This is a genomic window from Stagnimonas sp. FW305-C-60 (assembly GCF_058782965.1).
In genome coordinates this window covers 1,384,397-1,438,204 of record NZ_JBYSYF010000001.1, presented here as the reverse complement: position 1 = coordinate 1,438,204, position 53,808 = coordinate 1,384,397, and the positions used below count along the sequence as shown (strand labels likewise).

The following is a 53,808-nucleotide window of genomic DNA, read 5'->3' as shown; positions in this document are numbered from 1 at the left end:
CGGCCGCTCTGCTTGCCGCCGGCCGCCTCGCGCTTGTTACGGGTATGGGTGGCGCGCGGCAGCATGCCGTACTCGGCGGTGACCCAGCCGCCGTCCTTCTTCCAGGCCGGGCCACGCTCCTCGACGCTGGCGGTGCACAGCACCTGGGTGTCGCCGAAGCAGACCAGCACCGAGCCTTCGGCATGCTTGGTAAAGCGACGCTCGAGGCGAATGGTGCGGAGCTGGCTGGGGGTGCGGCCGGAGGTGCGGGACATGGAAAGGGTCAGTCAGGATTTTTGCGGGACGCGAGTATAGTGCCCCGCCTCACGCCTCACGCCTCACGCCTCACGCCTCACGCCTCACGCCTCACGCCTCACGAGATTATGGACATCGACGAACTCGCGGAAACCTTCGAGCTGCTGGGCGACTGGGAGGAGCGCTATTCCTACCTCATCGACCTCGGCCGCAAGCTGCCGGCGCTGGCGGAGGCCGAGCGCAACGAGGAGACCAAGGTGCGCGGCTGCATGTCGCAGGTCTGGCTGGTGGGCGGTCTGCAGGCCGATGGCCGCATGCGCTTCAACGGCGATTCCGACTCCAGCCTGGTGAAGGGCCTGATCGCGCTGCTGATGGCCCTGGTCAACGACAAGACACCGGCGGAAATCCTGGCGCTGGACATCGCCGGCAGCTTCCGGCGCCTGGGGCTGGAGAGCAACATCACCGTCAATCGCCGCAACGGCTTCTACTCGATGGTGGAACGCATCCGCGCGCTGGCGGCGGCGGCTCAGCGCTAGCTCCGCTCGCTACTGCGCCTTCGGATGCGCCTTGAAGAAGGCCCAGATGGTCTCGCTGGCCTTCAGTGCCTGACTCGGCGGATCGGCGCGGCGGCGACCGGCGCTGCCCCCGGGCCAGGCGTGACCGGCGTCCTCGATCAGATAGCGCTCCACCGCCAGCCCCTCCGGGCAGCGGTAGCGCCAGTGCTGCACGCCGCCCCGCACCTGGACCTCGGGGGCCGCCTCGCAACCGTCGGCTCGTGCCCAGAAAGCGCCCTGCTCGCCGGCCGGCCGCAGCGGCCTGCCGTCCGAGGCACCGGCCACTCGGCCACCCAGTTCACCGCCCTGGGGCGGCACGATGCGATCAGCACCGCCATTGATGATCAGCGCCGACACCGGTCGCGGCGGCAACGCCTCGTCGCCGAACAGCGTGCCCACCACCGGGGCGATCGCCGCCACCGTGTCGGACAGTTCCAGCCCCAGGCGGTGGCTCATCATGCCGCCGTTGGACATGCCGGTGACGTAGATGCGGCGTGGGTCCACCGGATAGTCCTGCGAAACCTTCTTGATCAGCGCGCGGATGAAGGCGACGTCGTCCGCACCATGCTCCATCGCGTAGGCGCAACAGTGGCCAGCGTTCCAGCTCAGCAGGCGCTCCTCGAAGCGCCCGCTGCCGTCCGGGTAGACGACGATGAAGCCCTCGCGCCGGGCGATGGGTGTGAAGCCGCTCATCTGCTCGCCGTTGTCGGCATTGCCACCGCCGCCGTGCAGCATCAGCACCAGCGGCAAAGGCCCACTCGGCAAAGGCGCGGGCACACGGATCAGGTAGCTGCGCTGCGTCTCGCCCACCCGCACATGCTGACGCTCGCCGCTGTCGGCTCGGGCCGTCGCGAGCCCCGGCGCCCAGGCCAGCACCAGGCCCAGCAGGGCGGCGAACCGTAGAGGCGCGCGGCTCATTTCTTCGCGGCCGGCAGGCAGTCGGCGGCCTGTTCCGGCGTCTTGCCGCGCGCGCAGTCGCGGATGTGCTTGCGCTCGGCCTCCGGCAACTGACGCGCGGCGCGGAAGCGCTCGCGGATCTCGGCGCGGCGTTCCGGCGGCAGCTCGCGGAATTCGCGCACGAAGCCGCGCAGGCGCTCGCGCTCCTCGGGGCTCAGCGACTTCCAGCGTTCGCGCCCTTCCTTGAGCTGCGCCTTCTGTTCGGGTGGCAAGGCGTTGTAGCGGTCGGCGCGATGCAGCAGTTGCTCGCGACGGTCGGCGGGCAGGCTGTCCCAACCGGCCGCGAACTCGGACAGCGCCTGCTGCTGCTCGGGCTTGAGCTGGTTCCAGTTCTGGGCCCAGACCGCCGGCGCGGCGCACAGCAGGGCCAGCGACAGCCAGCGGCGGGCGAAATTCGGGAGCGCTTTCATGGCGGCCTCAGGCGGCATCGTCGGCGGCAAGCCAGAGCAGGTATTCGAGGTCTTCGTCCTGCAAAGGCTCCTCACCCATCGTCGGCTGGCCGACCGCCAGCTCCTCGATGGCGGGCGCCGGCGGCGCGCTCGGCATCGGCGCCTGCGGCCAGAAGCCGATGCCGAAGGCCAGCAGCACGCCGGTCGCCAGTGCCGGCGCCAGCCAGACCCAGGCCGGCCGGGGCTTCGCCTCGGCGGCGGCCAGTGCGCGACGGCGGGCGGCGGCCAGCCGCGCACGCTGCACCGGGTCGATCTCGTCCTGCCAGTGGTCGAGCGCGCGCAGCACCGGTTCGGTGCCCGGCGGCGGCGACTCGTGCTGCTCGGTTTGGCGACTCATGTTTGCGGTCCTTCCTGCACCAGCAGGGTTTGCAGGGCGCTGATCGCCCGCGACAGATGGGTTTTGACGCTGCCCTCGCTGCAGGCCATGGCCTGGGCGGTTTCGCTGGTAGAAAGCCCCTCCCAATGCCGCAGCAGGAAGGCCTGACGCTGCCGGTGCGGCAGGCTTTGCAGGGCCTGCTGCACCCGCTGCTGTACCTGCGCGCCGGCGACCAGCGCCTCCGGCCGCTCGGCCTCGGGGCCGGGCAGGCGCTCCAGCGTCGATTCCTCGGCGTCGGCGTCGTCGAACTGCCGCTGGCCCAGCCAGCGGCCGCGCAGCAACTGCTTGTAGCGCCACTTGCGCAGGCGGTTGTCGAGGATGCGGTAGAACAGCGGCGGCCACTCGGCGGGATCGTGGTCGGCGTAATGGCGGGCGAGCTGGATCATCGCCTCCTGCACGCAGTCCAGGGCCTCGTCGGCGTCGCCGCCGGTGCCGAGCTGGGCGATGCGCAGCGCCCGCCGCTCGACGCCCGCCAGGAAACCGGCGAGCGTCGAGGTCTGCGGCCGCGCGCTGGCACTCACCCGCGGGTCAATCGCGGTGACGGCGGTCGGCACGACGGTCAGCACGCTGCACCACCCGATCCCCCTTGGCATCCAGCCGGGTTTCCTTGCGCTCGCCGCGCTCGTCCAGGCGCGAGTCGATGCGGTCGCCCTTTTCGTCCAGACGACTCTGGTAGCGCTCGCCACGCTGGTCGATCTGCGTGGCGGCCTGCTCGTGGCCGTGCGCATCCAGGCGTTCGGCACGGTTGTCGGTGTGCTGCTCCACCGCGTCGCCACGGCGGTCCAGGCGCTGGTCGATGGTGTCGCCGCGCTGGTCGGCGTGCTGTTCCTTGCGCTCGCCGCGCTGATCCATGCGCTCATCGATGCGCCCGGCACGGTTCTCGACCGGGGTCTGGGCCTGCGCCAGGGGCGCCAGCAGCGCGGCACTCAAGGCCAGCGCCAGGTGGAATACGGGTTTGCGGTCCATGCGATGCTCCGGTGAGGGTAAGAGGTCGGAGGGCGTCCGACGCCACTCCTGCCCACACAAGTCCGGCGATTGCCATCCGGTTGACACGCGAGGGTGTGCTGACAGTAAAAACATCGCCGCGGCGGCAGACGGTTTTTTGGGCAGTGCGAGGAAGACAGTGTGCGCAATAGTGGTTCTATTGAAACACTGGCTGACGTAGCAATGCCCAAAAACCGTCCCGCCCCGAAGGGTTGCTGGTCAACAGCGCGTCATACGGCGTTGCCAACCTAGCGAAGGCAACCAGCCTTCGCGTCGGTAGGCGCCTTGCCTGACGCGCTGTTGACCAGCAACGCGGCGATGTTTTTATTGTCAGTACACCCTAGGATGCTGTCCTGGGTATCGCTTCCAACAGAGAGCCGTCATGTCCGCCTTCGCCATCGCATTTCTGATCTTCGCCGCCGTCACGCTCTACAAGGGCGTGGTCACCGTGCCTCAGGGCATGGAATACACCGTCGAGCGTTTCGGCAAGTACCGCGCCACCTTCACCCCCGGCCTGCACTGGCTGGTGCCCTATGTCGACCGCGTCGGCCGCCGGCTGTCGATGATGGAGCAGGTGCTGGACGTGCCCAGCCAGGAAGTCATCACCAAGGACAATGCCATGGTCGGCGTCGACGGCGTGGTGTTCTACCAGGTGCTGGACGCGCCGAAGGCCGCCTATGAGGTGCAGCAGCTGGAGTACGCCATCCTCAACCTGACCCAGACCAACCTGCGCACGGTGATGGGCTCGATGGACCTCGACGAGCTGCTCAGCCAGCGCGATCACATCAACACCAAGCTGCTGGCGGTGGTGGACCAGGCGACCTCGCCCTGGGGCATCAAGGTGACCCGCATCGAGGTCAAGGACATCCGCCCGCCGGCCGATCTGGTCGATTCCATGGCGCGGCAGATGAAGGCCGAGCGCGACAAGCGCGCCAACATCCTTGAAGCCGAGGGCTTCCGCCAGGCGGCGATCCTCAAGGCCGAGGGCGAGAAGCAGTCGCAGATCCTGCGCGCCGAAGGCGAGCAGCAGCAGGCCATCCTCGACGCCGAGGGCCGCAAGGAGGCCGCCTACCGCGACGCCGACGCCCGCGAGCGCGAGGCCCAGGCCGAAGCGCGCGCGACGATCATGGTCAGCGAGGCGGTGAGCAAGGGCGATGTGCAGGCGCTCAACTACTTCATCGCCCAGAAGTACGTCGAGGCGCTCAAGGAAATGGCGCTGTCGCCCAACCAGAAGACCGTCTACCTGCCGCTGGAGGCGATGGGCGTGATCAGTTCCATCAGCGGCATCGCCGACCTGGCCAAGAACGCCGGCCAGATCGTCAATCCCAAGGCCTGAGCCATGGACGCCCTGGTCTTCTGGCACTGGTGGGTGCTCGGCTTTGGCCTGCTGATCGCCGAGATCCTGCTGCCCGGCACCTTCTGCCTCTGGCTGGGTCTCGCCGCCTTCGTCACCGGCGCCGCCGCCTGGCTGATCCCCGGCCTGCACTGGCAGGTGGAGGTGGTGCTGTTCGCGGTGCTGTCGTTCGCGGCGGTGGGCCTGTGGTTTCGCTTCCGGCCCGCCGACAAGGCGGTGGTGGAGCACGGCCTCAACCAGCGCGGACGCGGCTACATCGGCCAGGTGTTCGTGCTGGTGGAAGCCATCGAAGACGGCGTCGGCAAGGCGCGCGTCGAGGACAGTGTCTGGCGCGTGCACGGCCCCGACCTGCCAGCCGGCGCCAAGGTGAAGGTGGTGGGCATCGAAGGCACGACGCTGCGCGTCAAGCCGGCCTGAGCCTGGGCATGAGTCGTCACCATGCTGCCCCACCCCGGCCGCCCAGGGTCCGGGTGACGCTGCCGGACAGCATCTACAGCCTCGGCGAGGAGATCGCCCACGCGCTCAGCCACGGCGTCGGCGCCTTCGCCGCCATCGCCGGCCTGACGGTACTGGTGGCCAAGGCAGCGCTCTACGGCAACGCCTGGCATGTGGTCTCGGCCAGCGTGTTCGGCGCCACCCTGATCCTGATGTACACCGCCTCGGCGCTGTTTCACGGCATCCCGCTGCCGCGCAGCAAGCAGGTGCTGCGGGTGATCGACCATTGCTGCATCTACCTGCTGATCGCCGGCACCTACACGCCGTTCACCCTGGTGACCCTGCACGGGCCCTGGGGCTGGAGCCTGTTCGCGCTGACCTGGGGGCTGGCCGCGGTCGGCGTGGTGTTCAAGATCTTCACCACCGGCCGTTACGAGGCGCTGTCCCTGGGCGTCTATCTGGCCATGGGCTGGTGCGCGGTACTGGCGATCAAGCCGCTGCTGGCGGCGCTGCCGGCGGGCGGCCTCTGGCTACTGCTGGCGGGTGGGCTGTCCTACAGCCTGGGCGTGGTGTTCTACGCCTGGGAAAAGCTGCCCTACCACCACGCGATCTGGCATCTGTTCGTGCTCACCGGCAGCGTGCTGCATTACTTCGCGGTGCTGTTCTATGTGATCCCCTCCGGCGCGGTCGGCGGCGGATAAGCGCCGTTGGTAGTCCCGCGCCCATTGGCGCCGGCGCTTGCGCTAGGGTCCGCGCATGGCCGACCTGCCCCAGACCCGCCGTCTCAGCACCCCGCCCGCCTACTCGGCGGCGGAAGAGATCGCCCATAGCGTCAGCCACGGCCTGGGTGCGCTGCTGGCGATCGCCGGCCTGGCGGTGCTTGCCGCCCGCGCCGCGATGTACGGCGAATACCTGCACATCGTCGCCTGCAGCATGTTCGGCATGGCGATGCTGCTCACCTATCTGGCCTCGGCGATCTACCACAGCGTGCCGCTGTCGCTGCTGCCCACCGCCAAGGACGTGCTGCGCGCCATCGACCAGGCCTTCGTCTACGTGCTGATCGCCGGCACCTACACGCCGTTCTGCCTGCTGGTGGTCGATGGCCCGCTCGGTCCGACCCTGTTCATCGCCACCTGGACGGTGGCGCTCACCGCCATCGCCTTCCGGATGCTGGCGCCGGACACCCACGAGCGCATCGCGCTGTGGATCTATCTGGCTCTGGGCTGGGGCGCGCTGCCGCTGATGTCGCGCCTTTCCGAAGGCCTGCCGCGCGAGGGCCTGTGGCTCTTGATCGCCGGCGGCTGCGCGTACACCGCCGGCGTCGGCTTCTACCTGCAGACCAAGATGCGCTACCACCACGCGATCTGGCATCTGTTCACCCTGCTGGGCTCGGCGCTGCACTACTTCGCGGTGCTGCTCTACGTGATCCCCTCGATCTGAAGCCTTGCGGCGGGCGCGGCGCCGTGCCAGCGTTGGCCGCAACGACCACGCTCCCCGCAGCCGACGATGAAAGCCTTCACCGCCCCCGACAGCCCCTGGCGCGTGCCCTACGACGGCCGCTTCAAGGTAGCCCGCTCGCCGACCCGGCCACCCGCTGGTGGCCTGGACAAACCGGCACGGCAGGCGCGGCTGGCGGAGCTGGTGGAGGAGCTGGCGGTGCTCCAGCACATTCTCTACGCCCACGACCACCGCTCGCTGCTGCTGGTGTTCCAGGCCATGGACGCCGCCGGCAAGGATTCCACCATCCGCGCCGTGCTCTCCGGCGTCGACCCCGCCGGCTGCCAGGTGACCAGCTTCAAGCAGCCCAGCACCACCGAGCTGGAACACGATTTCCTCTGGCGTACCACTCTGGCCCTGCCCGAGCGTGGCCGCATCGGCGTGTTCAACCGCAGCTATTACGAGGAGGTGCTGGCGGTGCGCGTGCATCCGGAATTCCTCGATGCGCAGCGGCTGCCGCAGCCCAGGCCGCCACTCAAGCGGCTGTGGGCCGAGCGCTACCAGTCGATCCGCGACCACGAACTGCATCTGGCGCGCAACGGCACGGTGATCCTCAAGTTCTGGCTGCACATCAGCAAGGAGGAGCAGCGCCAGCGCTTTCTGGCGCGCCTGGACGAGCCGGCCAAGAACTGGAAGTTCAACAGCGGTGATGTCGCCGAGCGCGAACACTGGAACGCCTACATGCACGCCTACCAGGACGCGCTCAATGCCACCAGCCGGCCGTGGGCGCCCTGGTATGCGATCCCCGCCGACTCGAAGAGCTATATGCGGCTGACGGTGGCCGAAATCGTGGTGCAGACGCTGAAGGGCCTGGATCTGCGCTACCCGGAACTGGACGCCACCGAGAAGCGGCGCTTCACCGCCATGCGCCGCAGCCTCTCCCGCAAGACCTGAACCCCGCCCTCGCGCCCGATGAGCCCACCCCAGAAGTGGACCCTGCTACTCGCCCTCTATTTCAGCCAGGGCCTGCCGTTCGGCTTCTTCACCCAGGCGCTGCCGGTGCTGCTGCGCGAGGACGGCGTCTCGCTGTCGCGCATCGGCCTCTCCGGCCTGCTGTTCCTGCCCTGGGCGCTGAAGTGGCTGTGGGCGCCCTGGGTGGACGCCCACGGCCTGCGCAAGCACTGGATCATCCCCCTGCAGCTGGCGACCATCCTCACCGCGGTGGCGCTGGCGGCGGTGGACGGCAGCGCGGAGCAGAAGCTGTTCTGGCTGAAGATCGCCATCGTGCTCTGCGCGCTGTTCGCCGCTACCCAGGACGTACCCAGCGACGCCCTGGCGGTGCATCTGCTGCAGCCGGGCGAGCGCGGCCTGGGCAATGCCGTGCAGGTCGGCGGCTACCGGCTGGGCATGGTGCTGGGCGGCGGTGCGCTGATGATCGTGCTCGACCAGCTCGGCTGGGCGGCGGCCTTTCTGGCGATGGCGGCCTTCCTGGGCTTGAGCCTGTGGCCGGTGCTGCGCTTCCCAGAGCAGCGCCTGCTGCCGCCGCTGGAGCGGCGCGCCCCCGGCGCCAATCCGCTGCCGGCGATCTGGGCGCGTTTGCGGCTGCCGGGCATGGCGGCGCTGCTGTTCTGGCTGGTGGCCTACAAGTTCGGCGACGCCATGGCCTCGGCGATGGTGAAGCCCTATCTGGTCGATGCCGGCTGGAGCAAGACCGCGATCGGCCTCTGGGCTGGCATCGCCGGCTCCGGCGGCGGCCTGCTCGGCGCGCTGCTCGGCGGCCTGGCCGCCGATCGCCTGGGCCGTCGTCGCGCGCTGCTCTACTGCGGTCTGGCGCAGACCGCGGCGGTGGCGCTCTACGCCCTGCACGCCCTCGGACCCGGCGGCGAGTGGCTGCTGAAGACCGCGGTGACCCTGGAGCATGTGCTCGGCGGCATGGCGACGGTGGCGCTGTTCACCCTGATGATGGACGCCAGCGATCCGCACCACGCCGGCAGCGACTACACGCTGCAGGCCTGTGCCATCGTCATCGCCACCGGCCTGGCCGGCTGGGCCGGCGGCCTGCTCGGCGATGCGCTCGGCTACGGCGCGCTGTTCGCGCTCGCCACCCTGCTCTCCGGCGCCGGCTGCTCGCTGTTGCTGTGGGCGCTGGCAGCGCGCCGTGTGCCGGCCCGGCTGAGCGCCGCCCACCCGCCGTAGGCCAACCGCGGCAGTCGTGGCTCAGTGCGGCAACAGCCGGCTACGCAGCGCGGGCCACAGCCGCAGACGCCACTGGCGACCCGGCGGCGCGGCCTCGGGCGTCGCTAACGGCGCCGATGGCCGATCAGAAGAGCTGCGCGCCGTGGTGCTGCCTTGCGCCGCCGCGCGTTGGCGGGCTTCCGCCATCGCCAGGAACAGGTCGTTCATCAGCGTCTCCTTGGAATAGGTGGCGAACAGCCGCAGCGGGGCGGCGTTCACAAATGCCTCGTTTCGGCCGGCGCCGCCTGCCAGTTGTTGTTGCGGCCGTCGGCGTAGTTGATCGGGATCGCCGCCAGCTCGGCATCGCTGACGCCGTCGAGACAGGCCAGGTGCACCAGGTAGAACTTGCCACCCAGCACCTCCAGCTCGCCGCTGCCGCAGGGGCGCACGCCGCAGGTCTTGCAGAACAGGTGGTGCATGCTGCGGGTGCCGAACTGGTAGTCGCCGAGTGCGGCGGCGTCGGTCAGCAGGCGGAAGGCCTCGGGCTTGGCGATCACTCCCCAGGCGCGGCTCTTGGCGCAGATCGAGCAGTTGCAGCGGCCGCTACCGGCGGCGAGATCAAGGTCGGCTTCAAAGTGGACGGCACCGCAATGGCAACTGCCGTGATAGGTCTTGAGCATCCTGCTTCTCCGGTTGGGCGGGCTTTGCGGAGACGACTCTAGATACCAATTAGGGCGAAATTGGCCCTATTTCGGACTACCCTGGAGGCCATGTCACGACCCACCCTGCGAGTACTCGCCGCCCTGGAACTGCTGCAAGCGCGCGGCCGCCTGAGCGGCGCCGAGCTGGCCGAGCGTCTGGGCGTGGACCGCCGCACGGTGCGCCGCTACATCGCCAAGCTGGAGGAGCTGGGCATCCCGCTGATCGCCGAACAGGGCCGCGACGGCGGCTACCGGCTGGTGCCCGGATTCAAGCTGCCGCCGCTGATGTTCAGCGACGACGAGGCGCTGGCGCTGGCGGTGGGCCTGATCGCCGCGCGCGGCCTGGGCCTCGCGGAAGCCGCGCCGGCCGCCGCCAGCGCCCAGGCCAAGCTCGAACGGGTGATGCCGCAAGCGCTGCGCAAGCGTGTCGGCGCGATGGACGAGACCGTGACCGTCGAACTGAGCCGGCCGGCGGCAGCGCTGGTGGACAACGCCGTGCTGGTGACGCTCAGCACCGCCGCACAGCAGCGTCAGCGGGTGCACCTCGCCTACCGCACACCGCAGCAGGCCGACAGCGAGCGCGACTTCGATCCCTATGGCCTGCTCTATCGCTCCGGCCGCTGGTACGTGGCCGGACACTGCCATCTGCGCCGCGAGCTGCGCTCGTTCCGGCTCGACCGGGTGCGCTCGGTGCGCGCCATCGACAGCTACTTCGGCCGCCCGGAGCACTTCGACGTGCTCGACTACCTGCGCGAGTCCATCGCCCGGCTACCGCGCGAGCACGCGGTGGAAGTGCGGCTGCACACCGACCTCGCCAGTGCCCAGCGCGAGCTGTTCTACGCCTTTGGCCTGCTGGAGTGTGTGGAAGGCGGCGTACTGCTGCGCAGCCAGACCGAAGACCTGGCCTGGTACGCGCGCGAGCTGGCGCGGCTGCCGTTCGAGTTCAGCGTGCTGCAACCGCCGGCCCTGGGCGCGGCGCTGGCGCAGCTGGGGCGGCGCCTGCAGCAGCACGACCGACCCTAGGTTTCAGCGCTCCCAGAGGATGCGTACCGCCAGCTCCGGGCTGCCACCGGGCGGGATGTTGTGCATCAACAGCTCCAGCCCCCCGGCCGGCAACCGCTGCAGGGCCAGATTCCAGCCCCAGTCCGGCCCCGGCGGCGCGGCATAGCTGCCCAGCACCAGGAAGCCGTTGGCGCGGGCCTCGCCCCGGCAGTGCATGACCGTGCCGCCGCAATGGAAGGAATCGACCCAGGCGGCGCTCACCGCCTCGCGCTCGTTGTCATTGCCCACCAGCAGCAGGCCCGCCTGTGGCTGGCCCTCGAAGCTCCATTGGTAGCGCAGCGCCAGGAACTTGCCCATCGCCTCGCTGGCGACCTGGAGCGTGCAGGGACAGGTCGCATGCGGCGGCGCCTTGGGGTCGAACCACAGACTCTTTTCGCCAGACCAGTCGCCCAGCAACTGGGGATGCAGGCTCGTCAGTTTCATCGGATGCTCCGGTGGCCCTGGGCGGTCAGTCTAGCCGCCGATCCTGCCGCAGCAAGACGTTGCGCGCCGTAAGCCCTCAGAACGACAGCCGTGCCCGCGCGCCACCCTCGGGGCGGTTCTCCAGGCTCAGCCGCCAGCGCAGCCGCTGCGCCAGCGTGGCGGCGATGTAGAGGCCCATGCCGGTGCCGCCATCGCGACCGCGGCTGCGTGGCGCGAACACCTGCGGCAGCTCCTCGGGCGGGATGCCGGGGCCATCGTCGTCGACCACCAGGCCCAGCGAATCCAGCCGCACCCGCACCGCGCCGGGCTGCTGGCGCCCGGCCTGGGCGACCGCGCGCAGGGAGTTGCGCAGCAGATTGCTGACGATCACCGCCACCGCCCCGGCCGGCGCCACCACCGTGCAGGGCTGCAGCTGCCAGTCCACCAGGGCGACGTCGAGCTGGGCCGCGCACAGCGCCGGCAGGCGCTCGTGCAGGGGCAGCGCCTCGGCCACCGGCACCGCGTCGGTACGCGACAGCCAGAGCAGGGCGTCGAGATCCTGCAGGGCGCTCTGCGCCGAGCGCAGGATGCGCGCCACCGGCGGCGTTGGCTGGCTGGCGTCGAGGATCTCCGCCGCGCCCTGGATCACCGCCAGCGGCGTGCGCAGCTCGTGGCTGGCGCTGGCGGCGAAGGCGCGTTCGCGCTCGACCAGTTCGTCGACCCGCGCCATGTGGCTGTTGAGCGCCTCGGTAATCACCGCCAGCTCGCTGTCGTGCGGCGCCGCCGGCAGCCGGGCGCCACGCTGCTCGGGGTCTAGGCCGCGCAGATCGGCGACCAGGCCATCGAGCGGCGCCAGGGTCTGCCGCGCCAGGCGGCCGGACAGCCACCAGCCGAGCAGGGCGGTGAGCGCCATGCCGGCGAGCAGCGCCAGCCACAGCAGCTGCTCGCGGGAGTTCAGCGCCTGGTCGCTATAGCTGAGGTAGGCGCTGTCGCCGGGCGCGATCTGTCGCACCAGCACGTAATGCGGGCGGCCCTCGTAGGCGACGTCGGAATGGATGCCCGGCGGCAGCGCCCAGATCGCCGCCGGCGGCGGCGCGCCGCCCAGCGCCGGGCGGTAGTAGCGCAAGGTCTCGCTCTGCAACTCGCTGGCCTCGGGCGCCACGCCGGCGCGCACGAAGTAGCGCATCTCGCGCTCCAGCAGATCGCCCAGGGTGGAATGCTCGATGTAGCGCTCCACCGCCAGGAAGCAGAGCCCGAGCAGCAGCACGCTCAGCAGCGACAGGCTGACCAGGGAGGAAGCGAGCCGGCGGCGCAGGCGATGGCCACCGGTCCCCTGGCCTGTCAATGCCGATGCCATCGCCGCGGCACTAAGCGGCCACTTCAGGCATCGAGTACGGCCAGGCGATAGCCCTCGCCGTGCACGGTGTGGATGAGCTTGGTCGGGAACGGCTTGTCGACCGCCGCGCGCAGATTGTGCAGGTGCGCGCGCAGCACATCGCCATCGGGCGCGTCATCGCCCCAGAGGGCGCGCTCCAGCTCGGCGCGGGTGACCAGCCGCGGCGAGCGGCGCAGCAGCATCTCTAGCAGGCGGCGCTCGGCGCGGGTGAGGGTGATCGGCTTGCCGGCGCGGCGCACCTCGGCAGTGCCGGGGTCGCATTCCAGGTCCGCCACCCGCAATACCTGGTCGGCGACGGTGCCGCTGGCGCGCCGGTGCAGGGCCGCGAGGCGGGCCGCCAGCTCGGAGAGCGCGAAGGGCTTGACCAGATAGTCGTCGGCGCCGGCGGCGAGGCCATCGACACGGTCGGCGACTGCGTCCAGCGCGGTGAGCATCAGCACCGGCGTGCTGACGCCCTGCCCGCGCAGGCGCCGGCACAGGCTGGCACCGTCCAGGCCGGGCAGCAGGCGGTCGAGAATGATTACGTCGGCACCGCCCGCCTGGGCGCGCGCCAGCCCGGTGGGGCCGTCGGCGGCGAAGTCCACCGTATGGCCCTGGGCGGTAAGGTAGTCCCCGACATTGGCGGCGAGGTCGGGGTGATCTTCAATGACGAGGACGCGCATGCCCGGATGATACGTCGCGTCCGGGTGAAGAATCCGTCAAGCCTCTTCCGGCGTCCGGGCGCGCTGCTTGCCGATCCAACCCGCCCACAATATGCCCAGCTCGAACAACAGGTAGGAGGGCAGCGCCACCAGGATCTGGCTGGCGACATCCGGCGGGGTGATGATTGCCGCCGCCACGAAGATGCCGACCAGCACATAGCCGCGCGCCTCCTTGAGCTGGGCGACGCTGACGAAGCCGGTCCAGACCAGCAGCACCACCGCCACCGGCGTCTCGAAGGCGACGCCGAAGGCGATGAAGATGGTGAGGATGAAGTCCAGGTACTTGCCGATGTCGGTCGCCACCTGCACGCCCTCGGGCGCGACGCCGATCATGAAGTGGAACACCGCCGGCAGGGTCACGTAATAGGCGAAGGCGATACCGGCGTAGAACAGCAAGGTGGAAGAGGCCAGCAGCGGCGCGATCAGCTTGCGCTCGTGCCGGTAAAGGCCGGGCGCGACGAAGCCCCAGACCTGGTAGAGAATCCAGGGCATCGCCAGCACGATGGACAGCAGCGCCACCAGCTTGAACGGGATCAGGAACGGCGAGGCCACCTCGGTGGCGATCATGCTCGCGCCGGGCGGCAGCAGCTTCATCAGCGGCGCGGCGAAAAAAGCGTAGATCTCGCGCGCGAAGAAAATCATCGGCAGCAGCAGCACCAGCACGCCGATCATGGCGCGCAGGAAACGGGTGCGCAGTTCCAGCAGATGCTGGAGCAGGGGCTGTTCGGCGCCGGACGCGTTGGGGTCGATGATCGGCATCGACTAGTTCTTGCCGTCGCCGGGCGGCGTGGCGGCGTCCTTGACCTCGTTGGCGGTGGACTTCACCTGCGACTCCAGCATGGAGAACTGCTCGCGGGCCAGGCGGTTGGCCTCATCGAGCTTTTTCTTCAGGTCCGCCGCCTGGGTTTCCCGCTCCAGCTCGGCGGACAGATTGCGCATATAGCTCTTGGCCTGGCCGGTCCAGCGGCCGACGCTGCGCGCAACCTTGGGCAGGCGCTCCGGCCCCAGCACGATCAGGGCGATCACGAAGCACAGGAACAGCTCGCCGAAACCGATATCGAACATGGGCTTAGAGCCGGCCGCGAGGCAGGGCGGCTAGACCTGGTCTTTCTTGGTTTCGCTCTGCACGGTCTGCGACTGACCGGCAACCGCCTCCGGCTTCTTGGCCGCCTCGGTCTCGCCTTCGCGCATCGCGTCCTTGAAGTTCTTCACCGCCGAGCCGAGGTCGCCGCCGGCACCGCGCAGCTTCTTGGTGCCGAACACCAGCACCACCACCACCAGCACGATCAGCCAGTGCCAAAGAGAGAAGGAACCCATGTGTATCTCCTAAAAAAGTGACCTACTTCGAGCGCGCGGCTTTTTCCGCGTGACCGGAAGTACCCATGCGGCGCGCCAATTCAGCCAGCACCGCCTGGGAGGAAAGGCCCCGGTGCGCGAGCAGCACCAGGGTGTGGAACCAGAGATCCGCCACCTCGTAGACCAGCGCCGCGTCGTCGGGGTTCTTGGCGGCGATGATGGTCTCGGCCGCTTCCTCGCCCACCTTCTTGGCGATGCCATCCACACCCTTGGCGTAGAGGCTGGCGGTATAGGAACTGGTGGCATCGGCTCCCTTGCGGGCGAGCAGTTGCGCATCCAGGGCTTCGAGAATCTGACTGGCGGGTACGGACATCGCGCAAGTTTAGCCCAGCGAATGCTGCAACAGTGCGTCAGCGCGACGCCACAGCCACTTGGCAAAGCCTGGGTAAAGACCGGTCTGCGCGGCGCGCCAGCGCCGGAATACCCACCACCACCGGCAGCGCCCCCCATATCCACTACGAGGTGTATCCGGATTCCAGCGCGGTCTACGGCGACACCAGGCTTCGGCCTGATGCCCCGCGCATCCGGCCACAAAAAAACCCGCAAGCGCGGGCATTTTTTGTGGCCGGCAGGCGCTCACATGCGCACGCGCACCCCGCGCTGCGCCAGATAGCTCTTGGCGTCGCCAACGGTGTAGGTGCCGTGGTGGAAGATGCTGGCGGCCAGCGCCGCATCGGCATGGCCTTCGGCCAGACCCTGGTAGAGATGCTCCAGGCTGCCGACGCCACCAGAGGCGATCACGGGCACATTGACCCGGCGGTTGATCGCCGCCAGCAGCTCGACGTCATAGCCTTCCTTGGTGCCGTCGCGGTCCATGCTGGTCACCAACAGCTCGCCAGCGCCGTACTGCACCATCTTCGCCGCCCAGTCCACTGCATCGAGGCCGGTGGCCTTGCGGCCGCCGTGGGTGAACACCTCCCAGCGCAGCGGCTCCTTCTTCTTGCTCACCCGCTTGGCGTCGATGGCGACGACGATGCATTGCACGCCGTAGCGGTCGCCCGCCTCGCGCACGAAGTCGGGGTTCTGCACCGCCGCGGTATTGATGCTGACCTTGTCAGCACCGGCGGCCAGCAGGCATTTCACGTCGGCGCAGCTGCGCACGCCGCCACCGACGGTGAGCGGGATGTAGATCTCGCGCGCCACCGCCTCGACCGTCGCGAACAGGGTCGGACGATCATCGGAGCTGGCGGTGATGTCGAGAAACACCAGCTCGTCGGCGCCCTGGGCGTCGTAGCGGCGGGCGACCTCGACCGGATCGCCGGCATCCTGCACGTCCTCGAACTTCACGCCTTTGACCACCCGGCCGCGGTCGATGTCCAGACAGGGGACGATGCGCTTCGCCAGCATTGCGGTCAGCCTCGGGCGATCTTGACGGCGTCGGCAAGGGTGAACTTGCCTTCGTAGAGCGCGCGACCGATCACCGCACCGACCACGCCATCGCCTTCCAGCTCCTTGAGCTTGCGGATGTCGTCCAGCGAGCCGATGCCGCCGCTGGCGATCACCGGCGTCTTGATGGCGCGGGCCAGGGCGACCGTGGACTCGGCGTTGAAGCCTTCGAGCATGCCGTCGCGGCCGATGTCGGTGTAGATGATCGCCTCGACGCCATCGTGCTCGCACTGCTGGGCGATCTCGACCACGGTGTGGTGGCTGAGCTTGCTCCAGCCATCGACGGCAACGTGCTCGCCCTTGGCGTCGAGGCCGACGATCACATGCCGCGGGTATTCGATGCAGAGGTCGTGCAGGAAGTGCGGCGCGGTGATCACCCGGGTGCCGAGGATCACGTAGCCGACGCCGATGTTGAGGTAGCGCTGCACGGTCTCCTCGTCGCGGATGCCACCGCCGACCTGCACCGGCACATTGCCCGCGGCCTGGACGATCTTCTCCACCGCCTTGAGGTTGACCGGCGCGCCCTTGAGGGCACCGTCGAGGTCGACAACATGGATGCGCTCGGCGCCATCACCGATCCAGCGCCGCGCCATTTCGGCGGGGTCGTCGGAAAACACCGTGACGTCGTTGAAATCACCCTGGCGCAGGCGGACGCACTGGCCGTTCTTGAGGTCAATCGCTGGGATCAGGAGCATGACGCGTAGTAGCTAGGCGTGGAACGCCTGGACAGTGGGTTTGTGCGCGTAGGGTGGTAAATCCTTGCGGCAAAGCGTAACACCATCGGTGCACGCCAACAGCCAGTTCAAGGATTCCAGCTGACGAAGTTGGACAACAGCCGCAAACCGAGCAGCTGGGACTTCTCCGGATGAAACTGAAAGGCCACCAGATTTTCGCGGGCGATGGCGGCAGCGAACACCTGGGTGTATTCGGCAGTGCCCAGCACATGGGCGGGGTTCTTGGGTCGCGCGTAATAGCTGTGCACGAAGTAGAACCAGCTCTCGTCGGGGATGCCCTCCCATACCGGGTGCGGCTTGGTCTGCTTCACCTGGTTCCAGCCCATGTGCGGCACCTTCAGGCGCTCCGCACCCTCGGTCGGCGGGTCGGGAAAGCGCACCACCTCGCCGGGGAACAGACCTAAGGCCGGCACGCCGCCGTTCTCCTCGGAGAACTCCAGCATCACCTGCATGCCCAGGCAGATGCCCAGCATCGGCACCTTCTTGGAGGCCTCGACCACCAGCTGCGCGAGCTCCAGGCGGTTCAGCTCTTTCATGCACTCGCGCACGCCGCCGACGCCGGGCAGCACCAGACGATCGCAGTCGAGCAGCTCCTCGGCGTCGTAGCTCACCACCACTCGCTGATCGGGCGCCACCCGCTCCAGGGCCTTGGCCAGGGAGTGCAGGTTGCCCATGCCGTAGTCAATAACGCCGATGGATCGCATGCGACCGATGTGTAGCAGGGAGACTTAGAGGACGCCTTTGGTGGAAGGCGTAACGTCGATCTGGCGCGGATCGATCTCGCTGGCCGCGCGCAAGGCGCGGCCAAAGGCCTTGAAGATGGTCTCAGCGACATGGTGCGCGTTCTTGCCGCGCAGACTGTCGACGTGCAGCGTCACCTTGGCGTGGTTGACGAAGCCCTGGAAGAACTCGTGCAAGAGGTCGACGTCGAACTCGCCGACGTGCGAGCGCGGAAAGTCCACGAACCACTCCAGGCCGGGGCGGCCGGAGCAGTCGATCACCACCCGCGACAAAGCTTCGTCGAGCGGCACATAGGCGTGGGCGTAGCGGCGGATGCCTTTCTTGTCGCCCAGCGCCTTGTCGAAGGCCAGACCCAGCGTGATGCCGACGTCTTCCACCGTGTGGTGGGCATCGATGTGCAGATCGCCCTGGGCGTGGATGGCGAGGTCGATCAGCCCGTGCCGCGCCACCTGATCGAGCATGTGGTCGAAGAACGGCACGCCAGTGACGAAGACCGCCGAGCCACTGCCGTCGAGATTGATCTCGACCTTGATCTGGGTCTCGCGCGTGTTGCGCTCGACGCTGGCTTTGCGGGGGCTCATCTCGCCGTGGGGGCTAAACAAAAGTGGCGCGCAGGATACACCCGGCTGTTGGCGAAGCAAAACCAGGCCGGAGCCGAGGCGCAAACCGCCGCGACCTTGCTGCACCTCGCCGCCGACGCGCGGGGCGCAGCAAGTGGCTGGGACGACCCGCCAGGTCATTGCCGGCGCCAGGCCGGGCAGGCAGCATACCGGTCAGTATGCCTTCGGAGTCCTTCATGCCCGCCGTACAGAGCCTGGACCTGCTAAGCCGTGACGGCCATCCCCTGGCCGCCGATTTCTTCGCCCCGGACAACACACCGCGCGCGGCGGTGCTGATCGCCGGCGCCATGGGCGTACCGCGCCGCTTCTACGCGGCCTTCGCCAGCGACCTCGCCGACCACGGCCTGGCGGTATTGACGCTCGACTACCGCGGCTTTGGCGGCTCGGCGCCCAAGCGCCTGCGCGGCTACCGCGCCTCGATCAGCGACTGGATCGACCACGACCTGCCGGCCGCGCTCGACGCCCTGGTCGAGCGCGCACCCGGCGCGCCCTTGCTGTGGCTGGGCCACAGCGTCGGCGGCCAGCTGTTCGGCTTCATGGACACCTCCCGCCTGCGGGGCGCCCTGCTGGTCGCCAGCCAGAGCGGCCACTGGGCGCTCTGGGACAAGCCGGAGTGGCGACGGCGGATGTGGACGCTCGGCCATGTGCTGCTGCCCGGCTGCGCGCTGACGCTCGGTCGCTTCCCGGGCCGCCTGCTCGGTGGCGACGATCTGCCGGCCGGCGTTGCCCGCCAATGGGCAGCCTGGATCCGCGACCCGGAATACCTGGGCCACCTCGCCCGCCGCCGCGACTGGGCCGACTTCGCCCGCTACCAGGGGCCGCTAAGGCTGGTGAGCATCGCCGACGACGACTACGCGCCGCCACGCGCCGGTGCCGCTCTGCTGGCCTACTTCCGGCAGGCGCGCGGCGAGCGGGTGACGGTGACGCCGGCCGAGGTCGGCGCCGAACGCATCGGCCACTTCGACGGCTTTCGCAGCCGCCACCGCGAGCGCCTCTGGCCGCAGTGGCGGGACTGGCTGCTGGCGCAGGCGGCGACGGCTTAGCGCCGCCGCGCGCTCCGACGCCGCCAGCCGATCAGCAGCGCGAACGGCAGCAGCAACGTCGCCGGCAGGGCACCGCCGAACCGGCCTTCGTTGTTGCCGCCAGAGCTGCCACCACCACTGCTGCTGCCACCGGAGCTGCTGGTTCCGCCGCTGCTGCCGCCACCGGCGGCAGTCACCACGATCGTCACCGTCGCCGGCACGGCACTGACCTTGCCGGCCTTGTCTTTGACCGTGAGGTTGGCGATATAGCTGCCGGCCTGGTCGTAGACGTGCTCGGTGCTGGCGGTCGCCTGGTCCACCACCGGCTCGCTGCCGTCACCGAAGCCGAAGGTGTAGCTGCTGACTGCATCGCCGGCGTCCGGATCGCTGGAGCCGCTGCCATCGAACTGCACCCGCAGCGGCGCCACCCCGGTCAGCGGCGCGGCGCTCAGCACCGCCACCGGCGCGCGGTTGTCATCGACCGGCGGCGGCTCGACGGTGCCAAAGTCATAAGTCCAGATGCCGCGCCCGTAGGCGGCGACAAACAGGCGGTTGGGATTGCCGGGCTGCACCTGCATCTGACCGACCGCGACATTCGGGAAGCCCTGGCCCAGCACCGCCCAGCTGCCGCCCTGGGTGTCGCCGGAAATGAAGGCGCCAAGATCGCCACCGACGATCAGCTGGTCGTTGCGCAGCACGATCGCGGTCACCGGCGCATCCGGCAGGCTGCCGGTGATGTCGACGAAACTCGCGCCGGCATCGGTGGACTTGAACAGGCGACCACTGCCGATGTTGGCATTGCTGTCTTGGTAGTACGCGCCGGGCGGCGCCCACTGGCGGCCGGAGTAATCGCCCAGGCCGACGTACACCGTCCGGGGATCGGCGGGGTCGATCTCGATGGCCGAGATATAGCGGTTGGGCAGGCCCGCCGCGGCGGCGAAATGCCAGCCATCGCTGCTGCCCTTCTGCGGCGGTTTGTCGCCGCCGACATTGGTCGCCAGCGCGTTATGGAAGCCCAGTTCGCTGCGGTTGAGGATGTCGCAGACGCCGCAGAAGCCAGCGTAGATGGCCGCCCCTTCGACGTCGAGCTTGGACATCTGGTAGTTCTGCGCGTTGTCCGGCTGAGTGCCGGCATCGAACACCTGCACCCAGCTTCCGGTCGGGCCTTCCAGGCGCACCACGATTTCGCGCGCGCCGGTGACCAGGTGCTTGGCGTCGGTGGGGTCCATCTGGAAGTAGTTGGAGAAGGTCGCGCCGGTCAGGGTCGGTGCGATGCCGGTCCAGTTGGTGCCGCCATCGGTGGTCACCCGCATGTCGGCATTGGTGTACTCGCTGTAGGCGATGCTGGAATTGTCCGGGTCCACCGAGGCAAAGAAGCCGTCGCCGCCATAGGCCATGAACTGGCCGCCGCCCTGGTTGGTTGCCGGATCGGGATCGACCTTGCCGGAGCCGTTGTCCTGCAACCCAAACCACACCGTGCCGTCCTTGGCCACCGCCAGGCCGTAGGGCAGCAGGGTGTTGAAGCCCTCGTTGGCGCCATCGCCCCAACCGGCGTTGACGAACTCGCTACCGCTGGCGACGTGCTGCTTGTAAACGCCACCGTCGTTGCCGGCGAAGATGGTCACGCCGCCCTCGCCGTCGGGCACGAACAGGCCTACGTGCTGGTCGGGGTGGGTGGTGTCATGCGGGATCGGATCATTGCTGAGCGGGCAGACCGGCAGGCCCAGGCTGAGGCCGCCGCAGGTACTGCCGGCGAAGTAGTCGCCGATCACCTTGAAGTCGTCGGGGCCGGACTGCAGCAGGCCGTTGAGCGGCAGCTGGGTGACGCGCGAGGCCCAGACCTCTTCCAGGCCGAACAGCATGCGGGTCGGCACGCCCAGCAATTGCCGGGTCGGGTCTACCGCCACCCAGAGGTTGTAGTAGCCCTGCACGCCCGGGGCGTAGCCCAAGGCGGTCTGGGTCACCAGGGCCGAGCCGCTGGTGGGATTGGCGGCGATCTCGGCGTAGTCGGCCATGCGCACCCAGCTGTCACCGAAGTCTGGCGACACATAGATGCCATTGAACAGCGAGGAGAACAGCAGGCTGGTGCCGATGCCGATCAGGCCGGTGGGGTCTTCCGGCAGGTCCAGGGTCGGCACGCCGCCGTTGAACAGCACCGCATCGGAGACGATGGCGTAGAGGTAGTTGTGGTCCTGGTCCGGGCCGGTGACGGCACCGAAGGCGATGCGGCCGATGCGCTCCTTGGGGGTGAAGCCGATCGGCAGCGCGGCATCCAGCGCATAGGCGTCGACCAACTCAACGAAACTGCCGGGCTCGCCGGTCGCGGAACGGTACAGGCCGTTGCCGGGCGAGTGCAGTTTTCCATCCGGGTAGGCCTTCTGCCCGGCGCGATAGCCGACGCCGGCGATCACCGGACAACCCTTGGCGTCACAGACCACCTCCGTGCTGCCGCCCGGCTGTTGAACCACGACATCGGTGACGAAATTGGCGAACAGGCATTCGGCGTCGGAGCGGCCCTCGCAACCACCGCCCACCGGCAGCGGCACCAGGCTGTAGCTGCGGCCGGCGTCGGTGGAGCGGTACAGCCCCTTGCTGGTGCCGGCGTAGACGATTTCCGGATGGCTCTTATCGACCACCAGCTTGAAGCCCATGATGCCGTCCGGCACGCCTGCGGCGAAGTGCCAGGTCTGGCCGAGATCGTCGCTCCAGTAGGCGCCCAGGCCGACGAAGTTGTAGCCACCCATGCTCGGCTCGCCGCCCAGGGCGAGCAGGCTGCCGCCGGCGGCCGGAGTCCAGGCGACCGCACCCACGGTCTGCGAAGGCAGGGCGTTGCCGACCGAAGTCCAGTTGTCACCCAGGTCGGTGCTCATCCAGACGCCGCCGGTGCCTACCGAGGCGAACAGGCGCCCGTGCTCGGCGTCGTAGTCCAGGCTGTCGACGCGGCCGCCCAGCTTCACCAGGCCGGTGTCGTTGACGCTGGGAAAACGCACGTCGTTGGAGATCAGCGGCCCACGGCCATAGGGCTGCCAGGCGCTGCTGGCGCCTTCGACCTTGGCCTGCGCCTTGGGGCTGGCCAGCCGCTCTTTCTGCGCGTGCAGGCGGCGCAGCGCACCCGGCTCCGGCAGACCGCGACGGGCGCCGGCGTCCTGCTCCATCGCCATGCGCTCCGGCAAGCGCTCGGGCAGCCGCGCCGGCAGGCAGGCCGCGGTGATGCCCTGCTCGCGCGCCTCCTCGCCCGCCGGCACGCTGCCGCTGGGGCAGGAGCGCGGCGTGGCAAGCCCGGCGCCGCCGGGCAGCATCCACAGTACGGATGCAGTCGCCAGGCTGGCGCAGGCCAGCGCGAGCCCAGGCGACAACCAGCGATGGAACCGGGGCGAGAGCTTGGGGACAGGATTCATGGCGCTTCCAAAGACGTTCAGGGACGGTCCGCACGGCGGGACGCATGGCTATTGCAACGGCCATCGGCGGCGCAGGATGACAACAATGTCAGGTTTGGGCGAGACAAGCAGACTTCGTGCCGCCCGGCTGGTCGGGCGCCGCGCGCCGCGCAGCGCCCGGCGACGGAACTAGGGATAAACTGCGCGCCCTTTTTGGAGTTGCCCATGAACATCGGACCGCAGTGCGCCGTCAGCTTTCACTACACCCTCACCGACGACGCCGGCGCTGTGGTCGACAGCTCGCGCGGCGGCGAACCGCTGGCCTATCTGCACGGCGCCGGCAACATCGTGCCCGGACTGGAGGACGCCCTCTCCGGCCGCGGTGCCGGCGAGCAGTTCAAGGTCAGCATCGCCCCCGAGCAGGGCTATGGCGCGCGCATCGAGGCGCTGGTGCAGAAAATGCCGCGCAGCATGTTCGAGGGCATGCCCGGCCCCGAGATCGGCATGCAGTTCCAGGCCGAGAGCAACATGGGCCCGGTGATGGTCACGGTGATCGCGGTGGACGAAGACAGCGTGACCCTCGACGGCAACCACGCCATGGCCGGCGCCACCCTGCACTTCGAGGTCGAAGTGGTGGCGGTGCGCGCCGCCAGCGCCGAAGAGCTGGAGCACGGGCATGTCCACGGCGCCGGCGGTCACCACCACTGAACGGCGGCCGACTCCGTCGGTCTGAACGGCAACTCCGCCGCAACCCCAGGATCTCCGCGCATGTATCTGCCCGCCAACGCCATCGCACTGGCTCTCGTTTTCGGTTCGCTGATCCTGCCGATGCCCGGCCTGGCGCTGGAAAAGCCGGTCGCCATCAAGGAAGCGCCCAAGGCCCTGCGCGAGGCGGTGGCGTCGGAGCAGCGCAGCCCGGCATTCCGCGAGCGCGACCGCTACCGGCACCCGCTGGAGACGCTGGAATTCTTCGGGGTGGAGCCGAACATGAGCGTGGTCGAGCTCTGGCCCGGCGCCGGTTGGTATACCGAGATCCTGGCGCCCTATCTGCGCCAGCGCGGCAACTACATCGCCGCCGGCTTCGTGCTCGATGAAAACTCGCCGCGCTATCAACTGCGACTCAACGAGGTGCTGCTCGACAAGCTGCGTGCGCAGCCGGCGCTCTACGACCGCGCGCAGCTCACCACGATGGGGCCGCCGGACCACTGGCAGATCGCGCCAGAAGGCAGCGCCGACCGGGTGCTGAGCTTCCGCAATGTGCACAACTGGCTGGCCGGCGACTACGCCCCGCAGGTGTTCGCCGCCGCCTACCGGGCGCTCAAGCCGGGCGGCCTGTTCTGCATCGTCGAGCACCGCGCCTGGCCGGGCACCAGCATCGAGCAGATGAAGAAGACCGGCTACGTGACCGAGGAAGAGGTGTACCGGCTGGCCGAAGAAGCCGGCTTCCTGGCGCTGTCCGGCTCCGAGATCAACGCCAACCCCAAGGACAGCAAGGACTACCCGGAAGGCGTCTGGACTCTGCCGCCGACCCTGGCGCTGAAGGAGCTGGACCGCGAGAAGTACCTCGCCATCGGCGAGTCCGACCGCATGACCCTGCGCTTCGTGAAGCCGGCCAAGCGCTGAAGCGTCGCGCCGCTCAGTCCGGCGCCGGTGGCGGGATCTGGCTGAAGCGCGCGTCCCAGTCGTCGCGCTGGCGGATCAGCCGCAGGTCTTGCCAGAGCACCAGCGCCTCGGTGCGCAGGTTGCCGCCAACCCGGCTCTTGGCGAGATCGACATTGCTCCACACCCTGAGCTCGCCCTCGCGCAGCTCGGCGTGGCCAGTGCGGCCGCGCTCCAGGCCCGGCAGCAGGCGGTGCAGGCGCGGTGCGTAGGCCGCCGGATCGTCGGGGCGGAAGTCCACTTCCATCAGCCGGTCGTTGAAGAATTCCAGGCCGAGCTGGCCCTCCACCTCCAGGTGCCGGTAGCCGTCCACGGTCAGCGTCACCATCTGCCGGGGCGGGTACTTGGCGCTGGGCGGCCGCTTCAGCTCGCGGCGCTGCACCGCATAGCCGGCTGCCTCCAGCGCCTGCCGCAGCGGCGTCTCCGACTCATAGCTTTGCAGGCCCTCGATCAACTCCAGGCGCGGCTCGGCGAGCGCGCGGAACTGGGCGCTCTCCGGATGCGACTGCGCCCCCCGGTGCAGTTGCGCATACCAGTAACTGGCACCCAGGCCGGCCAGGACGATGGCGCCGGCCAGCCAGTACAGCGGCCGGCGCGGCTGCGGCCTCGGCAGGGCCTTGCCGGGCAGCGGAATGGGTTGGGTGCGGCTGAATTGTTCCTGGCTCATGCCTACAGGTTGCCTGCTGGCGCGCCGCCGCGCGAGTGGCGCGCGCCCAAGGGACTCAGTCCTCGGGCTCGTACCCCAGGTTCGGCGCCAGCCATTTCTCCGCCTGCTGCAGCGTCCAGCCCTTGCGCTGGGCGTAGCTCGCGACCTGCTCCTTGTTGATGCGGCCAAGCACGAAGTACTGCGCCTCCGGATGCGCGTAATACCAGCCGCTGACCGAGGCGCCGGGCCACATCGCCATGCTCTCGGTCAGCGCGATGCCGGCGCTGTGCTCGGCGTCGAGCAGCTGCCAGATGGTCGCCTTCTCGCTGTGCTCGGGGCAGGCGGCATAGCCGGGCGCCGGGCGGATGCCGGCGTACTTCTCGGCGATCAGCTCCTCGTTGCTCAGATGCTCGTCGCCGGCATGGCCCCAGAACTCCTTGCGCACGCGCTGGTGCAGGCGCTCGGCGAAGGCCTCAGCCAGACGGTCGGCCAGCGACTCCAGCAGGATCGCCGAGTAGTCGTCATTGGCCTTCTTGAAGGCCTCGACCTTCTCCTTGCAACCCAGACCGGCGGTCACCGCGAAGGCACCGACGTAGTCGTGCAGGCCGGATTCCTTCGGCGCCACGTAGTCGGCGAGGCTGCGGTTGGGCACGCCGGCGCGGTGCTCGCCCTGCTGGCGCAGATTGAGCAGGCGCAGCTTCTCCACCGTGCGGCGCTCGTCGGTATAGACCGCGATGTCGTCGTGGTCGACGGTATTGGCGGGGAACAGGCCGAACACGCCGTTGGCGCTGATCCATTTCTCGGCGATCAGGGTATCGAGCATGGCCTGGGCGTCGGCCCAGAGCTTGCGCGCCTGCTCGCTGGTAGCCGGGTTGTTGAGAATCTCCGGGAACTTGCCCTTCATCTCCCAGGCGATGAAGAAGGGCTGCCAGTCGATGTATTCGCGCAGCTCGGCGAGGGAGTAGTCCTTGAAGACCTTCACGTACTGCGTGGCCTGCTCGTGGTGCTGGTGATCGCAGTTCGGCCCTTCGCACACATCCTTGGTCTGCTGCACCAGCATGCGCGGCCGGAACGGGTGGTAGCCCGCCCACTCGATGGGCGTGCGATTGGCGCGCGCCTTGTCCAGCGTCACGAATTTCTCGTTCTGGTGCTTGTTGGCGTGACGCTCGCGGATCTGGTCGTACTCAGCCTTGGTCTCGGCCATGAGCTTCGGACGCTGCTCGTCCGACAGCAGCGCGGCGGCGACCGGCACCGAGCGCGAGGCGTCCTTCACCCAGACCACCGGGCCTGCATAGGCCGGGTCGATCTTCACCGAGGTGTGCGCACGCGAAGTGGTCGCGCCGCCGATCAGCAGCGGAATCGTGAAGCCCTGCCGCTGCATCTCCTTGGCCAGGTGCACCATCTCGTCCAGCGAGGGCGTGATCAGGCCGGACAGACCAATGATGTCGACCTTCTCGGCCTTCGCGGTATCGAGGATCTTCTGCGGCGGCACCATCACGCCGAGGTCGATGACGTCGTAGTTGTTGCACTGGAGCACGACGCCGACGATGTTCTTGCCGATGTCGTGGACATCGCCCTTCACCGTCGCCATCAGGATCTTGCCCTTGCTCTGCACCACGTCGCCGGGCTTCTTCTCGGCCTCGATGAAGGGGATCAGGTAGGCGACCGCCTTCTTCATCACCCGCGCCGACTTCACCACCTGCGGCAGGAACATCTTGCCGGCGCCGAACAGGTCGCCGACCACGTTCATGCCCTCCATCAGCGGGCCTTCGATCACCTCGATCGGCCGGCCGCCGCGCGCGGAGATTTCCGCACGCAGCTCCTCGGTGTCGGCCTCGACGTACTGGTCGATGCCCTTCACCAGCGCGTAGGTGATGCGGGCGCCGGGCGTGGTCTCGCGCCAGCTCAGGTCTTCGGCGCGCGCCTCCTGCTTCTGGCCGCTGAAGCGGCCGGCGATCTCGATCAGGCGCTCGGTGGCATCGGCGCGGCGGAACAGGATCACGTCCTCGATGCGCTCGCGCAGCTCGGGGTCGAGCTGGTCGTAGACCATCAGCGCGCCGGCGTTGACGATGCCCATGTCCATGCCCTCGCGGATCGCGTGGTACAGGAACACCGAGTGGATCGCCTCGCGGACGTGGTTGTTGCCACGGAAGGAGAACGAGACGTTGGAGACACCGCCGCTGATTTTCGCGTGCGGAAGATTGGCCTTGATCCACTTCACCGACTCGATGAAGTCCAGGCCATAGAGGTTGTGCGCCTCGATGCCGGTGGCGACCGCGAAGATGTTGGGGTCGAAGATGATGTCTTCGGGCGGAAAGCCGACCTGCTCGGTGAGGATCTTGTAGGCGCGCGCGCAGATGGTCTTGCGCCGCTCCAGGGTGTCGGCCTGGCCTTCCTCATCAAAGGCCATGACCACGGCGGCGGCGCCGTACTTGCGGCAGAGCCGCGCCTCGCGGATGAACTTCTCCTCGCCCTCCTTCATCGAGATGGAGTTGACGATGGGCTTGCCCTGCACGCATTGCAGGCCGGCCTCGATGATCTCCCACTTGCTGGAGTCGATCATGATCGGCACCCGCGAGATGTCCGGCTCGCTGGCGAGCAGGTTCAGGAAGCGGCGCATGGCGAACAGGCCGTCGAGCATGCCCTCGTCCATGTTGACGTCGATCACCTGCGCGCCAGCCTCGACCTGCTGGCGGGCGATGGCGACGGCGGTGGTGTAATCGCCGGCCTTGATCAGGTCGCGGAACTTCGCCGAGCCGGTGACATTGGTGCGCTCGCCGACGTTGACGAACAGCGTGCGCGGCTCGCCCTCGACGCCGATGGTGAAGGGTTCCAGGCCCGCCAGTCGCAGCGCGCGCTTGGGCTTGGCCTGCACGCGCGGCTTTACCGGCGCGACCGCCTTCGCAATGGCGCCGATGTGTGGCGGCGTGGTGCCGCAGCAGCCGCCGACGATGTTCACCAGCCCGCTCTCGGCGAACTCGCGGATGATCGCGGCGGTGTCTTCCGGCTTCTCGTCGTACTCGCCGAAGGCATTCGGCAGGCCGGCGTTGGGGTAGCAGGAGATATAGCAGTCGGCGACCCGTGCCAGCTCGGCGATGTAGGGGCGCATGTCCTTGCCGCCCAGCGCGCAGTTGAGGCCCACCGCCAGCGGCTTGGCATGCGCCACCGAGTTCCAGAACGCCTCGGTGACCTGGCCCGAGAGCGTGCGGCCGGAGGCATCGGTGATGGTGCCGCTGATGATGATCGGCCACTCGCGGCCGCGCTCCTCGAACAGGGTGAGGCAGGCGAAGATCGCCGCCTTGGCGTTGAGCGTGTCGAAGATGGTCTCGATCAGCAGCACGTCGGCGCCGCCGTCGACCAGGCCATTGGCCTGTTCGAGATAGGCGGTGACCAGCGCGCTGTAGGTGACGTTGCGCGCGCCCGGATCGTTGACGTCCGGCGAGATCGAGCAGGTGCGGCTGGTGGGCCCCAGCGCGCCGCAGACATAGCGCGGCTTCTCCGGTGTCTTCGCGCTCCACTCGTCGCAGGCGGCGCGCGCCAGTCGCGCGGCCTCAAAGTTCAGCTCGTAGGCCAGCGACTCCATGCCGTAATCGTGCAGGGAGATGGTCTGGGCATTGAAGGTATTGGTCTCGACGAAGTCGGCGCCGGCTTCCAGGTACTTGCCGTGAATCTCCTGGATGATCGCCGGCTGGGTCAGCACCAGGAGATCGTTGTTGCCCTTGAGATCCTTGTGCCAGGCCGCGAAGCGCTCGCCGCGGTAGTGCTCCTCTTCGAGCCTGTAGCCCTGGATCATGGTGCCCATGGCGCCGTCGATCACCAGCAGGCGTTGCGCCAGCAGGTCACGCAGCGCGGCGGTGCAGTCCGGGCGGAGTTGCCGGGGGCGGTCGGGAGAGGAAGCGTCGTAAGCCATGACGGCGGCCTGGCAGCGTGGGGGACGGGTATTTTATCCGCTTATACGGATTAGCGGATATTCAATGCGCTTCGGGTGCGCTGGCCGCTTGTCGGCAGGCCCTAGCCTCGCGTCCCGCGGACCAGGATTGCACTAGGCCCGGCGCTAGCGTGCGCGCATGGTCGCTCAACTACTGCCCCTGCCCTCCGCTCCCGAGGTCGCCAGCCTGGTCGACCGGGAGCGGCCACGGCCGGCACTGCACCCGCTACAGGCGGCGCTGCGCGAGCTGAGCCTGAGGGAGGCCGAGATTTTGGCCGCCGACTTCAGCGACCACCTCGACGAAGCCCTGCAAACCCTGGTCAGCGAGGCCCGTAACGCCTTCGAGACCCGCAACGCCCTCGCCCTCGGCGATGCCCTGCGCCTGGGCCGGGCCAGCCTGCTCCGGCAGATCGCCCAGGCTTTCACCGAACGGCTGGCGCCGCTGCCGGCGGCGGCCAGACCGCAGCTGCTGGATCTGTCCAAGGCCGACACCCCGACGCTGGAAGAGCTGGAAGACAGCATCAGCCTCAACCGCCTGGCCCAGCTCAGCGAGCAACTGGCGGGCGGGCGCAGCCTGCAATTGCGCAGCCGCCTGAACAGCGCCAGCCGCAAGCTGGGGCTGCCGGCACTCGCCAGCGCGTTTGCGCCGGCCACCCCTGGCGACTGCTTTGCCGCCGCCTTCCGCGCCCTGGGCCTGCCCGCCGAGCAGCGCGCCCTGGCCTACCGGCTGGTCGAACAACGCGTGCTGCCACGCTGGCCGGCCCTGCTCGAAGCAGTGCTGCAGCTGCTCGATCAGCAGGCCCTGGATTTTCCCCAGCCCGCAGCCGGCGAGGCCGCCGATGCGCCGGTCGCCCCGCCGACGACGGCAGCACTGACTCCTTCGCGGCACGGCCTGCGTGCGGGACTGTCGAACAGCGCCAGCCAGGTGATTACCGAAGGCTTCCTGCCGCTCCTGGCGAGCATCCGCCGCCGCCACGGCAGCGGCTCTCGGGAGGATCAGGAAACCCTGGGCCTGCTCAATGAGTTCGCCGCCAGCTTTGGCCCCCAGGCCAATGCCGCCACCCGCGCCGACCTGGCGCTGCGCATCGCCCAGGCCCTGCGCGCCGCCGAGCTGCCCGCGGAACGCCTGCAAACACTGATCGCCGCGCTGGACAGCAGCTATGCCCAGCTCGACGGACCGCGCCGCCCTGCGCAGGCGCCCCAGCCGACCGCGCCCGCGCCCACTCCGGTGGCGACCGGCATCGCCGGGCCGCTGCCCCAGGCGCCAGCCGGCGCGCCACCGCCAGCCGCGCCAGATGCCCAGAAGCTCTCGCAGCTGCTGCGCGCCGAGCAGTGGTTCCGGCTACGTGACCCCAAGAGCGGAGATGATCGCTGGCTCTGCCTGTCGGCGCTCTACCAGCCGCAGGACCGACTGAGCTTCCGTGGCTCCGACGGCGCGGTGACGCTGGGCATGCGCGCCAGCCAGTTCGTGCAGGACCTGCTCGCCGGCCGCGCCGAACCCCTGAATCCGGACACCGAAATCGCCCGCGCCCTGCGCGGCGCGCGCGCCTAGCCGGCGGATGCCGGCCCGGGCTTTGCCGCCCGGCGCGGCTTGGACGGGCGCTCCTGGTTGCAGGCGACGGCCGCCCGGATCAACTCACGAAACGCGGCGCCATCGATCTCATCCCCGGCGCGAAGGTCGATCGCCCGACGGAGCTTGCCCGTCAGGCTCGAGTTGAACAGGTGCTGGGGGTCCGCGAGAAAAGCGCCCTTGGCGAAGGTCAGCTTGACGACCTGTTTGTAGGTCTCGCCGGTACAGACGATGCCGTCGTGCGACCAGACCGGCGTCTCCCATTTCCATTCTTCGAGTATCGCCGGGTCGGCCTCGTGTATGAGCCGGCGAACCAGCGCGAGCTTCTCGCCGCGCCAGTCTCCGAGCTCCTGTATGCGGGCCGTGATCCGTTCGGAAGCGGACCCTAGTCCGGGGCCGCTCATGCCCTAGCCCTCCGCAGCGGGGCGACGAGATGCTGGGCTTCCTTGCTCATCAAAGGCGGCTCCTGTTCACGGCTGTCCTAGGCGAAGTATGCGCATACCGCGCAACGCGCGAACGACCTCATCTATGGCTGCGAAAAACAACCCGCGCCCGGCTTGACAGTGCGGCCTCGGAGGACCACTGTATAAAAAACCAGTACCCCTCCCTACCCGCATGGACCTCACCCCCCGCCAGGCCGAAATCCTCGACTTCCTGCGCCGTCACCGCGACGAGCAGGGCCTGCCGCCGACGCGGGCGGAGATCGTCGCCGCCTTTGGCTTTCGCTCGCCCACCGCCGCCGAGGACCATCTGCGGGCGCTGGCGCGCAAGGGCGTGATCGAGCTCAAGCCCGGCGCCTCGCGCGGCATCCGCCTGCTGGAGCGCGCCGACGACTACCTCAGCGAGGCAGTGCAGCTCGCCCGCCGCGAAGCCGCCAACGAGGCCAGCCTGCCGCTGGTGGGCCGGGTCGCCGCCGGTGCGCCCATTCTCTCCGACCCCAATGTCGAGACCCGCATCCCGCTGGCCGGGGATTTCTTCCGCCCGCGCGCGCACTTCCTGCTGCGGGTGCAGGGCGAGTCGATGCGCGACGCCGGCATCCTCGACGGCGACCTGCTGGCCGTGCACCAGACCCCGGAGGCGCGCAGCGGCCAGACCGTGGTGGCGCGGCTGGAGGACGAGATCACGGTCAAGACCCTGCGCCTGAAGGGCGGCATTGCCGAGCTGTTGCCGGCCAATCCCGATTTCTCCCCCATCGTCGTCGACCTCTCGCGGGAAAGCCTCGTGATCGAAGGGCTGGCGGTGGGCCTCATTCGCGGCGGCTTCGGCTCGCCGCTGGTTCGTTAACCGGTACCCCACATGCGCCTCTCACTCGCTACCCCGCCGCCGGAACTCACCGCCCTGCTCGCCAGCGGCAAGCTCTGGCGCGGCCAGGAAGCCCCGCGCATCGCCGCCGAAGCCAGCGGCCACGCCCGTCTCGACGCCCTGCTGCCGGGCGGCGGCTGGCCGAAGGCGGCGCTGTCGGAAGTGCTGCACCCGCAGCCCGGCACCGGCGAGCTGGCCCTGGTGCTGCCGCTGCTGGCACGCCTGACCCAGGCCGGCCAGCACCTCGCCTTTGTCGCGCCGCCGCTGCTGCCCTATGCCCCCGGCCTGAAGGAAGGCGGCGTGCGCCTGGACTACAGCCTGGTGGTGCAGCCGCCCAACCCCACCGAAAGCCTCTGGGCCGGCGAGCAGCTGCTGCGCTCCGGCATGGCGGCGGTGCTGATCTGGGCCGATGCCGCCAGCCCGCAGAGCCTGCGCCGCCTGCAACTCGCCGCCGAGGACAGCGGCGGCATGGCCCTGCTGTTCCGCAGCCTCAAGCGCGCCGCCGAGCCCTCGCCGGCCGCGCTGCGGCTGGCGGTGCGCCGCGAGCAGGGCGTGCCGCGCGTGCAGGTGCTGAAGACTCGCGGCCACGTCGGCGCCAGCCCGCGGCCGATTGCGCTCGGTCAGTGAGCCGCGGCGTGGAGGCCTTGCCGTGCTGTGGCTGTGCCTGGACCTCCCGGCGCTGGGACGCGAAGCCCTAGCCGCCCCTGCCGATACCGCCGTGCTCGGTGCGCACGGCAGCCATCGCTGGCTGATCACCGCCACCGCCGCTAGTGAGCGCAGCCCGGCGTTGCCGGCCGGCATGACGCTGGCCGCCGCGCGCAGCCGTGTCCCCGAGCTGCCGACCCTGGCGCGCAAGCCGGAAGCCGAACGCGAGCAGCTGGAGGCACTAGCGCACGCGCTCTACCGCTACGGCAGCCCGGTGGTCGCGGAAGTGCTGGAGCAGCCCGAGCCCTACGCCCTGCCGCGCTGGCGGGTGGCGGTGGAGATCGGTGCCAGCCTGTCGCTGTACGGCGGCGTCGCCGCCTTGCGCGAGCAGTTGCTGCTGGACCTGCTGGACTGGCACTGCGTCGCCCGGGTCGGCATCGCGCCCAGCCGACTGGCCGCCGGCCTGCTCGCGGAAGCCGGCGAGAGCACGCCCTGCCTGCGAGCGGAAGACCTCAGCGAACGCCTGCGGCCGCTGTCGATCGGCCTGCTGCCCTGGCCGGCAGCGAGCCTCGACGCCCTGCGCGGCGTCGGCCTGGGCCGCATCGGCGATCTGCTGGCGACGCCTGCGGAAACCCTGCGCCAGCGCTTTGGTGCCGAAGTGCCGCGCGATCTCGACCGCCTGCTGGCACGGCGCGCCGAACCCTACCGGGCGATCACGCCGCCGCCGAGCTTCGCGGCGCGCTTCGAGCTGCATGGCGAGGTCGATAACATCGAGACCCTGCTGTTCCCGCTCAAGCGCCTGTGCCAGCGCTACGCCGCCTACCTGTCGGCGCGGGCGCTCACCGCCCTGCACTGCCGGCTGGAACTGCGCCACGATCTCGGCGCGCCCACCGTCGTGCCCCTGCAATTGCTCAGCCCCAGCCGCGACGCGGCGCGCTGGTTCGAGGTGCTGCGCGAGCGCCTGTACCGGCAACCGCCGGAGCGCGCGGTGCGCGAGCTACATCTTTCCGCCGAGGACTTCCTGCCCATCGGCGGCGCGCAGGCGGCGCTGTTCGACGAGCACCAGCTGAGCCGCGAGCGGCAGGCGGTGCTGGAAAAGCTGATCGCCCGCTACGGCGAGTCTTGCCTGTGGCGCCCAGGACTCGCGGAAGACCATCGTCCGGAGCGGGCCTGGGCGGCGACCCCGCCCGAGCCTCTCCTCCCCCCGCCTGCGGGGGGGCGTTTGGCTCAAGCGGGACTGACTCAATGTCAGTCCCGCTTGAGCCAAACGCGGGAGGGAGGCGCTGCGCCGCCGCCCGGCAATCGCCCCCACCCCAGTCCTCCCCCGCAAGCGGGGGAGGGAGCCGCGCCGCATCGAGCCCGCCGCCGCCCGCTCTGGCTGCTGCCACAGGCCAAGCCCATCGCCGCGCCGCCGGTCGAAGGCCTGCCGGAACGCATCGAAACCGGCTGGTGGGATGGCGCGCCGGCGCGCCGCGACTACCACCGCGTACAACTCGGCGAGCGCGCCGCCTGGGTCTATCGCGATCTCGACGACGGCAGCTGGCATCTGCAGGGACTGTGGGAATGAGTCCGGAACACGAGGCCGAGCCGCCCGACTACGCCGAGCTGCACTGCGTCTCCAACTTCAGCTTCCTGCGCGGCGGCTCGCATCCGCGGGAGCTGGTCGCGCAGGCCCATGCGCTCGGCTACCGCGCCCTCGCCCTCACCGACGAATGCAGCCTGGCCGGCGTGGTGCGCGCCTGGGAGGAAACCAAGCGCAGCGGCATCGAGCTGATCGTCGGCACCGAGCTGAAACTCAGCGACGGCCCGCGCATGGTCCTGCTCGCCGAAACCCGCGAGGGCTATGCGCGCATCAGCGCCGCCATCAGCCGCGCGCGCATGGCCAGCACCAAGGGCAGCTACCGGCTCGACAGCGCCGGCTTCGGCCAGGACTGGCGCGAGGTGGCGGCGATCTGGCTGCCCGGCCCCGAGCCCGACCCCGCCGAGGCGGCCTGGATGGCGGCGCGCTTCGGCCACCAGGCCTGCTGGTTCGCCATCGAGCGGCATCTGGACGGCGACGACGGCGAGCGCATCGCCCAGTTGCTGCGGCTCGGCCGCCAGCACGGCCTCAGGCCCGTCGCCTGCGGCGATGTGCATTACCACAGCCCGGAACGGCGGCCCTTGCAGGATGTGCTCACCGCGCTGCGGCTGAAGACGCCGGTGGAACGCTGCGGGCTGGCGCTGCTGGCCAACGGCCAGCGCCACCTGCGCCGACGCGAGGAGATCGCCGCGCTGCACGACCCGGCCTGGGTCGCGGAGAGCCTCGCCATCGCCCGGCGCTGCCGCTTCCGGCTCACCGAACTGCGCTACGAGTATCCGAGCGCCCTGGTCGATGCCGGCGAAACCCCCAGCAGCCAGCTGCGCAAGCTCACCGAGCGCGGCATCGCCCGGCGCTGGCCGCAGGGGGCCGAGCCCGGCATCCGCGCGCAGATCGAGAAGGAGCTGTGGATCATCGCGCACAAGCGCTACGAGGCCTTCTTCCTCACCGTCGAAGACATCGTCCGCTTTGCCCGCAGCCGCGACATCCTCTGCCAGGGCCGCGGCTCGGCCGCCAACTCGGCGGTCTGCTACGCGCTGGGCATCACCGAGGTGAATCCGGAGCTGACCACGCTGCTGTTCGAGCGCTTCGTCTCCATCGAGCGCGACGAGGCACCGGACATCGACGTCGACTTCGAGCACCAGCGGCGCGAGGAGGTGATCCAGTACATCTACGGCAAGTACGGCCGCCAGCACGCGGCGCTGGTGGCTACCGTCATCCACTACCGCAGCCGGCTGGCGCTGCGCGATGTCGGCCGGGCGCTGGGGCTGGCGCCGGAGGTGATCGATCGCTTCAGCGAGGCCCTGGCCTGGTGGGACCGAAGCGAGCAATGGGAGCAGCGCATCGCCGAGCTGGGCTACGACCCGCAGTCGCCGCAGTTCCGGCTCTGGCTGGAGCTGACGCGCCAGCTCAAGGGCTTTCCGCGCCATCTCTCGCAGCACGTCGGCGGCTTCGTGATTTCCGAGCGGCCGGTGCACGAGCTGGTGCCGATGGAAAACGCGGCGATGCCGGAGCGCAGCATCATCCAGTGGGACAAGGACGATCTCGAATCCCTGGGCCTGCTCAAGGTCGATGTGCTGGCGCTGGGCATGCTCAGCGCGCTGCGGCGGATGCTGGGCTTCGTCTCCGAGCGCCGGGGCGCCGTCTTCGGCCTGAAGGACATCCCGCGCGAAGACCCGGCCACCTACGAGATGATCCGGGAGGCAAAGACGGTCGGCGTGTTCCAGATCGAATCGCGCGCACAGATGGCCATGCTGCCGCGCCTGAAGCCGAGGAATTTCTACGACCTGGTCATCCAGATCGCCATCGTCCGGCCCGGCCCGATCCAGGGCGGCATGGTGCATCCCTACCTGAAGCGGCGAAAAGCCCAGGCCGAGCGCGAAGCGCGGCAAGCCCGGAGCCTGCCGGTGCCGCCGGAAGACCCGGCGCTGAAGATCCGCGCGGAGCTGGTCCCGGCCATCGGCCGCACGTTTGGCGTGCCGATCTTCCAGGAGCAGGTGATGCAGATCGTCGCCATCGCCGCCAGCTTCACGCCGGGCGAGGCCGACCAGGTGCGGCGCTCGATGGCGGCCTGGAAGCGCAGCGGCGGGCTGGAGAAATACCGCGACAAACTGCTCGCCGGCATGGCCAGCAACGGCTACACGGCGGAATTCGCCGAGAGCATCTACCAGATGATTCTCGGCTTCGGCAGCTACGGCTTTCCGGAGTCGCACTCGGCCAGCTTCGCCCTGCTGGCCTACGCCTCGTCCTGGCTGAAATGCCATGAGCCGGCCGCCTTCATCGCCGGCCTGCTCGACAGCCAACCGATGGGCTTCTATCCGCCGACCATGCTGGTGAGCGAGGCGAAGAAGATGGGCGTGAGCGTGCAGCCGGTCAGCGTGTGCGACTCCGACTGGGACAGCCGCGTGCACTGGCAGCGCCCCGAGGACGCAGCCGATGCGGGCGTGCTGACCCTGGGCTTCAACCGCATCAGCGGCTTCAGCGAAGACGCCGCGCGGCGGATCATGGCGGCGCGCGCGCCGCAGCCGTTCCGCGACGCCGACGACCTCGCCGCCCGCGCCCGCCTCAACCGCCGTGAACTGGACCTGCTGGCGCAGGCCGACGCCCTGCGCGCACTGGCCGGTCACCGCAACCGCGCGCGCTGGCTCTCGCTAGGCTATACCCCGCAGGCCGATCTGCTGGCCGGCATCCCCCGCCTGGAAGCCACGGTGCCGCTGCGCGCGCCCAGCGAGGGCGCGGAGATCATCGGCGACTACCGCAGCACCGGCTTGACGCTGCGCCGGCATCCGGTCGCCCTGCTGCGCCCGAAGCTGGACCGGCTCAAGGTCACGCCCAACGAGCGGCTCGCGACGCTGCCGCACGGCCGCCGGCTGCGCGTCGCCGGCCTGACCATGTTCCGGCAGCGGCCACCGGAGGCAAACGGCGTGATGTTCCTGACGCTGGAAGACGACACCGGCATCGTCAATCTGGTGGTCTGGGCCCAGGTGCTGGAGGCCTATCGCGAGGCGGCGGTCACCGGCGGCTTCCTGATCATCGGCGGCGAGCTGCAGAAGCAGGACGGCGTCACCCATGTGATCGCCAGGCGCATCCGCGACTACAGCGCCTGGGTCGAAGGCCTGCCGTATCTCTCGCGCGATTTCCGCTGAGCGCATGGGACAATAGCGGCATGACCGATCTCGTTCTCGCCTCGCGCAACGCCAAGAAGCTCAAGGAACTGCAAGCCCTGCTGGCGCCGCTGGGCTACCGGCTGCGGCTGGTCTCGGAGTTCGCCGACGAGGCGGCCGAGGAGACCGCGCCGAGCTTCGTCGAAAACGCCCTGCTGAAGGCGCGGCACGCGGCGCGCGTCTCCGGCCTGCCCGCCATCGCCGACGATTCGGGGCTGGAGGTCGACGCGCTCCACGGCGCGCCCGGCGTCTACTCGGCGCGCTACGCCGGCGAGCCTTCGGACGATGCCGCCAACAACGCCAAACTGCTGCAAGCGCTGCGAGGCGTCCCCAGCGAGCGGCGCACGGCGCGCTTCGTCTCGGCGCTCGCCATGCTGCGCCACGCCGAGGATCCGACACCGGTGATCGCGCTCGGCTATTGGCCCGGCCGGATTCTCGAAGCCCCGCGTGGCAGCCAGGGCTTCGGTTACGACCCGCTGTTTCTGGTGCCGCCACTGGGCAAGACCTCGGCGGAGCTGACGCCGGCGGTCAAGAACCGCCTCAGCCATCGCGGTCGCGCCATGCGCGCGCTGCTGAAGCAGTTGCGCGAGCGGCCGTGATCCCTTTAGCGCTCTACATCCACATCCCCTGGTGCGCGAAGAAGTGCCCCTACTGCGACTTCAACTCGCACCCGGCACGCGGCCAGATCCCCGAGGCCGAGTACGTGCAGGCGCTGCTGCGCGACCTCGACCACGAGCTGCGTGACGCGCCGGACAGCCGGCCACTGGGCAGCATCTTCTTCGGCGGCGGCACTCCCAGCCTGTTCAGCGGCGCCGGGATCGGCGCCATCCTCAATGGCGTGGCGCAGCGCCTAGCCTTCGCGCCCGGCATCGAGATCACCCTGGAGGCCAACCCCGGCACCGCCGAGGCGCAGCGCTTCCACGACTACCGCGCCGCTGGCGTCAACCGGCTGTCGATGGGCGTGCAGTCGCTCAACGACCGTCATCTGAAGGCGCTCGGCCGCATCCACGGCGCCGACGAAGCCCGCGCGGCGGTGGCGATGGCGCGGGCGGCGGGCTTGGCCAATCTCAACCTCGACCTGATGTTCGCCCTGCCCGAGCAGACGCTCGCCGAAGCCGAGGCCGACCTGCGCGGCCTGCTCGCGCTCGCCCCCGAGCACTTGAGCTACTACCACCTGACGCTGGAGCCCAACACCGAGTTCGCGGCCAAGCCGCCGAAGCTGCCGGACGGAGACCTCGCCTACGAGATGCTGGAGCAGGGCCAGACACTGCTGACCGACGCCGGTTACGCGCAGTACGAAACCTCGGCCTATGCGCTTCCGGGCCGGGCAGCCGCGCACAACCTCAACTACTGGCGTTTCGGCGACTACCTGGGCATCGGCGCCGGCGCCCACGGCAAGCGCACGCTCGCTGGCCAGGTGCTGCGGCGCGCGCGCCACAAGCATCCCAAGACCTATCTGGAAACCGCCGGCAGCGCCGCCAGCCTGCAGGAAGAGCGCATCGTCGCCGGTGGCGAACTGGCGTTCGAGTACCTGCTCAACAGCCTGCGCCTGCACGAAGGCTTTCACCTGAGCGAGTTCCAGGCCCGCACCGGGCTCAGCGCCGCGGCACTGGAACCGGCGCTGAGCCGCGTTCGTCAACAGGGCCTGCTGGAAATCGACGGCGAGTGGCTACGCCCGACCCTGCTCGGCCGCAATCACCTCAACCGCCTGCAGATGGAGTTTCTCCCTTAGGGCCTGTTAACGCTATGAGAATCGCTGCGTTGCCGACCAAAAGACCGCCAGGCAAGGCGCCGAACGACGCCAAGGCTCTAAGCCTTGGCTAGGCCAGCAACGCCACATGGCGGCCTTTTGGCCAGTAACCCTTCGGGGCCGGACTGTTTTGGCGCATCGCTACGTCAGCCAGAGAGGGCAATAGAATCACTATTGCCTCTCTCTCTGCCTTCCTTGCGCTGCACCAAAACAGCCTCGGCCGCAACGACTCCCACAGCGTTAACAAGCCCGAATGAGCCGTCTCAACCTGCAAAGCCAGACCGTGCAATGCCCCTACTGCTGGGAGGAGATCGAGCTGGACATCGACATCTCCGGCGGTAGCCAGACTTACACCGAGGACTGCCACGTCTGCTGCCAGCCGATCCTGGTTCGCCTGACGGTGGACGAGGACGAGGAGCGCTTCGAGGTCACGGTCGAAGCCGAGAACGAGTAGCGCGCGCTACTGCACGCTCACATAGGGCGAGGCCGCCTCCGACATCAGCAGCACGCTTTTCAAGCGCTCGCCCTCCTCTTTCGGCGTCGCGCCGAAGAAGCGCTTGAACTCGCGGCTGAACTGCGAGGCGCTTTCATAGCCCACCCGCGCCGAGGCGCTGGCCGCGCTCAGGCCCTCCTGCACCATCAATAGCCGCGCCTTGTGCAGGCGGGTGGTCTTCAGATACTGGATCGGCGAGGTGCGGGTCACCGATTTGAAATGGCTGTGGAAGGCGGCGACGCTCATGCCCGCCTCCTCCGCCAGCCGGCCGACGTCGAGCCCGACGGCGTATTCGGCATGGATGCGCCGCAGCGCGCGGCCGATGCGCCCGCAATGGCTGTGGTGCACCAGCGCGCCGGCGATGGCCGCGCCCTGCTCGCCGGTGAGCATGCGGAACAGGATCTCGCGGACGATGCCCGGCCCCAGCACCTGCGCCTCGACCGGCGAACGCAGGGCCAGCAGCAGACGCAACAGGGCATCGCTCATCGCCTCGTCCATGGCCGCGGAGGCGATCCCCAGCGGCGCGACGGCGGCACGCGCACCCAGGCCGTCCAGACTCAGGATCAGTTCGGCGGCGCTGGCCAGATTGATCTGCAAACCCACCGCCAGCAGCGGCTCGCTGGCGCTGGCCTCGCTCTCGGCCTCGAACGGCAGCGGCACGCCCAGCACCAGATAGCGCCGGGCGTCGTACTGATGTACCTGATCGCCGAAATAGCCGCGCTTGCGCCCCTGGCAGATGAACACGATCTTCGGCTCGTAAAACACCGGCGTCCGCGGAAAGGCGCGGCTGCTGCGCACCAGCTTGACCTCATCCAGCACGGTGGAGGTGATGCCCTCCTGCGGCGCGAGTTGCGCCAGCAGGGTCACCAGCGGGTTGGCAGCGGAGTGGGACTGACCATCGGCCATGACTAGGTACCCCGGCTTAATAGATATAGGCAGGGAAAAATACCCTGCCCTTACCCAGGAAGCGCGGCGGCAATAGAAATGGGCAAGGCTTGCAGAGCTTCCGGTATTCGGGAACCAGGGCCGGCCGCCTAGCATCTGCTGGCTGCCACCCGCCCTCGCCGCCACCCTCCGTCGGAGCCGCCATGACCGCCACCAACATCGCCTTTCTACGCGCCCGCCCCGGTCGCGAACCCCGGCTGGCCCAGGCTCTGCAGGGCCTGGTCGAACACAGCCGCGGCAACCCCGACTGTCAGCTCGCCAACCTGCACCGCAGCGAAGAAGACCCGGCACTCTGGCTGCTCTACGAGCTCTGGGCCTCGCGCGAATCGTTGTGGCGGCATCTGGCCAGCGCCGCAGTGCAGTCCTTCGTCAGCCAAAGCGCGGCGCTGCTGGAAAGCGATGTCGGCCTGCGCCACTTCCATCTGCTGCCGAACGAGCGCATCGACCTCGCCGCCTGAGCGCGCAGCGCACCGTTGGTAGGGCGGAAACCACCGGTGGTCCCGGTGATCGCAAGTTGCGGTGAACCCGGCTGGCAGAGTCGGTGCCGTTACCCCACGCTTTCAAGGACCGACCATGGATCTCGCCCCCCTGCATTGGCAGCAACTGCCCTTGATCCTGGGCGTGTTGCTGGCGGCCAGCGGCGCGCTCTATGCCCTGTTGGCGCTGGTGCTGCCGCGCCGGCAGGCCTGGGCGCCGAGGGATGGTCAGGGTCTGGACTCCGAAGCCATGCCGGCATTGGTGCCGCTACGGCGCCAGTCAAGCCAGGGCCAGCCGCCTCACTACCGTCGCCTGGCGCCGCGCTAAAGCGGTCCGCCGGGCAAAAAGTTGCCAAGCGCCCCTCGCATGGCTATCCTGCGCGCCCTTTTCGTTTGATCCGCCCCGTGTTGTGGGCGTTGCCGAGACCGCCATGAAAGAAGGCATCCACCCCGAATACCGCCCCGTGGTGTTCCGCGACGCGGGCTCCAACCAGAGCTTCATCATCCGTTCCACGGTCAAGACCCGTGAAACCGTGAAGCACACCGACGGCGAGACCTACCCGGTCATCACCCTCGATACCTCGCACCTGTCTCACCCGTTCTACACGGGCAAGACCCGCGTCACCGACACCGGCGGCCGCATCGACAAGTTCAAGAAGCGCTACGGCAAGTAATTGCCGCTGTCCGCTGCATCAAGAAAGCCGCTTATGTCCTAGCGGCTTTTTTGTTGCCCCCACCCGGCGCATGCGCCGGGGTTTTCACCATCGCTTTTCTCCACCACACCGATGCGCGCCCAGGAAGCAGGCAACGCGCAGACGCCATGAACGAACAGATACCCAGCCATACCCTTCGCACCGCCGCCCTCCACTACCACGAGTTCCCCAAGCCGGGAAAGCTCGGGGTCTGCATCACCAAGCCCTGCGAAGGGCCGGAGGATCTGGCGCTCGCCTACTCGCCCGGCGTCGCCGAGCCGGTGCTGGCGATCCAGGAGAATCCCCAGGACGCCTACCGCTACACCAGCAAGGGCAATCTGGTGGCGGTGATCAGCAATGGCACCGCGGTGCTCGGCTTAGGCGATTGCGGCGCGCTGGCCGGCAAGCCGGTGATGGAGGGCAAGGCCCTGCTGTTCAAGAAATTCGCGGATCTCGACTGTTTCGACATCGAGGTCGACGAACGCGAGCCTAAGACTTTCGTCGAAACCGTGGCCCGCATCGCCGGCACCTTCGGCGGCATCAATCTGGAAGACATCGCCGCTCCGGCCTGCTTCGAGATCGAGGAAGCGCTGCAGGCGCGCTGCGATATTCCGGTGTTCCACGACGACCAGCACGGCACCGCCATCGTGCTCTGCGCGGCCCTGCTCAATGCCCTGGAACTGCAGGGCAAGAAGCTCGAAGACGCCCGCATCGTCTGCGTCGGCGCCGGTGCCGCCGGCATCGCCTCGATGCGTCTGGCACGCAGCCTGGGCGCCAGGCCCGAGCACCTCTGGCTGGTCGACCGCCAAGGCGTGATCAGCACCGATCGCCCAGGCTTGAGCAAGGAAAAAAGTGAATTCGCTCAAGCACCTTCCGAGCGCAAGACGCTCGCCGGCGCGCTTGCCGGTGCCGATGTCTTCATCGGCCTTTCCGGCCCCGGTCTGCTGCGCGAGGAGTGGCTGGGACTGATGAACGAGAAGCCGGTGATCTTCGCGCTCAGCAACCCGGTGCCGGAGATCATGCCGGAGATCGCCAAGCGGGTGCGCAACGACGCCATCATCGGTACCGGCCGCAGCGACTACCCCAACCAGGTCAACAATGTGCTGTGCTTCCCCTTCCTGTTCCGGGGTGCGCTGGACGTGCGCGCGAGCTGCATCAACGAGGCGATGAAGCGGGCCGCGGTGCGCGCCCTGGCCGAGTTGGCACGGCAGCCGGTGCCGGCGCCCGTGCTGGCGGCCTACAAGCAAAACTCGCTATCCTTCGGGCCGGATTACATCATCCCCAAGCCACTCGATCCCCGCCTGCGCGAGCACGTTGCCGGCGCCGTGATGCGCGCGGCGGTGGATAGCGGAGTCGCCCGCCTGCCCTTGCCCGCTTAGCAAGCCGCGGCGCGATTCTTGCCAGCCTTTCTTGACGTCTTTATTTGATATTTGGGAGCTACGCGATGAGTGAGGTCAGCTACAGCCTGGTCAACAACGCCACCGGGGAGAAGGTCGATCTGCCTGCCATCGGCGGCACTCTCGGCCCGGTCGGCCTCGACGTCGGCAAGGTCTACGACAAGACCGGCGCCTTCACCTACGACCCTGGCTTCACCTCCACCTGCTCGACCAAGAGCGCGATCACCTACATCGACGGTGACGCCGGCGTGCTGCTCTACCGCGGCTACCCGGTGGCGCAGCTGGCGCAGCACTGCAGCTTTCTGGAAGTCGCCTACCTGATCCTCAACGGCGAGCTGCCGAACAAGACGGCGCTGGAGTCCTTCGACCAGAGCATCCGCCGCCACACCATGATCAACGAGGGCCTGAAGAGCTTCTTCAACGGCTTTCACTACGACGCCCACCCGATGGCGATGCTGACCGGCGTGGTCGGCTCGCTGTCCGGCTTCTACCACGACACCGGCAACAACAAGGATCCGCGCCATCGCGAGATCTTCGCGCACCGGATGATCGCCAAGATTCCGACCATCGCCGCGGCGGCCTACAAGAAGTACTACGGCCAGCCGTTCATGTACCCGCAGAACCACCTCGACTACTGCAGCAACCTGCTGCACATGATGTTCGCGGTGCCGGCCGAGCCCTACCACGTCGATCCGATCGCGGCGAAGGCGCTGGATGTGCTGTTCATCCTGCACGCCGACCACGAGCAGAATGCCTCGACCTCCACCGTGCGCATGGCCGGCTCCACCGGCACCAACCCCTATGCCGCGATCTCCGCCGGCATCGCCGCGCTCTGGGGCCCGGCCCACGGCGGCGCCAACGAGGCGGTGCTGAACATGCTCGACGAGATCGGCGACGTGAAGAACGTGCAGGGCTTCATGGACAAGGTGAAGGACAAGGCCTCGGGCGTGCGCCTGATGGGCTTCGGCCACCGCGTCTACAAGAACTTCGACCCGCGCGCGACCATCATCCGCGAGGAGTGCCACAAGGTCCTGAAGGCGCTGAAGATCGACGATCCCAAACTCGAACTGGCGATGAAGCTCGAAGAGATCGCCCTCAACGACGACTACTTCAAGGCCCGCAAGCTCTACCCGAACGTCGATTTCTACTCGGGCATCATCTACAAGGCCCTGGGCATCCCGGTGAACATGTTCACCCCGATGTTCGCGGTCGCCCGCACCGTCGGCTGGGTCGCGCACTGGAGCGAGATGGTCGGCGACGGCCCGCTGAAGATCGCCCGCCCGCGCCAGGTCTACACCGGTGCTGCCGAGCGCAACGTGGTGCCAGTGGCGCAGCGCTAAGCCACTTGCCCGCACAAGAAAAAGCCCGCCTTACCGGCGGGCTTTTTTGTGTCCGGCAACAATCTGCCGCGGTCAGTACAGGGTTTCCACATCCAGGGCGGCCAGACGCTCGGCCTCGGCCAGGTTCAGCCGTGGCGCCGGCCGGCCATTGCTAATCGCCAGCGGCGCTCGCCGCTCCTGCCCCGGGGCGAACAGGGCGACATCGACACCCACCTCGCCGGCCTGAAAGCGGGCCAGTGGCACCGACTCCACCCGGCCATCGCCGTAGCGGTAGTCGCGCTCGTCGTCGTCCACCGTGAAGCCGCGCTCGGCCAGGAAGACATCCACCAGCTCCGGCTGGTCGGGAAAGCAGTGCAGTTGCACGCGATGCGCGGCGCTGATCGCGCCACTCACCAGCGCGCCGCTGAGCCGTGGCTCGAAGTCCGACAGGAGCTTCATCGCCTGCACCGCGGTCTTCCGCAGCAGGCGCAGGCGCTCGGCGTAGGCGCGGCCGCCGAACAGGCGCTGGTAGGCCAGCACCTCGGCCTCGACGCGGGCGTTGTCGGGTAGCGCACTGCGGCTGGACAGACCCAGGCGCTCGGCGGCGCGGCGCTTGGCCAGGCCGTAGTCGGTGAGCTGCTCCTCGACCAGGATGCGCGCCGCTTCCTGCGCCAGATCGCCGGCGCCGCCCTGCGCGCGGCGGCCCATCAGAAGAGATCCTGCGCCGCCGGCCCGGCCTCGCTCTCATGGCCAGGAATGGCGCCATCGTCCTGCGGCGGCAGGCGCTCCAGCGGCAGGGTCTCGTAGATCACCCTGTCGGCGCCTTCCCAGGCCAGCTTGCCGTTCTCCGGGTTCAGGCGCACATCGGTCATGCCCTCGGGGCGCGGCAGGATCTGCTCGGGCACGCCCTTGAGCGCCACGCGCATGAAGTCCATCCACATCGGCAGCGCGGCGCGGCCACCGACCTCGCCACGGCCGAGCGGCGTCGGCGTGTCGTAGCCGATCCAGGCGGTGGCGGCGAGTGTGGCCTGATAGCCATTGAACCAGGCATCGGTCTCGTCGTTGCTGGTGCCGGTCTTGCCGCCCAGGTCGCGCCTCCCCATCGCGTTCACCGCCGCGGCGGTGCCCCGCACCGCGACGTCGTGCAGCATGCTGTTGAGCATGTAGACGGTCTGCGGATCGAGCGTGCGCGCGGCGAGCTGGGCGGCGGGATCGCCGGCGGTGATTTCCGCCGGGCATTCCGGACAGGCCCGTACCGGCTTGGCCTCGAACAGCACCTGGCCGCGACCGTCCTCGATGCGGTGGATGAAATACGGCTCGATCAGAAAGCCGCCGTTGGCGATGGTGGCGTAGCCACGGGCGATCTCCAGCGGCGTCAGCGCCGCCGAGCCCAGAGAGAAAGTCAGGTCACGCGGCAGTCGGGCTTTATCCAGGCCGAAGTTCTGCGCGTAGTTGAGCGCATAGCCCATGCCCACCGCCTGCAGCACGCGGATCGACACCAGGTTGCGCGACTGCACCAGCGCCTCGCGCAGGCGCATCGGGCCCTTGAAATCCTCGTCGTAGTTGGACGGCCGCCACTCGCTTTCCAGGTTGGGATCGTCGAAGACGATGGGTGCGTCGAGGAAGATCGAGGCCGGCGTGTAGCCCTTGGCCAGCGCCGAGGCGTAGAGAAAGGGCTTGAAGCCGGAGCCGGCCTGACGCCGCGCCTGGGTGACGCGGTTGTACTTGCCGGCGAAGAAGTCGTAGCCGCCGACCAGGGCACGGATGGCACCATCCTGCGGCTCCACCGCCACGAAAGCGCCCTGCACGTCCGGTTTCTGCGCCAGCCGCAGCTTGTCGCCGCTGGCGCGGATGCGCACCACGTCACCGGCGGCGAGCTTGTACTTTTTGCCGGTCCAGGCGAAACCCTTGGCGTCGATGCTCTCGACGCCACGCTCCAGCGAGTACACCTCCAGTTGTTCCGGGCTAGCGGACAGCACCAGGGCCGCTGGCAGATCAGCCAGGCGCGGGCGCGAGCGCAGCAGCGCCTGCGCTGCCTCGTTGCGGTCCGGGCTGCCGCGCTCCAGCGCCGCCACCAGCTCCGGATCGGCCTTGGTCTCGGGGCCGGCGTAGCCGTGGCGCTCCTCGTAGTCGAGCAGGGCCTTGCGCAGGGCGGCGTTGGCGGCTTCCTGACGACCGGCCTGCACGGTGGTGTAGACGCGGTAGCCGGCGGTGTAGGCCTGCTCGCCGTACTTCTCGAACATCGCCGCGCGCACCATCTCGGCCACGTAATGCGCTTCCACCTCCACCTGCGGCGGGTGCTCACGCGCCACCAGGGGCTCGTCCAGTGCCTGACGGTAGGCGGTCTCGTCGATGAAACCCAGCTCGCGCATGCGCCGCAGCACGTAGTTGCGGCGGTCCTTGGCGGCGCTGGGGTTGGCCAGAGGATTGTCGCGCGAGGGGGCCTTGGGCAGGCCGGCGAGCACCGCGGTTTCCGCCAGCGTCAGCTGGTCCAGCGGCTTGCCGAAGTAGACGTGGGCAGCGGCGGCGACGCCGTAGGCGCGGCTGCCGAGGAAGATGCGGTTGAGATAGATCTCGAAGATGCGCTGCTTGTCCAGCTCGCGCTCCATCTTCCGCGCCAGCAGAATCTCCTTGATCTTGCGTTCGTAGCTGCGCTCGGGCGTGAGAAAGACATTGCGCGCCAGCTGCATGGTGATGGTCGAGCCGCCCTGGCGCTTCTCGCCGGTGGCGGCGAGCTTCAGCGCCGCACGCACCAGGCCGAAGAAATCGACGCCGCTGTGCTCGAAGAAGCGGTCGTCCTCGGCGGCCAGAAAGGCCTGCAGCAGCGGCTTGGGGAATTGCTCGTAGCGCAACGGCGAGCGCCGCTCGGCGCCGAACTCACCCATGCGCTTGCCCTCGGCGCTGAGCACCAGCAGCGGCGCACCGAGATTGGGCTCGCGCAGGCTTTGTACCGAAGGCAGCTGCGCTTCCAGGGTCGAGACCTTGGACCAGACGAACAGGCCGACACCGACGGCGGCGACCAGCAGCAGGGCCAGCGCGGCCAGGCCGACGCGTTGAAACAGACTCAGTTGATTGAAGCGCAAGGCGGGAGTTCCGATAGGGTCGGCGCGCCATTGTCACCCGCCAGCCGAGTGCACGGGAGAGCCGCGGCCACGGTGGCGGGAAATTTCAGGAGTGCGCGGGGGTCTGTGCCGGAATCGGCGATCGGCGGCGCAACGCCTGAAGGCGCGCGTCCTTGCGCAGCCAGAGACCGTTCACCCAGGTCTGGCAGCGCGCGCGGTAGTCGGGGTCGCGGTCGTAGTCGCCGTGCAGCAGTTCCTCCGGCACCGCGATCAGGTCCACCGCCACCCGCACATGGCCCTGCTCGCCGCACAGCCAGCTCCACAGCAGGTTGCGCTCGGTAGGCAGATAGCAGACGGTGACGTCGAGCACCCCGGCGAATTGCTCGCCCATGGCGTCGAGGCTGTAAGCCAGCCCGCCGGTCTTGGGCCGCAGCAGGTTGCGATAGGGGCTGCGCTTGGCCACGCGCTTGGCCTCGGTAAAGCGGGTGCCTTCGAGGAAATTGACCACCGTCACCGGGTCGTGACGGTAGACCGCGCAGGCCTTGCGGGTGGCTTCGCGGTCGGCGGCGCTGGACTTGCGGGTCATGAACGGAAAATCCATCGCCCAGCAGACCAGGCCGATGATCGGCACCCACAGCAGATCGCGCTTGAGGAAGAAGCGCAGGAATGGCGTCTTGGCGTGGAAGACGTCGAACAAAATCAGGATGTCGGCCCAGGACTGATGGTTGCTGAGCAGCAGATAGCTCTTGCCAGGATCCAGGCGGCCCAGGAAGTCGACCTCGCCATAGGCGCTGGGGCTGGCGACGTCGTGCAGCAGCCGCAGGATCAGCTGGTTGCTGGCCACCCAGTTGCCGGCGATCCAGACGCAGTAGCGGGAGGCCAGGCGCTGCCAACGGTAGACCGGCAGCAGCTTGAGCAGGATGCCCGGCAGCATCGCGACGAACCAGAACAGCAGTACGACGAACATCGCCCCGAAGGTCAACAGTCCGACGAACCAGGGCGGCAGCAACATCGAGATCATCTGCGAGCTCCGCTACGACTGCAGCTGCGACTCCTTATCTAGAGTCAGGCTGGACATCCTTTCAGTGATGATATGCCGGCGAAAGTTCCACTACCGCATCGATCATCGCCCCCGCGTGCGCCGGGTCCACCCCGGGCACGATGCCGTGCCCCAGGTTGAAGACATGCCCCGGACCACGGCCGTAGCCTGCCAGTACGCGCGCCACCTCCTCGCGGATGCGCGCCGGGCTCGCGAGCAGGCAGAGCGGGTCGAGATTGCCCTGCAAGGCGACCCTGGCGCCCACCCGCGCGCGCGCCGCGGCGATGTCGGTGGTCCAGTCCAGGCCCAGCGCATCGCAGCCGGTGTCGGCCATCGCTTCCAGTTGCTGACCACCGTTCTTGGTGAACAGGATCACCGGGATGTCCGGCAAGCGGGCCTTGAGCCGGGCGACGATATGGCGCATGGGGCCCAGCGAGAACTGCCGGTAACCTTCAAAGTCGAGCACGCCGCCCCAGGTGTCGAAGATCATCAGCGCATCGGCACCGGCCGCGGCCTGGGCTTCGAGATAGAGCGCAACGCTGTCGGCCAGCTTGGCTAGCAGCTCTTGGAGAAGCTCGGGCGCGTCGAAGCGCATCTTCTTGATGCGCGCGAATTCCTGGCCGCCCTGCCCTTCGACCATGTAGGTGGCGAGCGTCCAGGGCGAGCCGGCGAAGCCGATCAGCGGGCAGCGGTCGCCGAGCGCGGCACGGATGGTGCGCACTGCGTCCATCACGTAGCGCAGCTCGCCCTCCGGGTCGGGCACGCCGAGCGCGCGGATGGCCGCCGCATCGCGCAGCGGCCGGTCAAACACCGGCCCCTCGCCCTCGACGAAGCGCAGGCCCAGGCCCATGGCGTCGGGGATGGTGAGGATGTCGCTGAACAGGATCGCGGTATCGAGCCCCGGATAGCGGTCCAGCGGCTGCAGGGTGACTTCGCAGCACAGCTCGGGATTGCGGCAGAGCGCCATGAAGTCGCCGGCCTTGGCACGGCTGGCGCGGTACTCGGGCAGGTAGCGGCCGGCCTGGCGCATCATCCACACCGGCGTGCGGTCCACGGCTTCACGCTTGAGCGCGCGCAGGAAGCGGTCGTTGGCGAGCGTCCTCATGTCAGGGCTCCGGCGATCTCAAGCTGAATCGCCTGCGCCATCGCACGCGGATCGGCGGCATCGCGGATCGGCCGGCCGATCACCAGGTAATCGGCGCCAGCCTTGATCGCCGCCGCCGGGGTGGCGATGCGCTTCTGGTCGGCCTCGACGCGGTTTTCCACCGGGCGGATGCCGGGCGTCACACAGATCAGCTCGCGCGGCGCCTCCAGGCGCAGGCGCGGCACTTCCAGCCCGGAAGACACCACGCCGTCGCAGCCGGCCTGCAAGGCACGACGGGCGCGCGACAACACCAGCTCGGCGACATCGCACTTGAAGCCGAGATCGTCGAGATCGCCCTGGTCCAGCGAGGTCAGGGCGGTCACCGCCAGCACCTTGGTATGGCCGGACTTGGCCTTGGCGGCCGCCTCCATGATCGACTGGTTGCCGTGCACGGTGGCGAAGTCGGCGCCGCGCTCGGAGAGATTGCGGATGGCGCGCGCCACCGTCTCCGGGATGTCGAAGAACTTCAGATCGACGAACACCTTCTTGTGCTCGGCCTTGAGCCAGTCCAGCAGTTCGAAGAAGCCGGGCGCCATGCACAGCTCCATGCCGATCTTGTAGAAGCTGACCGAGTCGCCGAGCAGGCGCACCAGGGCGCGGGCGGCCTCGGCGTCGGGAACATCGAGGGCGCAGATCAGACGCTCGTGGGTGGGGATTTCGGTAGGCATCAGTAACCCGTGAAAAGGAGGTCCAGGGCCGCGATGATCGCCGCCCGCTCATGACGAACATTGTCCACGACCGCGCCCAGGGCGCTGCGTGGAATCGACAACATCTCTTGCACCGAAAGCACGTGCTCACCGGCCTTGATGGTGACGATCGGCTGCAGCTTGCGGATCGGCATCGGCTGGGATTCGAGCGGCCAGAGGGGCGCCACGACCGCCGTATCCAGCCGCGCCGCGAGGTCGCCTTGCAGGATCACCAGGTAAGGGGCGCCGGCCGAGCCGTGCGCACGGCAGACATCGAACTGCGTCATGTCAGTAGTACGGCGTCAGTCCCTTGTGCCAAAGGCCATCCCGCTCGATGCGGGCGTTGTACTGGGCGATGGCTTCGGCGTTCTCGGCGAGCCAGCGCTCGCCTTCGGCCTTGCGCAAGCGCTCGCTCAGGCTCTCTTCGAGCAGGCTGGACAGGTTCAGCCCCTGCTCGCGGGCGCGCTCGATCAGCTCGGCGCTGACGCTCAGGTTGAGCCGGCGCTTGCCGACGACGTAGGTCCTGGCTTGGGGTTCGTGGACAAGGGCGGTCGGAACCTTGGCGGCCGGTTTGCGCGAGGCAGTCATGACAGTCCCTCCACACGATGGTTGTGCATGTTAATGCGCACAACTCATGCGCGCAAAGCCGCCTCGACCTTCGCCGCCGTCGGCGCACCCTGCGCCCGCAGCTCCTGCGCAAACAGGGCGATGCGCCATTCCTCGAGCAACCAGCGCGCCGGGTGCCAGGGGCCGGGCAGGCGCGCTTGCAAGGGGGCAAGCTGCTTCATGGCTTCGGCGTCCTTCTGGGGTTTGAGCGGCAGCCGCTCCAGCCGCACCGCCAGCGCCTTCAGATAGCTCGCAACCCGCGACCACTGCGCAGCCGGAATGGCGGTGACGAAGCCGGGGCCGAGCAGGCTGGAAAGTTGGCCGCTGGCGTCGGCATGGGCCTCGGGATAGGACTTGGCGATGGCGTTGAGCGCCTTGCGCAGCGCGGCGGCCTGACTCAACCAGGCGGCCAGTTCGTCCAGGCGCTGATAGGCCAGCTGCGAAAACTGGCCACGGCGTTCCAGCGCGGCGCGGAACGCGGCCTCGCTGCGCACCGGTCCGTCGATCAGCACCTCCTCGGCGCAGCGCTCGGCCAGCTCCCGGGCCAGGCCATCGACCGTGTGCGGGGTGCCGGTGAGCGCCAGCGCCAGCTTGCTGCGCGCCGACTTGGCGAGATCGCGCACGCGGTCGGCGAGCTTGAGCAGCAGCAGCGCGCGCAGGCCGGCGGCATGGGCGGCCTCGGCGGCGGCTTCGGACTCGAACAGCCGCAGGGCGATGCGCTCGCCCTCGACGCTCAGGCCCGGCACGGCACGCGCACCGCCCGGCAGGCTCACCGCCGCCGGCAGGTCGCCGAAATCCCAGTCGCTCAGCGATTCGCGCACCCATTGCTGGGTCTCGGCCTTCTTCGCGGCGACGGCATTGAAGGCGCTGCGCGCCTTGCCGCTGAACCGCGATTGCAGCTCGGCCAGATCCTCGGCCTCGCCCAGCACCTCGCCGCGCGCATCCTCGACCAGCAGCCGCGGGCGGAAGTGAGCGGGCAGCTTCTCCGGCGCGAAATCGGCCGGCTCCAGCTGCACGCCAGTCATCGCCTTGAAGCGGGCGCAGATGGCTTCCAGCAGGGGCCCTTCCGGCTGGCTGCTTTCGACAATGGCGTTGGCGTACTCGGCGGCCGGCTGACAGAGCCGGCGCAGATGCTGCGGCAGGGTCTTGATCAGCGCCTCGATCTTGCCGGCCAGCAGCCCCGGTACCAGCCAGTCGAAGCGCTCGGCCGGCAGCGCGAACAACTGCGCCAGCGGCAGATGGAAACTCACGCCGTCGGCATCGGTGCCGGGATCGTGCTGATAGCTCAGCGACAGCCGCAGTCCGGCGATGTCGAGGTAGTCCGGGAACAGGTCCTCGACATCGGCGTTGGCGCCGGGACGCAGCACGTCGGCCTCGGTCATGGTCAGTAGCGCGCTGCGCGAGGAGCCGGCGGCCACCGCGACAGGAGTCGTCGGCGGGGCGGAAACCACGGCCGACCGCAGACCGCGCAAGGCGGCCAGCGAGTCCAGTGGCGCAGCGGGCTCCGGCCTTTCGACGGCGATCGGCTTCGGCAAGGGCACCGACGGCTTGGCACTGACCTTCTCCGCGCCCCCGTGCAGCCAGGCCTTGAGCGCCGCGACCGTGCACAGCTCCTCCGCTAGGCGCGCATCGTAAAAGCGGTAGAGCTGCGACTCGTCGGCCAGCAGATCGGGGCGGCGCAGACGGGCTTCCTTCTCGCGGACCTCCTCGATCAGGGCCAGGTTCTTCTTCAGGAAGTCGGGCTTGCCCAGCACCTCGCCGCGCACCAGGCCCTCGCGGATGAAGATCGTCCTGGCCTCGCGCGGCTCCTCGCTGCCGTAGTGGCGCTGCCGCTTGAGCAGCGGCAGGCCCAGCAGCGAGACATGCTCATTGGCGGTCACCTCGCCGCGCTGCGCGTTCCACTCCGGGTGGTGCAGCACGCGCTTGACCAGGTGCTCGCCTATCTCGGCCAGCCACTCCGGCTCCACCGCCGCGCAACTGCGTGCAAACACCTGGCTGGTGTGGACGATGGCGGCGTGCATCAGCCAGGGCGGCGCCTTCTTGGCCAGCGCCGAGCCGGGAAAGATCTTGAAGCGGCGGCCGCGCGGCCCCTGGTACTCGGCCTTCTCCGGCGGCTTGTTGCCGATGTGGTCGATCAGCCCGGTGAGCAGGGCACGGTGGATGGGGGCGTAGAGCACCTCGAGGCGATCTTCGCCGTGAGGGGTGAGGGGTGAGGGGTGAGGGGTCAAACCCTGCTGTTTCGCCTCACGCCTCACGCCTGCCGCCTCACGCTCAAGCATGTCGACGATCTGCTTGTAGACCGCCTCCCACTCCTCCATGCGCAGGTAGCTGACGTAGTGCTCCTTGCACCACTTGCGCAGCTGCCGCTGGCTCGCTTTCTCGCCGGCCGCATCCCAGCGGTTCCAGAGATTGAGCAGGGTGAAGAAATCCGACTTCGGATGCCGCCACTCGGCATGCTTCTGGCGCGCCTGGGTCTGCGACTCCGGCGGCATCTCGTGCGGATCCTGCACCGACAGCGCGGCGGCCAGTATCCAGACCTCGTGGGCGCAGGAAGTCTCCTTGCCGGCGAGCGCGATGCGTGCCACGCGCGGGTCCAGCGGCAACCGCGCCAACTGCTTGCCAAGCGGTGTGAGATTGCGCTCTTCGTCCATCGCCCCCAGCGTGTGCAGGACCCGATAACCCTCGCTGATGTGCCGGTTCTCGGGCGGATCGACCCAGGGAAAGGCATCGACATCGCCCAAGCCCAGCGAGGCCATCTGCAGGATCACGCCGGCCAGATTGCTGCGCAGGATCTCGGGATCGGTGAACAGGGGCCGCGAGAGGTAGTCCTCTTCCGCATACAGACGGATGCAGATGCCGGCGGCGACGCGGCCGCAGCGACCGGCGCGCTGGTTGGCGGCGGCCTGCGACACCGGCTCGATCTGCAATTGCTGCACACCGGTGCGCGGCGAGTAGCGGGAGAGCCGCGCGGTGCCGACGTCCACCACGTAGCGGATGCCGGGCACCGTCACCGAGGTCTCGGCGACATTGGTGGCGAGCACGATGCGCGCCGGGCCACCGGTGGAAAACACCCGGTCCTGCTGCGCGGCCGGCAGCCGCGAGTACAGCGGCAGTACCGCCGCATGCGGAAAGCGGCCGGGCAGCATGCGGGCAAGGCCGTGGATCTCGCGCTCGCCGGGCAGGAACACCAGCACGTCGCCATCGGGGCGACGTCCCCACAGCTCGTCGATGGCGGAGGCGACGTTGTCCTCCAGAT

Annotated in this window: 56 protein-coding genes (2 of these 56 only partly in view); 24 read left to right on the top strand and 32 right to left on the bottom strand. The window is 68.9% G+C overall.

Translation table 11 applies throughout. From position 1 onward, the window contains the following. Window positions 1-254: the beginning of a ribonuclease PH gene (gene rph / locus AC3WT6_RS06550; protein WP_492652759.1), read on the bottom strand. The gene continues 460 nt to the left of window position 1, outside the view; the window shows 254 of its 714 coding nt (coding positions 1-254); the start codon lies at window positions 252-254; its stop codon lies off the left edge, out of view. A gap of 108 nt (window positions 255-362) precedes the next feature. Between rph and AC3WT6_RS06545 the strand changes: the two genes are divergently transcribed. After that, on the top strand, window positions 363-770 hold the full coding sequence (locus AC3WT6_RS06545; protein WP_492652758.1) for a SufE family protein: 408 nt from the start codon (window positions 363-365) through the stop codon (window positions 768-770). A 9-nt stretch (window positions 771-779) separates the two neighbouring features. On the opposite strand, the gene AC3WT6_RS06540 is transcribed toward AC3WT6_RS06545, so the two are convergent. From AC3WT6_RS06540 to AC3WT6_RS06520, 5 genes are read right to left on the bottom strand one after another with little or no spacing between them, the layout of a single operon-like run. After that, window positions 780-1,706 (bottom strand): extracellular catalytic domain type 1 short-chain-length polyhydroxyalkanoate depolymerase, encoded by a 927-nt coding sequence (locus AC3WT6_RS06540; protein ID WP_492652757.1) that lies wholly within the window; start codon window positions 1,704-1,706, stop codon window positions 780-782. Further along, on the bottom strand, window positions 1,703-2,155 hold the full coding sequence (locus AC3WT6_RS06535) for a DUF3106 domain-containing protein (RefSeq protein ID WP_492652756.1): 453 nt from the start codon (window positions 2,153-2,155) through the stop codon (window positions 1,703-1,705). The genes AC3WT6_RS06540 and AC3WT6_RS06535 overlap by 4 nt, the downstream gene beginning before the upstream one ends. Window positions 2,156-2,162: 7 nt before the next feature. Then, window positions 2,163-2,531 carry a hypothetical protein gene (locus AC3WT6_RS06530; RefSeq protein WP_492652755.1) on the bottom strand — a complete coding sequence of 123 codons (369 nt, stop codon included), beginning with the start codon at window positions 2,529-2,531 and terminating at the stop codon, window positions 2,163-2,165. Beyond that, a complete protein-coding gene (locus tag AC3WT6_RS06525) occupies window positions 2,528-3,136 on the bottom strand; it encodes an RNA polymerase sigma factor (RefSeq protein ID WP_492652754.1) in 609 nt (202 codons plus the stop codon). The genes AC3WT6_RS06530 and AC3WT6_RS06525 overlap by 4 nt, the downstream gene beginning before the upstream one ends. Continuing rightward, window positions 3,099-3,536, bottom strand: a complete 438-nt coding sequence (locus AC3WT6_RS06520; protein WP_492652753.1) for a hypothetical protein — start codon at window positions 3,534-3,536, stop codon at window positions 3,099-3,101. Before AC3WT6_RS06520 ends, AC3WT6_RS06525 begins: the two co-directional genes overlap by 38 nt. 400 nt (window positions 3,537-3,936) lie before the next feature. On the opposite strand from AC3WT6_RS06520, the gene AC3WT6_RS06515 reads away from it, so the two are divergent. From AC3WT6_RS06515 to AC3WT6_RS06490, 6 genes are all read left to right on the top strand, one after another. Further along, window positions 3,937-4,890: an SPFH domain-containing protein gene (locus AC3WT6_RS06515; protein WP_492652752.1), complete on the top strand. Its 954-nt coding sequence runs from the start codon at window positions 3,937-3,939 to the stop codon at window positions 4,888-4,890. 3 nt (window positions 4,891-4,893) lie between these two features. Beyond that, window positions 4,894-5,325, top strand: coding sequence for an NfeD family protein (locus tag AC3WT6_RS06510; protein WP_492652751.1), 432 nt, complete (start codon window positions 4,894-4,896; stop codon window positions 5,323-5,325). A gap of 8 nt (window positions 5,326-5,333) precedes the next feature. Continuing rightward, entirely contained in the window at window positions 5,334-6,044 is a 711-nt protein-coding gene (trhA, locus tag AC3WT6_RS06505; RefSeq protein WP_492652750.1) for a PAQR family membrane homeostasis protein TrhA, read from the top strand. Window positions 6,045-6,099: 55 nt separating this feature from the next. Beyond that, window positions 6,100-6,783 carry a PAQR family membrane homeostasis protein TrhA gene (gene trhA, locus AC3WT6_RS06500; protein ID WP_492652749.1) on the top strand — a complete coding sequence of 228 codons (684 nt, stop codon included), beginning with the start codon at window positions 6,100-6,102 and terminating at the stop codon, window positions 6,781-6,783. A gap of 66 nt (window positions 6,784-6,849) precedes the next feature. Beyond that, window positions 6,850-7,734: a polyphosphate kinase 2 family protein gene (locus AC3WT6_RS06495; RefSeq protein ID WP_492652748.1), complete on the top strand. Its 885-nt coding sequence runs from the start codon at window positions 6,850-6,852 to the stop codon at window positions 7,732-7,734. 18 nt (window positions 7,735-7,752) lie between these two features. Beyond that, window positions 7,753-8,976, top strand: a complete 1,224-nt coding sequence (locus AC3WT6_RS06490) for an MFS transporter (protein ID WP_492652747.1) — start codon at window positions 7,753-7,755, stop codon at window positions 8,974-8,976. A 21-nt stretch (window positions 8,977-8,997) separates the two neighbouring features. Here the strand turns inward: AC3WT6_RS06490 and AC3WT6_RS06485 are convergent, their stop codons facing one another. Together AC3WT6_RS06485 and AC3WT6_RS06480 are read right to left on the bottom strand one after the other, a co-directional pair. Further along, window positions 8,998-9,234 carry a hypothetical protein gene (locus AC3WT6_RS06485; RefSeq protein WP_492652746.1) on the bottom strand — a complete coding sequence of 79 codons (237 nt, stop codon included), beginning with the start codon at window positions 9,232-9,234 and terminating at the stop codon, window positions 8,998-9,000. Further along, complete coding sequence (locus AC3WT6_RS06480; protein ID WP_492652745.1) at window positions 9,231-9,635, bottom strand: GFA family protein; 405 nt, start codon at window positions 9,633-9,635, stop codon at window positions 9,231-9,233. Before AC3WT6_RS06480 ends, AC3WT6_RS06485 begins: the two co-directional genes overlap by 4 nt. A 90-nt stretch (window positions 9,636-9,725) precedes the next feature. Here AC3WT6_RS06480 and AC3WT6_RS06475 point away from each other — a divergent pair, with 90 nt between their 5' ends. After that, entirely contained in the window at window positions 9,726-10,679 is a 954-nt protein-coding gene (locus AC3WT6_RS06475; RefSeq protein ID WP_492652744.1) for a helix-turn-helix transcriptional regulator, read from the top strand. A gap of 3 nt (window positions 10,680-10,682) precedes the next feature. On the opposite strand, the gene AC3WT6_RS06470 is transcribed toward AC3WT6_RS06475, so the two are convergent. From AC3WT6_RS06470 to hisB, 11 genes are all read right to left on the bottom strand, one after another. Continuing rightward, window positions 10,683-11,141: a DUF1579 family protein gene (locus AC3WT6_RS06470; RefSeq protein WP_492652743.1), complete on the bottom strand. Its 459-nt coding sequence runs from the start codon at window positions 11,139-11,141 to the stop codon at window positions 10,683-10,685. A 76-nt stretch (window positions 11,142-11,217) separates the two neighbouring features. Next, on the bottom strand, window positions 11,218-12,477 hold the full coding sequence (locus tag AC3WT6_RS06465) for a sensor histidine kinase (protein WP_492652742.1): 1,260 nt from the start codon (window positions 12,475-12,477) through the stop codon (window positions 11,218-11,220). Between the two features lie 23 nt (window positions 12,478-12,500). Continuing rightward, window positions 12,501-13,178, bottom strand: coding sequence for a response regulator transcription factor (locus tag AC3WT6_RS06460; RefSeq protein WP_492652741.1), 678 nt, complete (start codon window positions 13,176-13,178; stop codon window positions 12,501-12,503). A 36-nt stretch (window positions 13,179-13,214) separates the two neighbouring features. Further along, window positions 13,215-13,976 carry a twin-arginine translocase subunit TatC gene (gene tatC / locus AC3WT6_RS06455; RefSeq protein WP_492652740.1) on the bottom strand — a complete coding sequence of 254 codons (762 nt, stop codon included), beginning with the start codon at window positions 13,974-13,976 and terminating at the stop codon, window positions 13,215-13,217. A 3-nt stretch (window positions 13,977-13,979) separates the two neighbouring features. Further along, complete coding sequence (gene tatB, locus AC3WT6_RS06450; protein ID WP_492652739.1) at window positions 13,980-14,282, bottom strand: Sec-independent protein translocase protein TatB; 303 nt, start codon at window positions 14,280-14,282, stop codon at window positions 13,980-13,982. Between the two features lie 30 nt (window positions 14,283-14,312). Then, entirely contained in the window at window positions 14,313-14,534 is a 222-nt protein-coding gene (tatA, locus tag AC3WT6_RS06445; RefSeq protein WP_492652738.1) for a Sec-independent protein translocase subunit TatA, read from the bottom strand. 22 nt (window positions 14,535-14,556) lie between these two features. Beyond that, window positions 14,557-14,886, bottom strand: a complete 330-nt coding sequence (locus AC3WT6_RS06440; protein WP_492652737.1) for a phosphoribosyl-ATP diphosphatase — start codon at window positions 14,884-14,886, stop codon at window positions 14,557-14,559. A gap of 263 nt (window positions 14,887-15,149) precedes the next feature. Further along, window positions 15,150-15,920 carry an imidazole glycerol phosphate synthase subunit HisF gene (gene hisF, locus AC3WT6_RS06435; protein ID WP_492652736.1) on the bottom strand — a complete coding sequence of 257 codons (771 nt, stop codon included), beginning with the start codon at window positions 15,918-15,920 and terminating at the stop codon, window positions 15,150-15,152. A 5-nt stretch (window positions 15,921-15,925) separates the two neighbouring features. Continuing rightward, window positions 15,926-16,654, bottom strand: a complete 729-nt coding sequence (gene hisA / locus AC3WT6_RS06430; RefSeq protein WP_492652735.1) for a 1-(5-phosphoribosyl)-5-[(5-phosphoribosylamino)methylideneamino]imidazole-4-carboxamide isomerase — start codon at window positions 16,652-16,654, stop codon at window positions 15,926-15,928. A gap of 107 nt (window positions 16,655-16,761) precedes the next feature. Then, entirely contained in the window at window positions 16,762-17,397 is a 636-nt protein-coding gene (hisH, locus tag AC3WT6_RS06425; protein ID WP_492652734.1) for an imidazole glycerol phosphate synthase subunit HisH, read from the bottom strand. A gap of 24 nt (window positions 17,398-17,421) precedes the next feature. Then, window positions 17,422-18,015, bottom strand: a complete 594-nt coding sequence (gene hisB, locus AC3WT6_RS06420) for an imidazoleglycerol-phosphate dehydratase HisB (protein ID WP_492652733.1) — start codon at window positions 18,013-18,015, stop codon at window positions 17,422-17,424. A 215-nt stretch (window positions 18,016-18,230) separates the two neighbouring features. Between hisB and AC3WT6_RS06415 the strand changes: the two genes are divergently transcribed. Then, window positions 18,231-19,097, top strand: a complete 867-nt coding sequence (locus AC3WT6_RS06415) for an alpha/beta hydrolase family protein (RefSeq protein ID WP_492652732.1) — start codon at window positions 18,231-18,233, stop codon at window positions 19,095-19,097. Here the strand turns inward: AC3WT6_RS06415 and AC3WT6_RS06410 are convergent. Next, window positions 19,094-22,474: a PKD domain-containing protein gene (locus AC3WT6_RS06410; RefSeq protein ID WP_492652731.1), complete on the bottom strand. Its 3,381-nt coding sequence runs from the start codon at window positions 22,472-22,474 to the stop codon at window positions 19,094-19,096. The two genes, AC3WT6_RS06415 and AC3WT6_RS06410, sit on opposite strands and share 4 nt — an antisense overlap. A gap of 204 nt (window positions 22,475-22,678) precedes the next feature. Here AC3WT6_RS06410 and AC3WT6_RS06405 point away from each other — a divergent pair, with 204 nt between their 5' ends. Both AC3WT6_RS06405 and AC3WT6_RS06400 read left to right on the top strand, forming a co-directional pair. Continuing rightward, the gene (locus AC3WT6_RS06405; protein ID WP_492652730.1) at window positions 22,679-23,161 is read left to right on the top strand and encodes an FKBP-type peptidyl-prolyl cis-trans isomerase; all 483 of its coding nucleotides are present in this window, start codon (window positions 22,679-22,681) and stop codon (window positions 23,159-23,161) included. Window positions 23,162-23,221: 60 nt separating this feature from the next. Continuing rightward, a complete protein-coding gene (locus tag AC3WT6_RS06400) occupies window positions 23,222-24,076 on the top strand; it encodes a class I SAM-dependent methyltransferase (RefSeq protein WP_492652729.1) in 855 nt (284 codons plus the stop codon). Between the two features lie 13 nt (window positions 24,077-24,089). On the opposite strand, the gene AC3WT6_RS06395 is transcribed toward AC3WT6_RS06400, so the two are convergent. Then, the gene (locus AC3WT6_RS06395; protein ID WP_492652728.1) at window positions 24,090-24,779 is read right to left on the bottom strand and encodes a hypothetical protein; all 690 of its coding nucleotides are present in this window, start codon (window positions 24,777-24,779) and stop codon (window positions 24,090-24,092) included. A 55-nt stretch (window positions 24,780-24,834) separates the two neighbouring features. After that, a complete protein-coding gene (metH, locus tag AC3WT6_RS06390) occupies window positions 24,835-28,668 on the bottom strand; it encodes a methionine synthase (protein WP_492652727.1) in 3,834 nt (1,277 codons plus the stop codon). Window positions 28,669-28,825: 157 nt separating this feature from the next. On the opposite strand from metH, the gene AC3WT6_RS06385 reads away from it, so the two are divergent. Beyond that, window positions 28,826-30,238: a DUF1631 family protein gene (locus tag AC3WT6_RS06385; protein ID WP_492652726.1), complete on the top strand. Its 1,413-nt coding sequence runs from the start codon at window positions 28,826-28,828 to the stop codon at window positions 30,236-30,238. Here AC3WT6_RS06385 and AC3WT6_RS06380 read toward each other — a convergent pair. Further along, on the bottom strand, window positions 30,235-30,660 hold the full coding sequence (locus tag AC3WT6_RS06380) for a DUF1801 domain-containing protein (RefSeq protein WP_492652725.1): 426 nt from the start codon (window positions 30,658-30,660) through the stop codon (window positions 30,235-30,237). The two genes, AC3WT6_RS06385 and AC3WT6_RS06380, sit on opposite strands and share 4 nt — an antisense overlap. A gap of 211 nt (window positions 30,661-30,871) precedes the next feature. Here AC3WT6_RS06380 and lexA point away from each other — a divergent pair, with 211 nt between their 5' ends. The 7 genes from lexA (at window position 30,872) to AC3WT6_RS06345 (ending at window position 39,147) form a co-directional block, all read left to right on the top strand. After that, window positions 30,872-31,540, top strand: coding sequence for a transcriptional repressor LexA (gene lexA / locus AC3WT6_RS06375; protein ID WP_492652724.1), 669 nt, complete (start codon window positions 30,872-30,874; stop codon window positions 31,538-31,540). A 12-nt stretch (window positions 31,541-31,552) separates the two neighbouring features. Then, window positions 31,553-32,185: a translesion DNA synthesis-associated protein ImuA gene (imuA, locus tag AC3WT6_RS06370; protein ID WP_492652723.1), complete on the top strand. Its 633-nt coding sequence runs from the start codon at window positions 31,553-31,555 to the stop codon at window positions 32,183-32,185. A 22-nt stretch (window positions 32,186-32,207) separates the two neighbouring features. After that, window positions 32,208-33,770 carry a Y-family DNA polymerase gene (locus tag AC3WT6_RS06365; RefSeq protein WP_492652722.1) on the top strand — a complete coding sequence of 521 codons (1,563 nt, stop codon included), beginning with the start codon at window positions 32,208-32,210 and terminating at the stop codon, window positions 33,768-33,770. Next, the gene (locus AC3WT6_RS06360) at window positions 33,767-36,925 is read left to right on the top strand and encodes an error-prone DNA polymerase (protein WP_492652721.1); all 3,159 of its coding nucleotides are present in this window, start codon (window positions 33,767-33,769) and stop codon (window positions 36,923-36,925) included. Before AC3WT6_RS06365 ends, AC3WT6_RS06360 begins: the two co-directional genes overlap by 4 nt. 20 nt (window positions 36,926-36,945) lie before the next feature. After that, window positions 36,946-37,542, top strand: coding sequence for an RdgB/HAM1 family non-canonical purine NTP pyrophosphatase (gene rdgB, locus AC3WT6_RS06355; RefSeq protein ID WP_492652720.1), 597 nt, complete (start codon window positions 36,946-36,948; stop codon window positions 37,540-37,542). Then, window positions 37,539-38,675, top strand: a complete 1,137-nt coding sequence (gene hemW / locus AC3WT6_RS06350) for a radical SAM family heme chaperone HemW (RefSeq protein ID WP_492652719.1) — start codon at window positions 37,539-37,541, stop codon at window positions 38,673-38,675. The genes rdgB and hemW overlap by 4 nt, the downstream gene beginning before the upstream one ends. A 271-nt stretch (window positions 38,676-38,946) precedes the next feature. Continuing rightward, entirely contained in the window at window positions 38,947-39,147 is a 201-nt protein-coding gene (locus tag AC3WT6_RS06345) for a CPXCG motif-containing cysteine-rich protein (RefSeq protein WP_492652718.1), read from the top strand. 6 nt (window positions 39,148-39,153) lie between these two features. On the opposite strand, the gene AC3WT6_RS06340 is transcribed toward AC3WT6_RS06345, so the two are convergent. Then, window positions 39,154-40,092: an AraC family transcriptional regulator gene (locus AC3WT6_RS06340; RefSeq protein ID WP_492652717.1), complete on the bottom strand. Its 939-nt coding sequence runs from the start codon at window positions 40,090-40,092 to the stop codon at window positions 39,154-39,156. Window positions 40,093-40,274: 182 nt separating this feature from the next. Between AC3WT6_RS06340 and AC3WT6_RS06335 the strand changes: the two genes are divergently transcribed. From AC3WT6_RS06335 to AC3WT6_RS06315, 5 genes are all read left to right on the top strand, one after another. Beyond that, on the top strand, window positions 40,275-40,589 hold the full coding sequence (locus AC3WT6_RS06335; RefSeq protein ID WP_492652716.1) for a putative quinol monooxygenase: 315 nt from the start codon (window positions 40,275-40,277) through the stop codon (window positions 40,587-40,589). A gap of 115 nt (window positions 40,590-40,704) precedes the next feature. Beyond that, window positions 40,705-40,935 carry a hypothetical protein gene (locus AC3WT6_RS06330; protein ID WP_492652715.1) on the top strand — a complete coding sequence of 77 codons (231 nt, stop codon included), beginning with the start codon at window positions 40,705-40,707 and terminating at the stop codon, window positions 40,933-40,935. 103 nt (window positions 40,936-41,038) lie between these two features. Then, window positions 41,039-41,281 (top strand): type B 50S ribosomal protein L31, encoded by a 243-nt coding sequence (locus AC3WT6_RS06325; RefSeq protein ID WP_123209950.1) that lies wholly within the window; start codon window positions 41,039-41,041, stop codon window positions 41,279-41,281. Between the two features lie 146 nt (window positions 41,282-41,427). Beyond that, entirely contained in the window at window positions 41,428-42,678 is a 1,251-nt protein-coding gene (locus tag AC3WT6_RS06320; RefSeq protein ID WP_492652714.1) for a malic enzyme-like NAD(P)-binding protein, read from the top strand. 65 nt (window positions 42,679-42,743) lie between these two features. Next, window positions 42,744-44,036, top strand: a complete 1,293-nt coding sequence (locus tag AC3WT6_RS06315) for a citrate synthase (protein ID WP_492652713.1) — start codon at window positions 42,744-42,746, stop codon at window positions 44,034-44,036. A 72-nt stretch (window positions 44,037-44,108) separates the two neighbouring features. Here AC3WT6_RS06315 and AC3WT6_RS06310 read toward each other — a convergent pair whose 3' ends face one another. The 8 genes from AC3WT6_RS06310 to hrpA form a co-directional block, all read right to left on the bottom strand. Continuing rightward, window positions 44,109-44,723: a hypothetical protein gene (locus tag AC3WT6_RS06310; RefSeq protein WP_492652712.1), complete on the bottom strand. Its 615-nt coding sequence runs from the start codon at window positions 44,721-44,723 to the stop codon at window positions 44,109-44,111. Further along, on the bottom strand, window positions 44,723-47,098 hold the full coding sequence (locus AC3WT6_RS06305; protein WP_492652711.1) for a penicillin-binding protein 1A: 2,376 nt from the start codon (window positions 47,096-47,098) through the stop codon (window positions 44,723-44,725). The genes AC3WT6_RS06310 and AC3WT6_RS06305 overlap by 1 nt, the downstream gene beginning before the upstream one ends. An 85-nt stretch (window positions 47,099-47,183) precedes the next feature. Then, complete coding sequence (yihG, locus tag AC3WT6_RS06300; RefSeq protein ID WP_492652710.1) at window positions 47,184-48,098, bottom strand: 1-acylglycerol-3-phosphate O-acyltransferase, YihG family; 915 nt, start codon at window positions 48,096-48,098, stop codon at window positions 47,184-47,186. A 61-nt stretch (window positions 48,099-48,159) separates the two neighbouring features. Next, a complete protein-coding gene (hemE, locus tag AC3WT6_RS06295; RefSeq protein WP_492652709.1) occupies window positions 48,160-49,221 on the bottom strand; it encodes a uroporphyrinogen decarboxylase in 1,062 nt (353 codons plus the stop codon). Next, complete coding sequence (gene pyrF, locus AC3WT6_RS06290) at window positions 49,218-49,928, bottom strand: orotidine-5'-phosphate decarboxylase (protein ID WP_492652708.1); 711 nt, start codon at window positions 49,926-49,928, stop codon at window positions 49,218-49,220. The genes hemE and pyrF overlap by 4 nt, the downstream gene beginning before the upstream one ends. After that, window positions 49,928-50,233: a CcdB family protein gene (locus tag AC3WT6_RS06285; RefSeq protein WP_492652707.1), complete on the bottom strand. Its 306-nt coding sequence runs from the start codon at window positions 50,231-50,233 to the stop codon at window positions 49,928-49,930. The genes pyrF and AC3WT6_RS06285 overlap by 1 nt, the downstream gene beginning before the upstream one ends. 1 nt (window position 50,234) lies before the next feature. After that, the gene (locus AC3WT6_RS06280; RefSeq protein WP_492652706.1) at window positions 50,235-50,534 is read right to left on the bottom strand and encodes a type II toxin-antitoxin system CcdA family antitoxin; all 300 of its coding nucleotides are present in this window, start codon (window positions 50,532-50,534) and stop codon (window positions 50,235-50,237) included. Window positions 50,535-50,578: 44 nt separating this feature from the next. Continuing rightward, on the bottom strand, window positions 50,579-53,808 hold the 3' portion of the coding sequence (gene hrpA, locus AC3WT6_RS06275; RefSeq protein ID WP_492652705.1) for an ATP-dependent RNA helicase HrpA. Its footprint extends 760 nt past the window's final position; 3,230 of the gene's 3,990 nt are visible here — the last part of the coding sequence; its start codon lies beyond the right edge, outside the window; the stop codon is at window positions 50,579-50,581.

What these genes read in the sequence shown, in the direction of transcription:
- AC3WT6_RS06545 (WP_492652758.1), top strand. Translation starts at nt 363, where the DNA reads ATGGACATCGACGAACTCGCGGAAACCTTCGAGCTGCTGGGCGACTGG.
- AC3WT6_RS06540 (WP_492652757.1), bottom strand. Translation starts at nt 1,706, where the DNA reads ATGAGCCGCGCGCCTCTACGGTTCGCCGCCCTGCTGGGCCTGGTGCTG.
- AC3WT6_RS06535 (WP_492652756.1), bottom strand. Translation starts at nt 2,155, where the DNA reads ATGAAAGCGCTCCCGAATTTCGCCCGCCGCTGGCTGTCGCTGGCCCTG.
- AC3WT6_RS06530 (WP_492652755.1), bottom strand. Translation starts at nt 2,531, where the DNA reads ATGAGTCGCCAAACCGAGCAGCACGAGTCGCCGCCGCCGGGCACCGAA.
- AC3WT6_RS06520 (WP_492652753.1), bottom strand. Translation starts at nt 3,536, where the DNA reads ATGGACCGCAAACCCGTATTCCACCTGGCGCTGGCCTTGAGTGCCGCG.
- AC3WT6_RS06515 (WP_492652752.1), top strand. Translation starts at nt 3,937, where the DNA reads ATGTCCGCCTTCGCCATCGCATTTCTGATCTTCGCCGCCGTCACGCTC.
- AC3WT6_RS06510 (WP_492652751.1), top strand. Translation starts at nt 4,894, where the DNA reads ATGGACGCCCTGGTCTTCTGGCACTGGTGGGTGCTCGGCTTTGGCCTG.
- trhA (WP_492652750.1), top strand. Translation starts at nt 5,334, where the DNA reads ATGAGTCGTCACCATGCTGCCCCACCCCGGCCGCCCAGGGTCCGGGTG.
- trhA (WP_492652749.1), top strand. Translation starts at nt 6,100, where the DNA reads ATGGCCGACCTGCCCCAGACCCGCCGTCTCAGCACCCCGCCCGCCTAC.
- AC3WT6_RS06495 (WP_492652748.1), top strand. Translation starts at nt 6,850, where the DNA reads ATGAAAGCCTTCACCGCCCCCGACAGCCCCTGGCGCGTGCCCTACGAC.
- AC3WT6_RS06490 (WP_492652747.1), top strand. Translation starts at nt 7,753, where the DNA reads ATGAGCCCACCCCAGAAGTGGACCCTGCTACTCGCCCTCTATTTCAGC.
- AC3WT6_RS06480 (WP_492652745.1), bottom strand. Translation starts at nt 9,635, where the DNA reads ATGCTCAAGACCTATCACGGCAGTTGCCATTGCGGTGCCGTCCACTTT.
- AC3WT6_RS06475 (WP_492652744.1), top strand. Translation starts at nt 9,726, where the DNA reads ATGTCACGACCCACCCTGCGAGTACTCGCCGCCCTGGAACTGCTGCAA.
- AC3WT6_RS06470 (WP_492652743.1), bottom strand. Translation starts at nt 11,141, where the DNA reads ATGAAACTGACGAGCCTGCATCCCCAGTTGCTGGGCGACTGGTCTGGC.
- AC3WT6_RS06465 (WP_492652742.1), bottom strand. Translation starts at nt 12,477, where the DNA reads ATGGCATCGGCATTGACAGGCCAGGGGACCGGTGGCCATCGCCTGCGC.
- AC3WT6_RS06460 (WP_492652741.1), bottom strand. Translation starts at nt 13,178, where the DNA reads ATGCGCGTCCTCGTCATTGAAGATCACCCCGACCTCGCCGCCAATGTC.
- tatC (WP_492652740.1), bottom strand. Translation starts at nt 13,976, where the DNA reads ATGCCGATCATCGACCCCAACGCGTCCGGCGCCGAACAGCCCCTGCTC.
- tatB (WP_492652739.1), bottom strand. Translation starts at nt 14,282, where the DNA reads ATGTTCGATATCGGTTTCGGCGAGCTGTTCCTGTGCTTCGTGATCGCC.
- tatA (WP_492652738.1), bottom strand. Translation starts at nt 14,534, where the DNA reads ATGGGTTCCTTCTCTCTTTGGCACTGGCTGATCGTGCTGGTGGTGGTG.
- AC3WT6_RS06440 (WP_492652737.1), bottom strand. Translation starts at nt 14,886, where the DNA reads ATGTCCGTACCCGCCAGTCAGATTCTCGAAGCCCTGGATGCGCAACTG.
- hisF (WP_492652736.1), bottom strand. Translation starts at nt 15,920, where the DNA reads ATGCTGGCGAAGCGCATCGTCCCCTGTCTGGACATCGACCGCGGCCGG.
- hisA (WP_492652735.1), bottom strand. Translation starts at nt 16,654, where the DNA reads ATGCTCCTGATCCCAGCGATTGACCTCAAGAACGGCCAGTGCGTCCGC.
- hisH (WP_492652734.1), bottom strand. Translation starts at nt 17,397, where the DNA reads ATGCGATCCATCGGCGTTATTGACTACGGCATGGGCAACCTGCACTCC.
- hisB (WP_492652733.1), bottom strand. Translation starts at nt 18,015, where the DNA reads ATGAGCCCCCGCAAAGCCAGCGTCGAGCGCAACACGCGCGAGACCCAG.
- AC3WT6_RS06415 (WP_492652732.1), top strand. Translation starts at nt 18,231, where the DNA reads ATGCCCGCCGTACAGAGCCTGGACCTGCTAAGCCGTGACGGCCATCCC.
- AC3WT6_RS06410 (WP_492652731.1), bottom strand. Translation starts at nt 22,474, where the DNA reads ATGAATCCTGTCCCCAAGCTCTCGCCCCGGTTCCATCGCTGGTTGTCG.
- AC3WT6_RS06405 (WP_492652730.1), top strand. Translation starts at nt 22,679, where the DNA reads ATGAACATCGGACCGCAGTGCGCCGTCAGCTTTCACTACACCCTCACC.
- AC3WT6_RS06400 (WP_492652729.1), top strand. Translation starts at nt 23,222, where the DNA reads ATGTATCTGCCCGCCAACGCCATCGCACTGGCTCTCGTTTTCGGTTCG.
- AC3WT6_RS06395 (WP_492652728.1), bottom strand. Translation starts at nt 24,779, where the DNA reads ATGAGCCAGGAACAATTCAGCCGCACCCAACCCATTCCGCTGCCCGGC.
- metH (WP_492652727.1), bottom strand. Translation starts at nt 28,668, where the DNA reads ATGGCTTACGACGCTTCCTCTCCCGACCGCCCCCGGCAACTCCGCCCG.
- AC3WT6_RS06385 (WP_492652726.1), top strand. Translation starts at nt 28,826, where the DNA reads ATGGTCGCTCAACTACTGCCCCTGCCCTCCGCTCCCGAGGTCGCCAGC.
- AC3WT6_RS06380 (WP_492652725.1), bottom strand. Translation starts at nt 30,660, where the DNA reads ATGAGCGGCCCCGGACTAGGGTCCGCTTCCGAACGGATCACGGCCCGC.
- lexA (WP_492652724.1), top strand. Translation starts at nt 30,872, where the DNA reads ATGGACCTCACCCCCCGCCAGGCCGAAATCCTCGACTTCCTGCGCCGT.
- imuA (WP_492652723.1), top strand. Translation starts at nt 31,553, where the DNA reads ATGCGCCTCTCACTCGCTACCCCGCCGCCGGAACTCACCGCCCTGCTC.
- AC3WT6_RS06360 (WP_492652721.1), top strand. Translation starts at nt 33,767, where the DNA reads ATGAGTCCGGAACACGAGGCCGAGCCGCCCGACTACGCCGAGCTGCAC.
- rdgB (WP_492652720.1), top strand. Translation starts at nt 36,946, where the DNA reads ATGACCGATCTCGTTCTCGCCTCGCGCAACGCCAAGAAGCTCAAGGAA.
- AC3WT6_RS06345 (WP_492652718.1), top strand. Translation starts at nt 38,947, where the DNA reads ATGAGCCGTCTCAACCTGCAAAGCCAGACCGTGCAATGCCCCTACTGC.
- AC3WT6_RS06340 (WP_492652717.1), bottom strand. Translation starts at nt 40,092, where the DNA reads ATGGCCGATGGTCAGTCCCACTCCGCTGCCAACCCGCTGGTGACCCTG.
- AC3WT6_RS06335 (WP_492652716.1), top strand. Translation starts at nt 40,275, where the DNA reads ATGACCGCCACCAACATCGCCTTTCTACGCGCCCGCCCCGGTCGCGAA.
- AC3WT6_RS06330 (WP_492652715.1), top strand. Translation starts at nt 40,705, where the DNA reads ATGGATCTCGCCCCCCTGCATTGGCAGCAACTGCCCTTGATCCTGGGC.
- AC3WT6_RS06325 (WP_123209950.1), top strand. Translation starts at nt 41,039, where the DNA reads ATGAAAGAAGGCATCCACCCCGAATACCGCCCCGTGGTGTTCCGCGAC.
- AC3WT6_RS06320 (WP_492652714.1), top strand. Translation starts at nt 41,428, where the DNA reads ATGAACGAACAGATACCCAGCCATACCCTTCGCACCGCCGCCCTCCAC.
- AC3WT6_RS06315 (WP_492652713.1), top strand. Translation starts at nt 42,744, where the DNA reads ATGAGTGAGGTCAGCTACAGCCTGGTCAACAACGCCACCGGGGAGAAG.
- AC3WT6_RS06310 (WP_492652712.1), bottom strand. Translation starts at nt 44,723, where the DNA reads ATGGGCCGCCGCGCGCAGGGCGGCGCCGGCGATCTGGCGCAGGAAGCG.
- yihG (WP_492652710.1), bottom strand. Translation starts at nt 48,098, where the DNA reads ATGATCTCGATGTTGCTGCCGCCCTGGTTCGTCGGACTGTTGACCTTC.
- hemE (WP_492652709.1), bottom strand. Translation starts at nt 49,221, where the DNA reads ATGAGGACGCTCGCCAACGACCGCTTCCTGCGCGCGCTCAAGCGTGAA.
- pyrF (WP_492652708.1), bottom strand. Translation starts at nt 49,928, where the DNA reads ATGCCTACCGAAATCCCCACCCACGAGCGTCTGATCTGCGCCCTCGAT.
- AC3WT6_RS06285 (WP_492652707.1), bottom strand. Translation starts at nt 50,233, where the DNA reads ATGACGCAGTTCGATGTCTGCCGTGCGCACGGCTCGGCCGGCGCCCCT.
- AC3WT6_RS06280 (WP_492652706.1), bottom strand. Translation starts at nt 50,534, where the DNA reads ATGACTGCCTCGCGCAAACCGGCCGCCAAGGTTCCGACCGCCCTTGTC.